This window comes from Lysinibacillus antri (assembly GCF_003977595.1).
In the GTDB taxonomy this organism is placed as follows: domain Bacteria; phylum Bacillota; class Bacilli; order Bacillales_A; family Planococcaceae; genus Ureibacillus; species Ureibacillus antri.
This window is the reverse complement of the sequence record NZ_RYYR01000023.1, coordinates 1-57,671: the sequence shown is the minus strand read 5'-3', so window position 1 is coordinate 57,671 and position 57,671 is coordinate 1. Positions and strand designations below refer to the sequence as shown.

At 34.3% G+C, this 57,671-nt stretch carries 23 protein-coding genes and 2 pseudogenes; 3 read left to right on the top strand and 22 right to left on the bottom strand.

All coding sequences use genetic code 11. From position 1 onward, the window contains the following. Positions 1-215: 215 nt before the first annotated feature. On the top strand, positions 216-701 hold the full coding sequence (locus EK386_RS14790; RefSeq protein WP_126659956.1) for a hypothetical protein: 486 nt from the start codon (positions 216-218) through the stop codon (positions 699-701). A 45-nt stretch (positions 702-746) separates the two neighbouring features. Here EK386_RS14790 and EK386_RS14785 read toward each other — a convergent pair whose 3' ends face one another. The 13 genes from EK386_RS14785 to EK386_RS14725 all read right to left on the bottom strand — a co-directional run bounded on the left by EK386_RS14785 (position 747) and on the right by EK386_RS14725 (position 28,392). Further along, positions 747-1,388, bottom strand: a complete 642-nt coding sequence (locus EK386_RS14785; RefSeq protein ID WP_126659955.1) for a vWA domain-containing protein — start codon at positions 1,386-1,388, stop codon at positions 747-749. 227 nt (positions 1,389-1,615) lie between these two features. Beyond that, positions 1,616-2,614, bottom strand: coding sequence for a macro domain-containing protein (locus tag EK386_RS14780; RefSeq protein ID WP_126659954.1), 999 nt, complete (start codon positions 2,612-2,614; stop codon positions 1,616-1,618). Positions 2,615-2,742: 128 nt separating this feature from the next. Then, positions 2,743-3,960, bottom strand: a complete 1,218-nt coding sequence (locus tag EK386_RS14775; RefSeq protein WP_126659953.1) for a DHHW family protein — start codon at positions 3,958-3,960, stop codon at positions 2,743-2,745. Between the two features lie 21 nt (positions 3,961-3,981). Next, positions 3,982-5,415: an MBOAT family O-acyltransferase gene (locus EK386_RS14770; RefSeq protein WP_126659952.1), complete on the bottom strand. Its 1,434-nt coding sequence runs from the start codon at positions 5,413-5,415 to the stop codon at positions 3,982-3,984. A 235-nt stretch (positions 5,416-5,650) separates the two neighbouring features. Continuing rightward, entirely contained in the window at positions 5,651-6,415 is a 765-nt protein-coding gene (locus tag EK386_RS14765) for an S-layer homology domain-containing protein (protein ID WP_158674440.1), read from the bottom strand. Between the two features lie 210 nt (positions 6,416-6,625). Next, entirely contained in the window at positions 6,626-7,228 is a 603-nt protein-coding gene (locus tag EK386_RS14760; protein WP_126659950.1) for an Ig-like domain-containing domain, read from the bottom strand. Between the two features lie 14 nt (positions 7,229-7,242). Further along, a complete protein-coding gene (locus EK386_RS14755) occupies positions 7,243-10,488 on the bottom strand; it encodes a hypothetical protein (protein ID WP_126659949.1) in 3,246 nt (1,081 codons plus the stop codon). A 270-nt stretch (positions 10,489-10,758) separates the two neighbouring features. Continuing rightward, entirely contained in the window at positions 10,759-12,510 is a 1,752-nt protein-coding gene (locus EK386_RS14750) for a transglutaminase domain-containing protein (protein ID WP_126659948.1), read from the bottom strand. Between the two features lie 345 nt (positions 12,511-12,855). Continuing rightward, positions 12,856-15,726, bottom strand: coding sequence for an S-layer homology domain-containing protein (locus tag EK386_RS14745; RefSeq protein WP_126659947.1), 2,871 nt, complete (start codon positions 15,724-15,726; stop codon positions 12,856-12,858). Between the two features lie 466 nt (positions 15,727-16,192). Then, positions 16,193-17,230 (bottom strand): response regulator, encoded by a 1,038-nt coding sequence (locus tag EK386_RS14740; RefSeq protein WP_126659946.1) that lies wholly within the window; start codon positions 17,228-17,230, stop codon positions 16,193-16,195. Positions 17,231-17,234: 4 nt separating this feature from the next. Further along, positions 17,235-20,258, bottom strand: a complete 3,024-nt coding sequence (locus EK386_RS14735) for an ATP-binding protein (protein WP_246027685.1) — start codon at positions 20,256-20,258, stop codon at positions 17,235-17,237. A 207-nt stretch (positions 20,259-20,465) separates the two neighbouring features. Continuing rightward, positions 20,466-23,426, bottom strand: a complete 2,961-nt coding sequence (locus tag EK386_RS20600; protein WP_126659945.1) for an S-layer homology domain-containing protein — start codon at positions 23,424-23,426, stop codon at positions 20,466-20,468. Positions 23,427-23,775: 349 nt separating this feature from the next. Then, a complete protein-coding gene (locus EK386_RS14725; RefSeq protein WP_158674439.1) occupies positions 23,776-28,392 on the bottom strand; it encodes a DUF4073 domain-containing protein in 4,617 nt (1,538 codons plus the stop codon). A gap of 282 nt (positions 28,393-28,674) precedes the next feature. Here EK386_RS14725 and EK386_RS14720 point away from each other — a divergent pair, with 282 nt between their 5' ends. Beyond that, positions 28,675-28,926: a hypothetical protein gene (locus EK386_RS14720; protein ID WP_126659943.1), complete on the top strand. Its 252-nt coding sequence runs from the start codon at positions 28,675-28,677 to the stop codon at positions 28,924-28,926. A gap of 54 nt (positions 28,927-28,980) precedes the next feature. Continuing rightward, positions 28,981-29,157: pseudogene (locus EK386_RS14715) on the top strand (copper amine oxidase N-terminal domain-containing protein); the annotation flags it as partial. Between the two features lie 256 nt (positions 29,158-29,413). Here the strand turns inward: EK386_RS14715 and EK386_RS14710 are convergent. The 9 genes and pseudogenes from EK386_RS14710 to ltrA all read right to left on the bottom strand — a co-directional run bounded on the left by EK386_RS14710 (position 29,414) and on the right by ltrA (position 57,275). Continuing rightward, entirely contained in the window at positions 29,414-35,104 is a 5,691-nt protein-coding gene (locus tag EK386_RS14710; protein ID WP_126659942.1) for an RCC1 domain-containing protein, read from the bottom strand. 279 nt (positions 35,105-35,383) lie between these two features. Continuing rightward, a complete protein-coding gene (locus EK386_RS14705; protein ID WP_126659941.1) occupies positions 35,384-39,070 on the bottom strand; it encodes an S-layer homology domain-containing protein in 3,687 nt (1,228 codons plus the stop codon). Positions 39,071-39,353: 283 nt separating this feature from the next. Continuing rightward, the gene (locus tag EK386_RS14700) at positions 39,354-47,759 is read right to left on the bottom strand and encodes a carboxypeptidase regulatory-like domain-containing protein (protein WP_126659940.1); all 8,406 of its coding nucleotides are present in this window, start codon (positions 47,757-47,759) and stop codon (positions 39,354-39,356) included. Positions 47,760-48,021: 262 nt separating this feature from the next. Next, the gene (locus tag EK386_RS14695; protein WP_126659939.1) at positions 48,022-51,225 is read right to left on the bottom strand and encodes an efflux RND transporter permease subunit; all 3,204 of its coding nucleotides are present in this window, start codon (positions 51,223-51,225) and stop codon (positions 48,022-48,024) included. Positions 51,226-51,228: 3 nt separating this feature from the next. After that, complete coding sequence (locus EK386_RS14690; RefSeq protein ID WP_126659938.1) at positions 51,229-52,584, bottom strand: efflux RND transporter periplasmic adaptor subunit; 1,356 nt, start codon at positions 52,582-52,584, stop codon at positions 51,229-51,231. A gap of 55 nt (positions 52,585-52,639) precedes the next feature. After that, on the bottom strand, positions 52,640-53,899 hold the full coding sequence (locus EK386_RS14685) for a TolC family protein (RefSeq protein WP_126659937.1): 1,260 nt from the start codon (positions 53,897-53,899) through the stop codon (positions 52,640-52,642). Between the two features lie 889 nt (positions 53,900-54,788). Next, entirely contained in the window at positions 54,789-55,055 is a 267-nt protein-coding gene (locus tag EK386_RS14680) for a hypothetical protein (RefSeq protein ID WP_126659936.1), read from the bottom strand. A gap of 13 nt (positions 55,056-55,068) precedes the next feature. Continuing rightward, positions 55,069-55,215: pseudogene (locus tag EK386_RS20500) on the bottom strand (JAB domain-containing protein); the annotation flags it as partial. 146 nt (positions 55,216-55,361) lie between these two features. Beyond that, on the bottom strand, positions 55,362-57,275 hold the full coding sequence (ltrA, locus tag EK386_RS14670) for a group II intron reverse transcriptase/maturase (RefSeq protein WP_126659934.1): 1,914 nt from the start codon (positions 57,273-57,275) through the stop codon (positions 55,362-55,364). Between the last annotated feature and the right edge of the window lie 396 nt (positions 57,276-57,671).

The window sequence follows — 57,671 nt, the reverse complement described above, 5'->3', positions numbered from 1 at the left end:
TTTAGAATATATCATACATTTATCCTAGATTGGGGGATTGCTAGAAAAATAGGATTGATTTCCTAATAGTGCATGTACAAAAAGTTGGAATTCGACTTTTTTTCAAACTTGTTTGAAGGATTAATTTTTCAAATCTTAAATAATTTTTTTATTTCAACATATATTATTGTTGAATCTTATGAAATGGCCACTTTATAAAAAGGAGGTGTTGAGAGATGTATTACGAAACGTATCCAAATGAAATGGATCTGTTCTTTGGCGGTTTATTCGTTGTCGTTATTATTGTTGGCTTAATCCTTGCTTTAGTAGGGTACATTCTTACAGCAATTATCTATTACAATTCAGCAAAAGTGAATGGACTAGGAGACATTGCATTTTGGTCATGGATCCCTGTGTTAAATGTCTATGCCTTATTTGCCTTGGGATCAAGCAAAACATCCATTGAGGGAATTAAAAAGGACGCTTTAATGTTCACACTCATTTATTTTGGCTTACTGGTCGTTTCCTTTATTCCATTTATCGGTATATTAACATCCATCGCTATGGCAATCATCGCCATTTACTTTATGTATCGCCTATTTTATCGTTGGACGGGTGATTCAGGGAAAGCGATTTTATTTATTGTTTTAACACTCATCACAGGTAGTATCTTCTTCTATATTTATGGTTTAATTATGATGAAAAAACCGTTTGTAGCATAGTAATAGGAGACCTGGTACAGGATTGTTTGTACCAGGTTTTTGTAATTATTTTCTACTTTTGAAGTCGGTTTCGATTTCTTTTTTCCACGAGCGATTTAGTTTGCCCTCTTTTCGGTAGTTTAACACCGTTTCGCTCACTGCTTGGAAATTGACTTGTGTACCAATTTCATCTGCATGGTATTCAACTGCATTCTCTTGATCAATCCCCATTTTCGAAGCCATTCCAATTGCGTCAATGTTGGCTCCGAGGAAAATGAATTCCCATCCTACTTCTTTTTGTTGCTCAATGAGGGCTTTGATTTTTTTGTAGTTATATTCTTGGCTCGAATTTTCCATGCCATCCGTCGTAATGACAAACAGCACCTTATCCGCACACGCTTCTTTCATTGTGGCTTTCTGCGCTTTTTTGATTTTTTGAATCGTTAATCCAATTGCATCTAAAAGCGCTGTCGTACCTCCTACTTCATAGTCTTTTGTCGTTAGTGGCGCCACACCGTTTACGTGAATACAATCATGCAACAATTCGTATTCGTCGTTAAATAACACCGTCGTAATGATCGCTTCTCCCTGTGCTTCTTTTTGTTTCGAGAGCATCGCATTAAAGCCTCCAATTGTATCTGATTCTAATCCTGCCATCGAACCACTGCGATCTAAAATAAAGACTAACTCCGTACAATTTGTTTTCATAAAAAAATCCTCCATTCGATTTGTCTAAATGAAGGATACCAATTATGGGGTTTGACGTGGTCGCATGGGAGGCGACAAATTGGGGATTGGGGTTTACGAGCGGGTTTGGCTAATATTAAGTTTGTTTTGGCTAATATTAAGTTTGTTTTGGCTAATATTTCTTCAGATTTGTCTAATAATGGCCGCGATTTGGCTAATATCTCCCCAAATTTGGCTAATAATTCAGATCAAGCTCCTAGTAAAACTTGATCAAATGTAAATAATGTCTCATTAATTTTATAAATATCGAAGTTTCGCTCTTCAATAAAATACTGAATGATGAGGTCGAATTTGCTGCTATTGGATAATGTGTAGCCTGCAGTGCCAAGTAAATCAATCGTTTCATCTAAATTAAGCTCGAGTGCGATGGCAAAAGCGATAACAGTTACTTTCTTTGGAGTGTAACCTAAGTTGGTACGGATTTTAGAAAAAAGCCTCCGATCGATATTGGCCTTTTTATAAACTTCTACATCCGTCTTTCCTTTTTCATCAATTAAACGAAGAAGTCTCTCTGAAAAGGTTTCGTCTAATTGATTTAATACATCTTCTAAGGAACGTTTTTTCGGAATAATTTCCGGTGCGCTTTCGAAAATTGGCATTTCCGAATAGACTTGTTCGAATTCAAAATCCCTATTTCGGTTCTGAAAAATAAATTCTTCCTCATATCGATCATCAATATAATGTTGAATAGACTCAAAAAGTTTTTCACTTATCTGAACTGCTTTTTTATCGAAAACAACAATTGTGACATCCATTTCGTTGTTCACAAGAAATTCATTGATGGTAGAAACAGCAATATCTAATGCTTCACGTTTTGGGTAGCCATAAATCCCCGATGAAATGAGTGGGAATGCAATTGATTTGCACCCATTAGCTTTTGATAATTTTAATGCATTGGCATAACAGCGTGCTAGTAACTCAGCCTCATTCTCCCCACCACCACGCCAAATCGGACCGACTGTATGGATGATATATTTTGCATGTAACTGAAATCCTTCTGTAATCACCGCTTGACCGACCGCGCATTGCCCAATTTTATTACAAGCCACTTGCAACTGCTCAGCCCCAGCAGCACGAAAGATCACACCACATACTCCCCCACCCATTTTGAGCGCAGAATTTGCCGCATTGACAATGGCATCGGTTTTCATTTTCGTAATATCATTTCGGATAATATGTAAAGGCATGTGGACAACTCCTTTTCATCATATAAAATTATTTATAATTGATGTGACTTTGCAATTATAGAAAAATACTCCATTAGCGAGACCTTAATTACGTCAGGCTTATGGAGTACTTCTAAATCCGAGGAAATTTAATCAATCCATTCCTCTTTCAATTTCTCTAAGTTGAAGTTGTACATATTCGCGAAGACTGTTGTACTATTGTATAAGAAGACAATCGCATCAAACTCATTGTTATTAAGGTATTCGTATAATGTTCGATCCTGATTATGACGGATATCAAAAAATGTTGTTTGATAGAAATGCTGCGCTAACCAAAAGGACATCGGGTTTGCATAGGAATCTTTAATAAACAATACTTTTGCACCATCTTCTTTTGCAGGATTGATAATGTTTAATTCTCTAAAATCCTTTGTAAAGATTCCTGCATAATCAATGAAGTCCGCTTCTTTATTTAACCCACTGCCATATACACTATCCCATGGCAACTTCTCACCATCAACATAGACTTCTAAAGTGTTAAAATCAAAGTTCGTTGGCATCATTGTGCAAACTTCATCGTCCGTTTCTATTAGTTCGTATAGTTGGCGATTATAGCTTCCGATAAAGTTTTGATCATAACATTGTCTATCAAAATTCGCTTCATTAAAAGAAGGCTCTTGGAACAAATCATACTTTTCATTTAGAGAATTATAAATGATTTTATACGCTTCAAAAGCACCATCTACCGTCCAGTGATGATCTGTCTGGTAATACATATTTTTTAATTTTTCATATGAAAATTGATCTTCAAAACTTTGAGAAACATCAATTACATTAAGTGCATCTATTTTAGATAATTCGTTAAAATAATACTCTTTATGTTTAAACTCATAATTATTCGAAAGATAGGCTGGATATGGTGGTTCTAAAATTAAATAGCGATTTGGTAAGGAGAAAAGGAAAAACTCCATATTATGCTTTTGGGTATATTCAGATAGTTGCTTTACATTTTTTATTGAGAAATCAATTTGATCGTATTCTAACTCATCGGCTGGCTTCGGATAGATCCAATCATCAGCAGCAATATAATAATCTTGTATCAAGGTTTGGTTTGTTAACATTTGCCACTGAATATAGCCTTTCACCCAGCGATCCTTCCCCGCGAAATGATCCGTAAAGTACGTTTCGTATTCCTTAGTAAATGAAGCGTCTAGCATTTTTTCAACGGAGATTTCAGGCATTTTGGCAAGTGTCCGATTTTCATAAAAAGAAATATCTGCTTTTTCACTAAGCCATACATAGGCGCCGATTCCAATAATAAAACATATAAATAATAGGGTGAGTAAATAATTACTGAAGCTTTTCATGAATAGACCTCACATTTTGAACTAAAATCTGAAATAAATAAATGGATTGTACGTTGAATTAACAAGAAACATTGTAACTAATAGGATTAAGGCGAAATAAAGAATCGGTCCACCAATATAACGAATGATACCTAATGTTGTATTGCGTTTTCCATTTTCCATTTGTTGATCCATTTTTTTTGTAATCCAAGGATAGATAGGCATACTGATTAACAAACCTATAACGATTAAATATGTACTATCATATAAATAACCAATCGCCATTGAATCTGTTAGTGGCACACCTTTTAGTCCGAACATTGTTTGAATATAGTCTAAAGAGTACGTAAAGTTATCCGCTCTAAAGAATACCCACCCAATCATGACAAGAATAAGTACATATAAATGTTGGACTGGTCTCCACATTTTTTCTAACACTTTTCCGAAACCTAGTCTTTCAATACAGATAATGATTCCGTAGTAAAAGCCCCATGCCATAAAGGTCCAACTTGCACCATGCCAAAAACCAGTAGCAGTCCAAACAATCAAGAGATTTCGATAAGTTTTCCATTCCCCTTTTCGGTTCCCTCCAAGCGGAATATAAATGTAATCTCGGAACCAAGACGACAGTGAAATATGCCATCTACGCCAAAATTCCGAAACACTTCGAGCGATATATGGGTAGTTGAAGTTTTCTAAAAATTTAAATCCAAACATCTTCCCTAAACCAATGGCCATATCACTATATCCAGAAAAATCAAAGTAAATTTGAAGAGAATAGGCAATAATTCCAATCCAAACTGTCGTTACACTTAAATCACTTGTATTCGTTGCAAAAATCGTATCTGCTATTTCTCCTAAAGGATTCGCTATAATTACTTTTTTCCCCAACCCTAAAATAAATCGACGAACACCATCTGCAAAAAGCTCCACACTATGAACTCGCTTTTTTAACTCTTCAGCAACGGTTGTATATCGAACAATCGGCCCTGCAACGAGCTGTGGAAATAGTGCAATATACAAAGCTAAATCGAGTATATTCTTTTGTACCTTCGCATCATTTCGATACACATCGATTACATAACTCATCGCTTGGAAAGTAAAGAACGATATCCCAATCGGTAATGGTAGTGGCTCGTATGCAATATCTAATCCAAATAGCAAATTAATATTTTCAATCAGGAATGTACTATATTTATAGTAACCTAATATTCCTAGGTTCATTAGAACAGCAAGAGTTAAATAGAATTTTTTCAAAGAAGGATTTTGTTTTTTGCTCCCAACAAGTAAACCAAACAGATAGTTGATTATACTAGATAAAATCATTAAATAAATGTAGACAGGCTCTCCCCATGCATAGAAGAACAGACTAACAATTAATAAAAAGAGGTTTTTAAATTTTGATGGCATAGCAAAATATACAATCAAAACAATAGGTAAAAATGCAAATAAAAACACTAGATTACTAAAAACCATGGTCCACCTCGAGGTTAATATGTTGTTCAAATGAATAGAAAATTGTATAGAAGATTTAAATACATTCAATGATAACTCATATTTGCTACTTTGGAAAGAAGCGCATAAATTTCAATAAAAAAGTTAAGCTACCCTAAAGTCAGTATTCACTAACTTAAGGATAGCTCTTGTTTTACAGTCTATTTTTATATTATGCCTTACTTTTAACAAATTTAGACATCACGAGTTCTAGTGATTATTGAATATCAACTATTTCAAACCCATCTGTCTCATAGAACTCTTTTAATTTACTAAATTCAGATGGATCCATGTTCTTTTTATCTAGATATCGAATCAAAATTGATGCTACTTCTACTCTTGAAATTGCTGCATTTGGATTAAATTTATTAGAAGAACCAATCATTAATTCAGTTCCCATCATAAGTCCAATATAAGGAATATCGCTAGTTTTGATTTGATTTAAATCTGCAATTGAAAGGAATGGTGTTGTAGCACTCGCCATTTTCTCTAAAATAACACCGTAATTAGCATTACTTGAAACGAGTCCTTTTGAAAGCCATTTTGCAACTTCTGCTCTCGTCATTACTTTTGTTGGTTCAAATTTATTGTTTTTATAATCAGCTACATCGATAAAGCCCAACGCAATTCCTTCATTAATAGCATCTGTTGCCCAATTAGATTTTGCTACATCAGTGAACGAATTTTGAACACGCTCTGTACCATCAAATGCGCTCGATAACATTTGCGCTAATTCTGCTCTTGTAACATTCCCTTTAGGATTAAATTTACCATTGTATCCTACGATTAATTTCTTTTCCGCTGCCTTATTCACGTCATTATATCCCCAATGACTAGTTGGAACATCGCTAAATTTCACCTTGTTTGTAACGGCTTCAACCGCTTCCGATTGAAAAGGTAAAGTAACAGCACTAGTTGTAAAACCTAATGCTAGTGTTGCAACAAGTATATATTTACTTATACTTTTTTTGTTTTTTTTCATCAATTTTCCCTCCAACATATTAGATTCTTATTAAGTTGATTATATCAAATAATAGAGTTGATGTTTTAGACTTTATAAAAAATTATCACAAGCTGAGAAAATTTTAATCTAAAACTATAATTTTTAGAACATCATTACAACTCTTATAAGAAAACCTAGCTCAACATTAATGCTGCGCTAGGCATCTTGTAATTTTAAGAAATGGTTAACTTATTCGCCGATTGTATATGTCATTTTTTCTAAAAGCTTGTTTTTTTCATCATATGCGTAAATAGTGACTTTGTCGCCTATTTTATCGCCTATAAGAACGTATTCATATGTGTTATTTCCCACATACTTCAATGACTCGCTACTAATTTTAACATCAAGTACATCACTATCAGTAACTATTGTAAGAATGGTGATGTTTTGACTTGTAATACTTTGAACCGCTTTAAAAATCGTATCTGTTTCAACTATTTTAAATTGCATTTTCACAGAGTCCTTTAAAACTTTTCCATCTACATTTTTTACATTGGTCGTAACGATCAGTTCATAAAGTTTCCCTACTGTGTAAGGTGTATTAGGTTTTACTTTAATTGTTCTTCCACTATTAATAACATTAGTAGTCGTAGGATGAATTGATTGCCCATCCTTAACATAGATATTGGTAGAATTAACAGTCTTTGCATCTAATTTTCCGTTAAAATTGATTTCCCATACTTTATTGACATCTTCAGTAGCTTGAAATCTCCATGTTTTTGCATTTGGTGCATCAATAGGAAGGAGTAGAAACAATAGCACACTACACAATACAATCAATGCTTTTTTCATGTTTCATAACCTCCTTAATTTGTTGTTCCAACTTCTAATTCACTTGGTGAGTAGTATTTGAAAATCTCTTTTAAAAGTTTATCGTCTGTTAAAATGTCCGAAAGTGAATATAGACCATCAATTTCTTTTTTAGGTAATAAGCTATATGTCTTTTTGCCATTACCAGCTTTTCCGAATACTTCTTCTACTTTGTTATTCGATGTTAAACTTACTTTCACATCACTTTTTGCATCTACATTGGTAAATACAAATGTGTAAGAATTGTTACCTACCGCTATTAGTTTTGATTGATTCGCTTCACCAATTGAAACTGATAAAGTTCCACTATTCACAGTACCATTTGTTTTAATTTTAACGGTTGTAATATTTCCAGAGTTAGGTACAGATACATTTGTTACTTGAAGCTCTTCAAGTTTTTTCTCTGGTACTTTTACACGGATTTTTTCTAAATTATTTGTAGCGATAAAGTTGGATAAGTCTTGAAGTACATCCTGAAATGACTTGTTATTACTTATAGTTGGTACTGCAATTTTTAATTTTTGATTAAGCTCAATATCATATTTATAATTTGTTAAGACTGACTTCGAGATTTTTACTGAAATTTCTTGATCACGAACAATTGTAAACTCCTTGATTGATGGAATCGTAATAGTTAAAGAGCGATTTGAATTTGAAAGTCTAAAATTATTATTCTCTACTATTTTATCCGTAATTGTTTTCCACTCATTTTCTTGATCATTAACCGCAAAACCTTTTAATAAGGCATTTTGTATCGACTTATTAGACGTAATAGTTGGATTCCATTCTGCCCCAGAATATAAAGTTAGAGTAAATGAAGTACCATTTTTTATTTGCGATTCAGTCAATGTATATACATCACTAGCTACTGAAGAGATTGCACCTACATTAACGCTTGAAACAGGAATGTTCCTTTTTCCATTATTTATAATCCCAGATGGAACTTCTAAATTAATTGAACCACTTCCAACATAACTAACTGATGGAAGTTTAATCGTTAATTTATTCCCTTTAGCAGAAAGTATTTTACTGTCTGATGAACTATTAATTGCACTATATACTGCTGTACTTAGGGCACTGCTTCCGTTTTGTATAACTGACAAAAGTTGAGATTTTGTCAAGTTATCTTTAAAAGTAGCATTTTCTAAAGAAACAACAATTGTTTTTCCACCTTTTGAAAGTTCTGCTGCATCTAGACCATCTTTTGAATTTCCAATGTTTTTTGCTGAAACATCTAAAATGTCAAAACTAACAGATTTATTACCTGAAGATACTACAAATAGGGTATCTGGAATTGAAAGTGTAAAAGTCTGATTACCTGATAATAATTGATATGAGCTATTTCCATTTAGTTGAATCGTTACTACAGTATCACTATTTCTTGTTACTGTTACACTACTTGTAATAGAGGCTAAATTTGTTGCTAGTGTACTCTGAAGTAGTGCAGTATTATTTATCCAAGTATCATTTTTCAATGTTAATATAATCGTTTTTCCACCAGCAACAATATCAAACTCAGTAGCTTCAAGGATTGTTCCTGAAAGTGAAACTGTTTGATTGGTAACTTGTGCAATTTTGAATACTGGTTCAGAAGAGGTTGTCACAGCTATATCTGTTAATTGAGCAGGTGTATTACCTATACTAAATGTAACATTTACATCTGCATTTACCTTTACTCCATCAATTGGCGGTAGTTTAACAGTTACGACATTATCATTACTTCTTATAACTTCTGCTTTTGCATTAATCACGCTTTGAATAGTTGCATCAAGCGTTCCAAAGTTTAAACCATTTAATAATTGTTCGCGCTTTGCAGTGTTTGAAGCTATCTCGTTCTCCCATTTAGCGTTGACCAATGTCACAACAATTGTTTTTCCACCCTTAGCTAAATCAGTTTGCGACACCTCAGGCGCTACACTTCCAGAAACAATTGCTTTTGAAGTCGCTGTGATTTTAAAAGATTGTGTTACATCAGCACTTGTACTTAATAATTGATTAGGTACGTTTAACGTAATAACTTGGTCTTCAGTTAGCGTATAACCTGAAACTGTTGGAATCGGAATTGTAATTATATTAGCTGTAACACTTATTGCATTTAGATTTGCACTAGTCTTCAATGCATCCTGAACTTTTTTCCATTGTTCCTTTTGTTTTGTTGCAACAAGAGCATCAATTAATACTTTCTTTTTTTCCGGATCAAGCGGGGTAGCCCAACTTCCATCCGTTAATGTTAATGTAATGTTAGATGTTCCCCCTACAATTGCACTTTCGGACGTGTTACTAATAGTTAATCCTGTAGAAGCTCCTATAGTAAATGATTTACTAGCATTTTCATCTGCACTTTCGTATAGTAGTGGACTTCCAATTACAGTATCTATTATATAAGTAGAGGAAATATTACTCGTTGGTGGAGTAGTACCACCATCTACTGAGTCAAACGTAATAGCACCAGTATCTACTTTATTAGCAGGAATTGGGGGTAAAGTCATTCTTAATGTCCTGTTTTCATTTGCAAATGACACAAAAGTATTTGGATCGATTGATTTTAAATATTGAGTAGCCGCCCATTGAGTAGTAGGGTTAATTTTAAATTGATCTAAAATTTTATTTAACCCAGTTATTGTAATCATACCGCCTGTGTTGGTAATGTTCCATTTCGCATTCAATAAATTTAGATCAATAGTTTTTCCACCTTTTATCAGATCATCTTTTGTAGCGTTTAAAATGCTACCTCCAACTGTAACTTCTGGTTTTGCATAAATTGTGAAAGATACTGGGGTTACTTGCCCTTCCCAATTTTCAATAAGTGTAGCAGGTAGATTCATAGTGATTGTTTGATTTTTTTTAATGTTATAACTAGTATCTTTTGTCAAGGTAAGCTCAAGTGTATCAGGTGATGTAAGATTAACACCAGTTGAATTAAATATTTTTTGCAACTCGCTTTTTTCTTCTGTTACCATGCTATCTATTACTAATTGTTTTTTAGTAGCAATATCACTTGCCCATTGGTTCCCGTTTAGCTTTAGGATAACTTTTAAAGTATCTGTCGAAGCAATGTCATTAATCTTTTCTTCAGTAATTATATCTCCAATTTTCACTCCTAAATTATTATTAACCTGTTGCTCTAAGTTTACTTCTATCGTTGCTGCAGAGTTCACACTAGGCAACACAGTAAATGTTAATAATACAAGAACTAGAAATGATGAGAGTACCTTGAATAAATAATTTTGTTTGTTTTTCATTTTTTTCTCCCTTCTTGTTCAAAATAACACAATTTAAAATATAGTCATGAAGTATATGTACAAGTAAAGTAGTAACTTCTGGTTAACTTTTCACTCCTTTCTACATTAAAGTTTAATATACAATATCCTCCTATAATATCGGAAAATTATCATTAAACTTTAGTCATAATTAGTAATAACAAGAAATTTAGCTTAGTTACTTATACTTAGTTTGCTATAAATCAAAAAAAAGGAACTCATCATTATGTGAGTTCCCTTCTCAGAAAATTACTAATTCAACTTAAATTTCAAATACACACTTGTATTTAGCTTTGCACCATCTCCACTTAAAAGACCTGGTTTTACGAGCAAAGTATATGGAACTTTTGCAACATAACTGTTTACGGGAGTGATTACAATTTGTTTTCCATTAATGCTTATGTTAACTTCTACCGGGTCGCCAAACATATCGATAATTTGTATATTGGATTTATTAGAAGATGTATTGGCAATTTCTTGGTTTAAATTAATTTTCCACGCTTTATAGGCATCTGTAATAATTCGAGGTTGATCCCATTGTACCATACCAATAAATGTAAGACTTTTCATTGCCGAATATTTTGACAAAATATCACGTATCGTTGCACTATCAGAACTAGACAATAGATTTTTAGATTCATTCGTTAGGGAGTCATATAGGTTTTTCAACTGGTTTGCCTGTGATTCAAAGTTTGGACTTAACAATGTGATCGTTTTTAATAGTGCTCTCACTTGATCGAGTTCTTTTTGTTGTCCTGCAGAATCCGCGAGCACCACTTCACGATAAAGCTCTACTCCTTTATATGAAGCTACTAATTCATTATCCTCTAACTTTACGGAATCAACCGTTTTCCTTAGTATTGTCGATAGGCCAGTACCGTCTAACTTCATTTTGGAAAGAAATGCACCATCTGAATAATTACTAAAATAAAGCCACCCATTTGCATGAACAAGCTCCTGCACTCGTGTAGATGAAACTTTTTGAGATTTAAAAGGTTCTTTTGATAAATCTAATTTATATAATTGAATGTGGTTTGAATCACTTGGGAAATACAAAGTTGTCCCAACTTGTACTGGTGCTTCTATGTCGCGAAACGCCATAAAACGTTCACTTGTTGCAGCTGGGTAGCCGTTATCATCAATAATATGATCTTGAAAGATTACTTGATCCGGAATTAAGAAATATCTATAACTTATATAGTCACTACGATCTATCGAGCCATCTGCAAATGTTGGATCATTCCACGTTGTATCGAGGTGATACCAATGTCCATCAACTTTTACTAGATTCCAAGCATGTCCGATTCCTCTAGACTCGCCCGTTACGTATCTCGCTTCAATCCCTGCTTTCTGTAATAACCGATATGCTAACAATGCATAGGCCTGACAAACACCTTTTCCTTCATTTAAAATCGCATAGGCTGCGTGGGGCGTTGTGGATGAATGCATGGAATAGGTTGTATTTAGAACGATATAGTCATTAATTGCCTTTACCTTTTCAGTCACCGTCATTGATGGCGTAATAATCTCGTCTACAATTCTCTCAACCTCAGATTGTATAAAGACTTCTTGTTGTGGAGTAGTTAAATAGACAAGGTTAATCGTGATTGTGACATTATTCCCGTAGCCTCTATAACCATATTTCCAAGATGAAAGTGTACCATTTAAATAGTCATCTTTCATTCTATATTGATCTATGATTTCCCCTACTTTTTCTAAAACATTTGTTGTATTCCCTGTATATTGAATAGAAATTAATGTACTTTGTTTACTAAGTTCTTTTTCTATTACTGAAGTTAATTCTGTTAGATTGGTTGCAGATAAATTTGCAACTGTTGTAACATTTATCGGACTTATTACTGCCATAGCAGATGGATTTACGTTAATCCCTGAATTTTCACTGATCCATTGATTTTCTATCGTATTAGCCGATGTTTCAGATATTGCGACAGTCGATATGGAAACTGCCATAAACGTTGCCAATACAATCTTGCGCTTATCCATCAGAGTGCCTCCTATTTAATACTATTCTTTTAATTAGTATAGCAATTTCATAAATAGGAATCTATTAAATATTAAAAGGAGATAGTTGGGTTTGAGGCCAAATATCTCTATAAGGAATTGTCAGAAAGATTTAGTTGTTCTTATATTAAACTGTTATTATTTATATATAAGATACCAGTAAAAAACGTTGAGAATGAGGAATGAAAGGAGTGAGAAATATTGGGTGATTAAAAAAAGCCCTGCAGAGATTTTTCTCTACAGAGCTTTTTAAAATTAGAGGAAACTACGTGAACGTGGGAATCATTTCTATGTTTCAGTAAAGGAAATTTCCTATCAAACTAAGAATTATTTTACTAGTTTAAGAGTTTCAAATCCTGCACCCACACCGTCAAATCCAGAACCATCAGCTACAACATTTAGACCAGTAGATTCATTACCATTAGCATCTACAAGTACTAAGTTAACATTAATTGTACCAGTAACTAATGAGCTTAGGTTTGCAGAGGCAAATGAATAAGTGTATGCGTCTTGGCTAGCATTGATTTCAACTGTTCCAGTAACAACTACATCAGCAGTTTTTGTATCTGCATCAGAGTATACTAATTTTACACTTGCAGGAACTTCGCTGAATGCAGATTTAGCAATTGCGACTGTACCAATAGCTGGAGCAGTTATACCAATTACATTAGAAGTATAAGTGTCATCAGCAAAGATACCATTAGCAGCAGTTAAAATTGGTGCAACACCATCAACTAATACTACATTTGTAAATGGAGTAACTTCATTTCCAGTTGCATCATTATCTGTACCTGCTTGGTCTACTAAACCAACTCCTGCTTCCACAGATATAGTATATGTTTTATTTAAATCAAGAGTAGCATTTGATAATGTAATCGTAGCTTTTTTACCATCAACACCCACTGAAGCACCAGTTGTGATTGAGTTATTATCACTATTCTTAACAATATTACCATTAGCATCTTTAATAATTACACTAGCTGGAGCAAAGTTAGTAACATTCGTGCTAATTGCTTCGTCAAACTCTAATACAAATGAAGCGTCAGAAGCTAATTTTGCACTTACTAAAGTTGGTGCTTTAGTATCAACTACAACTTGGTTAAGTTTAGTGTATTTATTTAATACATTTCCAGCAAGGTCTGATACATTTGTAATTTCAACAATTGCATCTGATTTATCAGCAGTAAAGTAACCTTTTGGTAATTCAATTTTTACTACTCTTTTGCTATTTTCAAAATAAATTACTGATTCTGATGGAATTGTAACACCATCTAGTTTGTAATTTCTGTAATCAGCAGCAGATGCAGTTACATCTTCATTATAAGTTACAGTTACTACATCACCATTTACAACAACTGAAGAAACTTCAGGCTTTACTGTATCTGTTTGAGCAGATGGAGTAGTTGTAGTGAATGATTTTTTAACTTGAGCATTTTTATTATTAGCAAGGGAATTATCTGTTACTGTATCAGCAGCTAATGTTACTTCATAAGTTCCTTCAACTAATGCAGCATTAGTTGTCACAAGTACTTGAGTTAACTTGCCGTCTTTATCTGCTTGAAGAACTGCACTAGCAACAGAAAGTTTAACATTGTCTTTAAATAAAGTTGGTAAGTATTTAGCATTGTCACCAGCTGTACCTTCTAATTCTTCAGAGAAATTAATAACAAAAGTACTAGCTCCAACAATTCCTTCAATACCAGAAACAGTTGGTGCAACAACATCCTTAGAGATTGTAACTGAATGTGTAGATTTAGTTGATGCATTTTCATATAAATCTTTAACACCAGCAACTTCGACTGTTAAGTTAGCAGAAGTTTCGTTTTCACCATAAACTAATGGGTTAACAGTAAATTCAATTGATTTTTTATCCGCACTTAAAGTTCCAGCAGCACCTGTTACATTAATATTGCCTTTTAAAATTTTAACATTTGTAACATCTACGGCACTAACAGCTTCATTAAACTCAACTTTGATTGTGTTCTCACCTGATGCAGATACACTTGCAACTGGTGCAGTTGTATCAGAAGTAATTGTGAACTGTTGAGTTGCATTTGTTTTGTTACCTGATAGATCTGCTAATTCAACTACACGTAATTCGTGAGTGTTGCCAGACTCAATTTCAGCAGGTAATTCAAGTGTTACAACATTTTTTTCAATTGTAACATTACTTGGAGAAACATTATTAACACGGAAGTTCGCTGCAGCTCCTGTTACATCTTCAGAAAAAGTTACTTCTACAAATTTTGTTTTACCAGTAGAACCAGCTTTTGCAGTTACCTTTTCAATTGTAGCTTCTTGAGAATCAGCGAAAAGTACTTTTTCTACAAAAGTAGGAATTTCTTCACCGTCAACAGTTTTAATACCATCAACTTTAATTGCATATGCTTTATCTACATCTAGTTTTGAAACACGAACATTTAATGTTTTACCATCTTCAGATAGTGTGTATAATTCTGCTCCGTCTACTGCTACATTATTAATTGAAACAGATTTATTTAAAGTTTCTTTATCAATTGCTTTATTGAATTTTACTTCAACATTTGTAGGGTTAGTTGCACTTACAGAAGTTACTTCAGGTCCTACTTCTTCAGCAGTTGCATCAACAGCGCCTTTTGCCATTACAGCAAACTCAGCGTTTGTAATTGTGTCAGTTGGTGCTAATAAATTACCTTTACCGTTAATTACACCGTTTGCAACAGCAGTTTTTACAAATGGAGCTGCCCATGCTGGAACTTTTGAAGCATCAGCAAAGTTGTTAAGATCTGTTGTTCCAGTTAATCCAAATGCACTTACAAGAACTTTTGCAGCTTCTTGTCTAGTTAATTTAGCGTTAGGATTGAAGTTGCCTTTGTCATCACCTGCAAAGATTTCTGGTGAAGTTGCAACAACTGCATCGTAGAACCATTGACCTTCTTTAACATCATTGAAGTTTTCAGTTCCTGTAGCTTCCAATTTTAATAATTTTGAAAGAATTGTTGCAGCTTGTGCACGAGTTAAGCTACCAGTTGGATTAAAGTTGCCGTTATTGTCACCTTGAACAGCGCCATTATCTACTAAATAGTTAACTGCTTCTTTTGCCCAAGTTGGGATCTTTTCTGCATCGTTTAATTGAGCTGCAGATGCTACTGGTACAATTGCTGCAGCCACAAGTGCTACAGATGCTGTTGAAGCAAATAGTTTTTTCGTTTTTGACATGTAATTTACCCCCGAAGATTTTATTGAATACTATTCTATGAAAACTAATTTACTGGTTGTGAGAAATATAATATGTATTATAGTTCTCATGAATAGAAAAGTTAGAAATGTAATAAAGCTATTAAATGATACCACTTGTAACAAAGTTACTATCCCTTTGCTACGTATTTATCATATTACTAAATTTATGATAAATAAACGTAAAAAAAATGGATTATTATCAAAAATTATAGATATATAGGGAAATTTTTCATTTGTATAATTATGTAATTGAAGAAATTTTGAAGACTTACATATAGAGATTCAAATTGTAAGTTAGTCTTTTAATACTTTATAGCGTTTTTTTCTACTCTATGTAAAACAGAAGAATATACTATAATAGGAAAAATTACCTCTAAATTTAAGAAGGCTCAACATTGAGTTCTTTCTCATGCTGAGCCTTTCTTGTCTATCCGATATAATAATTTCAATTCTCCTTTACGTACCCTCTATATTTTGAGTACACCTCTTCTGCCTTTTTATTATTTTCTATTTCTATGAAGTAATTGATCAACTCTTGATAGTAAAAATCGGTATAAGCATTATGTTTAATTAACGCTTCTAAAACTTGCCCGAAGATCTCTGTTTTGTTTACTTGATTGCTATGTTCTTTAATAAATTTTTCTAGGTAAGCTCGAAATTTTTCATTTATATTTTCAGCAGTGCTCATCGACCACGGATAATCTTCATACCCGAGATATCCCTTATCTAGTAATTCTAAAATACGTGATAGATTCTTTTCGTTAAAATCATTGTTATTGATCAATTCAATTATTTTTCTATCATCTTCTACAAAATTTATATTAATCGCATAGCGTTCATTCACTAATGAAAGGGGATTGTCTATACTAAACTCCTTCAGTTGTTTGCGCAATTGATAAACTGTTGTATGTAATAACGATTTTGCTTTATCCAATGGAAGATCTGGCCAGAAATCCTCGATAATTTTTAATCGATGAATTGGTCCTCGATGGTGTAAAAGATAACTGCACAATTCTTTTACTTTTTTTGTTCTCCACTTAAGAGAAATATTTTGTTCGTTCAATAAACTAAAATTCCCAAAGAACTGAACTTTTAATCCCGTTAAGATCGGTGACGCAATCCTACTTCTTTTTTTTATTTTTTCAACCGATCGCTTTAGTCTCATTGGGTCAATTGGCTTTAACAAATAATCTACTGCATGAACTCGAAAAGCCTCAATTGCGTATTGATCATAAGCAGTTACAAATACAATATTAATTTCCTCATTTATTTCTAATATTTGTTCTGCAATTTGAATACCATTTTTTCCTGGCATTTCAATATCTAAAAAGATTACATCCAATTGCTGTCCTAAAATCGTGTTAAGTGCGGCATCAAAATTTGTAAATTTCCCTACAATCTCTACATCACCAATATCTCTTAATAAAATTTCTAGTAAATTTAATGCAAGAATTTCATCATCTATTAATAGAGCTTTTAACATTGTTTTACTCCTCTATCCCCTGAATGTTATAAGGCAATATCATCTCTACTTCAGTACCTTTCTCAGTGCTTTCAATAGAAATAGATGCACCAAGGAACTGTCTAATCCGCTTTACAATATTTAATAAACCGACTCCATTTCGTCCATCTTTTAATTTCCCTGACATAATTTTATCAATCTTTTCCTGACTCATCCCTATCCCATTATCACGAACTGTAATAATCAGCTTTTCCCCTTTTTGTTGTATGCTTAAAATTATTTTCCCTCCAGCATCCTCCGCACTCAAACCATGGCGAATAGCATTTTCCACAAGTGGCTGAATGATTAGCGGTGGGATCATACAACTCACTTCATCCTTAACATCAAGTTCAAATGTAAATCGTTCAGGGAATCTTGCTTTTTCTATTTCAATATAGGAATGTACCAGTGATAGTTCATTTTGAATCGGTATCAACTTATTTGTATTGGTAAAATCAAAACTTCCCCTTAAAAATTTGGCAAACTGTAAAATTAACGCCCTTGATTTTTCTATATCAATATAACTTAAAGAGATAATGGAAGTTAATACGTTATAGATAAAGTGTGGTTTAATTTGTGCTTGTAAAAAGGCAATTTCCATATTGGTAGCTGCCCGAGCCGATTCTTTAATTAACAATAAATTGTTGACCCTTATGTGTAATTCTTGTAGATCCACAGGCTTGTGTAAAAAATCGTTCGCGCCTGCTTGGAAGGCTGTTACCATATCTTCTGGTAAAATGGCTGCCGTCAGCATTAAAATTGGCAACTCAGTAAGCGAATATGTTTCCCTCACAATTTGACAAACCTCATATCCACTCATTTTGGGCATCATAATATCCAGGATGAGTAAATCCACGTCTCGCTCTTTCCCTAATAAAGATAAAACATCTGCTCCGTTATCCACAGCTATAATAAAGTATTTTGTTGTATCTAATGCTTCAATTAAGACCCGCAAATTCGCATGATTATCGTCGGCAATAATAATCTTTTTACCCATTGGATTACCATTTGCATATGGAAGCGATAAACTCTCAACTACTTGTGTTCGCTCATCATCGCAATCGACATGATTCGATTCTACTTCTTTTACAATTGGCAAACTAAAGCTAAAAGTTGTCCCTTCTCCAAGCTTCGAGTCGACCCAAATTTGTCCACCTTGGAGGTCTACTAAATCTTTCGTTATACTTAAACCAAGACCCATACCTTCTTGCTCATCATCCAAATGATTTCCTCTTTCGTAATTATTGAATATCGTTGGAAGTTGTTCAGACGGTATCCCGATTCCCGAATCTTTTACAGATATAATTAATTTATCATCATCCTGAATCGCTGAAATAACAATCTCGCCCTGTGTTGTATATTTAATGGCGTTATCAATTAAGTTATACAATATTTGCCTTAATCGATTTTCATCGGCAACCACATACGGCGTATCTTTTTTTATTTTATTTATTATTTTAATCTCTTTATTTAAAATGTAAGAAAACGCCTCTACCACAACAAAAACGGTTGAATATAGATCAATTTGCTTTAAATCAATTTTGAGCTCTTTTCGCTTCAACCGCGCAAGGTCCAATACGTCATTCACCAAGCTCGACAACCGTTTTGCCTGACTGATAACAAAATGAATCTTTTCCTGTTGCTTCCCATTTAAATCCTTTGCCACCGTTTGTAATATTGCAATCATGCCATGAAGCGGTGTTTTGAATTCATGGGAGGTTTTCGTTAAAAATTCATCTTTGAATTGATCAACTTCAATTAGTTTCGCTGTTAATTCCTCGTTTTTACGATATGTATCAGTAAAACGATGAGCCATAAATAAAGACAACATCATCAGGTAAATAAATGGGAAAATCGGTGGCAAACTATCAATTTTTGTATTCCCAATCACATTTAACGTCCCAACGATACAGTAGATAATGAGTGTGAGTGATCCTAATAATAAATACATCCCACCGACTGTTTTATTACGAATGGCTTTGATTTGAATATAGAAAATATACAAAATCGCAACAAATAAATAAATTGAATACACATTTTGAAGATGCGAGCTGATTTTTAAAGGTAGTAGCACAGAGCAAGATAAAAGTACGCCGATCACTATAAGAATTTTCACGATGCTTTTATTCGAGTACTCCTTTAACGTGCTATGAAAATAGGCAACTAAAAAAAGCGCAATTAAATTGGAAGTTCCTTGAATTTTGGAAAACAATTCGTAGGGTATCCCTGGAAGTATTATATCTAACACTTTTTCACCATGCGTTGACGTGTAAAGAGCCATTGAAAAACAAAAAAGAGCTAAGAATAATAAACTGCGCTCTCTTGGAAAATGCAGATAAAAACCAAAAAAGTATATTCCCACAGCAAACAAGGCTGCAATCATCACCCAGTCATAGGCTAAGGCAGCAGTTCGAATATTAAGAATACTTTCGTCATCTCCAAGGTAAAGCGAACTAACAATCCCACCACCTGAGGCATAATCAAAATTTGCCACATGTACGATGATTTCTAGCTCATCGTCTTCTGGTTGAAATAATGCAGTATATGGGGTATTGCGTTGAGAATAGGTTGTGGTTTCGGCTGGTGCACCACTTCCTCCAACTTTCTCCCCATTAACATAGAGACTATTAGACATTCTAATATTTCCAGTCTTCAGTCCTAAAATCGATTCACCTTTTGGTAGTTTGACCACCATTCGATATGTGGCCTTATTATATTTTGGAACGCTTTCTCCATTTACAGCATACTTTGTCCATAGCGAAGGGACACCCACTAAAGTAGAGCTTCCCTGGTTATTAAAATAATCCGAATTCACCAATTGTCCCGAAACAAACTCCCATTCCCCATCGAGTGCAATGGGTCCTACTTGCTCTAAGTCAATCCCAGTTAAATCTAAAATCCCATTTTGTACAGCTGGTAGTTTCGCAGGATCATGAGCAGAAAGAATCATAATTAGGAGTAGTGCAATTAAAACAGGAACAGAAATATATGCGATTAGTTTCCTTTTCATAAATACCTCATAGTTTATTATCATTTAATAGTATGAAAGTATTATAGCAATGAAATAGGATTTGTCCTATATATATTTAATGGTTTATTTTAGAAGTTGATTTACGGGCTTACGTGCGACTTCTGTTGGAAAAGCTTCGATTAAAATAATAAACCCCCACAAAAGTAGAAATTTCCACTTTTATGAGGGTTGATGGTAATAAATCAATTATTTTAAAACTTCATGACCATTTTGATTCATTGTGAATGTGTGTTCTCTTGCTGCTTCTTCAATTTCTTCAAAAGCCCAATATGATGGTGAAACATCTTTGAAGCTTGGTGTCTCCACTCCAGTTAATGGACCACGTTTAAATAAGCGATTCAATACCTTCACTGCTTCTGCTCTTGTTAATTTTTGATTTGGTTTAAACGTTTGATCGTTGTACCCAATCATAATATCCGTCGTTTTTAAGAAATCAATTGCTTCTTTTGCCCAATGATTGTTTGATATATCTTTATAGTTTGCTGAACCAAAATCCTCTAATGTAGAACAATCTTTATATACGCTACTGTCTTTTGCGCATTCTTGTTGCATCCAACGATAAGCAATGGAAGCCATTTGTGCTCTCGTGACAAACCCTTTTGGATCAAATTGTTCAGAACCTACTCCAGACATAATTCCTGCATTTGTTGTTTCAAGTATGTCATTGTATGCCCAATTCTTTTGGTTTACATCTTTGAATAATAATGAGTTATTCGTTTCGTTCCCCACTAAGTTACGAGCTAACATAGCGGCCATTTGTGAACGTGTGATGAATGCGTCCGTTCGGAAAGTCCCATCTTCAAAACCGTAAATATATGGTTTATGCGTATTCGAACCATCCTTATCCAAACCATTAAAATACTCGTCTAAGTTATCCATCTTCACAATTGTAAACGTACTAAATTTCTCAATTGTGAATTTCAACCCTTGTACGCCTTCTTTATATTCAACTGGGACAGGTCTTACTAAAACTCGATCCCCATCACTATGTTCAATAAAGATACCTAGGTTATTTAAATACTCTTCACGTTCTTTCGGATCTTCTGGTAATGCGACACCTTGTAATGGAAGGATTAAGTCTACCTTTCTACTTGTCAGGTTCGTTTCAATTGTCATTGGACGGCCCACTACTTCGATTGAACCATCGCCAAGTGCTTCTTTCACAACTTCCTCTTTCTTTGCCCGCTCTTCCACTTGTTGGCGCTCTTCTTCCTTTTTAATTGGAACAAGACGGAAATATAAATCATCCGTATAATCACTTAATGACGCTTTTGGTATAGAAATTGTCACATTATCCGTGTAAATTTCAAGATTTAAATTTCCACTTTTTAACTCTGACAGTGCTGACTTTGGCACCTCAACCTTTGTCTCGGATACGATGTCTTTTGCATCTGGAATCATAATACGTGCAGTATCATTTTTTGATTCCTTCGCTTTTAGTACTGTCTCTTTTGCAATAGTATCAGGCATTGTCACAAAATCTTTTACACTACCGTTAGTTTCTGTTGTACGTTGGATAGGTGTTTTATTTAATAGTTCACCATTTTCACCATCTACGTCTACTGTGATAATTTCTGTGCTACTGCCATTTCCAGTTGTCGGTGATGGATTAGAATCTGGTGTTGATTCTGGGACCGGTGTTGGTGCGGGTGCCGGAACTGGTGTCGGCCCAGAATCTGGTGTTGGTGCCGGAACCGGCGTTGGCGTATCCTCTCCATCATTATTTCCCCCTGGTGTTGGAGGGGGTGGCGTCGTTCCATTGCCTGAACATGACTGTTCTGCAGGTATTTCTGACATAGTCCATCTTAAAACTGGATAAACTCCATTTTGATCACATTGTAAATACCAAACGTTATCAAAATCCCAATTTTCAAACGTACTTTTACTGATATCAGTTGTTGGAGTAATGGGTGTTCCATAATACCTTTCTCCAGCCTCTATTTTAGAGTTAGTAACATCCCAATAAGAAGAAATAATAAAACGGGAAGACAAGACCTCTTCAAACGCTCCTCCTAACAAGCCACCTGCAACTTCTATATTTCCATTTGCAGGTATTTTGACTTCAGCAATAGAATAACTGTTTATAATTTTAGTTCCACTACCTATTTTGCCAGCAAATCCACCAATAGAACCATTTCCAAATAATGTCTCCACTTTTCCTGTAGCATAAGAGTTCATAATAGGTCGATTTATACTACTTCCAGCAAACCCACCAACTCGGGATATTCCTTTTACGTTTGCATCACTAAATGATTCCGTGATACGCCCATCATTTATCCCAGTAAGCCCACCTGTATTACCACACTGGTCAAAAAAGTGATCATCTGAAATCGTACACTCTTTACCAATTACATCGGCACTACTCCACGAGCGAGTCAGTAAACTATATCCATTTCTACCTAGCAAACCACCAGTATTATAGATACCTTTTATCACACCGGTTACTGAAGCATAATGAGTACTTCCTAAAGAGATAAAACCAGCTAACCCTCCGACCTCTCTATTACCATTTATATCTACATTTCTTAATTTAATATTTTTTAGCATAACTTTTTGGGTTTTGTAATCAAAATCACGTGATTCATCAAATTGATATTGCCAATTATAGTCATATACAAACCCAAATAAACCAATATAATCTTCATCTGGGCGATTGATTTTTAAATTTTTGATTTCATAGTTGTTCCCATCAAAAGTTCCTGTAAAGTATGTTGAACTACTTTCAGGATTACCAATAGGGATCCAACCTTTACCATTGTTATACCCCGGACCACCTTCACTTAAGAAACTTTCTAGGTCGATATCTTGGCCAAGTTTATAATTCTTATTTAGGCCTTCTCTTATTTTATCTAAATCCTCAGGTGTACAAATAATAATAGGATTGTCGATTGTTAACCCATCCCCGCCCCCTGAAACACATGAGCCTTCACTTGGAGGATTATTAGTAACTGAGTCATTCGCAATTTCCGTGCTATTTGGTTGATTTTCTACCTCATTAAGCTGTGTTGTTATTGGGATTTGATAAGGGTTTTCTTGAGTTCCATCTCCTTCGGCAAAAGCTTCATGACTTGAACCAATTACTGTATAAAACGGCTGAACAATCAGCAAAAAAACTATTGATATAATAATCCACTTTTTTCTATTCATTTTGACCTCCATATATGTTTATTTCAAATTTACTGTAGTTTCAATGATTAATTTTAAATACTTTATATTTCTACTACCTTTAGTAATTTGTATATTCTGTGTTGTAAAATAACTTAACAAATTGAAATAGTTAATACATTTGAACACCTAATCTATTATAGATAATGCCACTGAACAATTTCTGAACATTTCTATCTATACATCAGACATCAATACATGGATAGAAATGTATAAATTGAAGACGTATCTAACGCATCTTCACCAAAAACAAAACCTAGCTTTTATTCGCTAGGTTTTGTTTTTCTTACATCAAATTTCTACAAATCTTTTGTAGGGGTTGCCTGGCACGTTATTTTAAAACTTCATGACCATTCTGATTCATTGTGAATGTGTGTTCTCTTGCTGCTTCTTCAATTTCTTTAAAAGCCCAATACGATGATGAAACATCTTTGAAAGTTGGTGTCTCCACTCCTGTTAATGGACCACGTTTAAATAAGCGATTTAGCACCTTCACCGCTTCTGCTCTTGTTAATTTTTGATTTGGTTTAAACGTTTGATCATTGTATCCAATCATAATATCCGTAGTTTTTAAGAAATCAATTGCTTCTTTTGCCCAATGATTGTTTGATACATCTTTATAATTTGCCGGACCAAAACCATTTAATGTAGAACAGTTTTCATATGCGTTCGTGTCTTTTGCACATTCTTGCTGCATCCAACGATAAGCAATGGAAGCCATTTGCGCTCTTGTGACAAACCCTTTTGGATCAAATTGTTCAGAACCTACTCCGAACATAATTCCAGCATTCGTTGTTTCAAGTATGTCATTGTATGCCCAATTCTTTTGGCTTACATCTTTGAAGAATTGTAAGTTGTTTGCTTCAATATCTTCAAGATTACGAGCTAACATAGCCGCCATTTGAGAACGTGTGATAAATGCGTCCGTTCGGAAAGTTCCATCTTCAAAACCGTAAATATAGGGTGTATGCTTTTTCGAACCATCCTTATCCAAACCATTAAAGTACTCGTCTAAATTATCCATCTTCACAATCGTAAACGTACTAAATTTCTCAATTGTAAATTTCAACCCTTGTACGCCTTCTTTATATTCAACTGGGACAGGTCTTACTAAAACTCGATCCCCATCACTATGTTCAATAAAGATACCTAGGTTATTTAAATAATCTTCACGTTCTTTCGGATCTTCTGGTAATGTGACACCCTGTAACGGAAGGATTAGGTCCACTTTTCTACTTGCCAGGTTCGTTTCAATTGTCATTGGACGGCCCACTACTTCAATTGAACCATCACCAAGTGCTGCTTTCACAACTTCCTCTTTCTTTGCACGTTCTTCTACTTGCTGGCGCTCTTCTTCCTTTTTAATTGGAACAAGTCGGAAATATAGGTCATCTGTATAATCTACTAAGGATAATTTAGGAATCGAAATTGTCACATTATCCGTGTAAATTTCAAGATTTAAATTTCCACTTTTTAACTCTGACAGTGCTGACTTTGGCACCTCAACCTTTGTCTCGGATACGATGTCTTTTGCATCTGGAATCATAATACGTGCAGTATCATTTTTTGATTCTTTCGCTTTTAGTACTGTCTCTTTTGCAATAGCATCAGGCATTGTCACAAAATCTTTTACACTACCGTTAGTTTCTGTTGTACGTTGGATAGGTGTTTTATTTAATAGTTCACCATTTTCACCATCTACGTCTACTGTGATAATTTCTGTGCTACTGCCATTTCCAGTTGTCGGTGATGGACTTGGCGATGGCGCAGGGTCCGGAGTTGAATCTGGTGTTGGCGTTGGTATCGGATTCGGTGTCGTTCCTGGTAACGGATTCGGCGTTGGCACTGGATTTGGAGTAAAAGTTAATGTCGTTGATGGACTTGCATAACTTACACCAGCCACTTCTTTATAACGCACAAATACCACTTTATCTCCTGGGAATTTCGGTACGATTATGTCGGAATAGGATGTCCATGTTGATTTGTTATCAACTGAATACTCCATTGTTGTATCTGCATCTAAAATAACATTATTCATATCATCTGCCGTTACTGGTGGTGCAGGTGGTGTGGTCATTGCAAAAGTGGATCTCATATCTGTAATATACACTTTTCCATTTTCATCAATTGCAGGACCACCAGCGAGATACGAATTCGAACCTTCATAGCTTTTTGGTAAATCTTTAATATTTACTACATTGCCTGCTTTTCCGTCAGCTAGTATTGGTACTTGATAAAAATAAACTCCCCCATCATAATTCCAACTTACACCATAAATACTGCCTTTATAATAAGAGATTCCTCTTAAATATCTCTTAGGGGAATTAGGATTAATATCAAACCATGGATTTTCTAAAATGCTTGAATCAATTTCATCTAATTGATCTAATGGAACTCGATATATCTTTCCTCTATGTTGATCAGTAAAATAAAACATTTCATTTTGACTATCAATCGTTATATCTAGAATTTCTGAATCATTAAAAGTCTTTACTACCTCTAATGAACTGCTATCTCCGTTTTCTAATTCTGAAAGTTTTCCTTTATAAATAGTTCTAAAAGTTGATAGATATACGTCATCACCTTTAATCGCAATACCTGTTAAACGAATTAAAGTTGGATCAATACCCGTTTGTATAGTTTTTCTAGAATTGTCAGAAAGCGAAACTTTAATTATATTACTTGTTGCCATTTCTATAAAATATAAATTTGAACCATCTATTGTTATTCCTAGTGGTTCGTTTGCTTTTATTACCTCATAGGGTCCTAACTCCATTGGTGGTTGATTGTTGCTGCCACCATTATTATTCGAAGTAAACGTCAATGGTGTTGCTAGACTAGCATGACTTACTTCATATACTGCTTGTACACGTACTAATACAGTTTGATTTCCTTCAAACGTTGGTATAGGTGTTTCGTTATAAGGAATCCAATTAGTACCATTGTCTACAGAATACTCCATTGTATCATCTGCGCCGATTATGACATTCGCATCATCATCTGCTGTTACTGGTGGTGCAGGTGGTGTTGTTAACTCCAGTGACAACATATTAGATATATAAACTTTGCCTTCTTCAGTAATGGCAGGGGCTCCAGCAAGGAAAATTTGAGTAGAAGGTGACGGAATATTTCCAAGGTCGACCGTACTACCTGCAGTTCCATCATCATTAATTGTAAGTTTATAGAAATAATGGTTTGCACCATGGTATCTCATACCAACCCCGTATACATTACCCTTGTAATACGTAAGCCCTTTGTAATAATCTGGTGAAACCGAATTAACAAACCATGGTTCCCCTACAATCTCTGAAGCATCTGATTCTAATTCATTTAATGGGATTTGATAGATTTTTCCGTTAGTATTTAGGGTAGTGAAATATAGAACTTTTTGCTGGTTATTTATTGTCATCCCATCAATTTCAATAAAGTCATTTCCAGGAGTTTTCAGTTTTTTAATTGCTACTAACAAACTTGTATCTCCGTTTTCTAATTCTGAAAGTTGTCCTTTATATAAAGTTGTATCAGTAGAAATATATACATCGTCATTATCTATGGCAATACCTGTTAAAAAACGGTCACTAGAAATGCCTGTTTTGATTATCTTTTTAGTATTATCCACCAGAGAAACTTTGACTAAATTTCTCGTTCTCATTTCAACAAAATACAAATCCGTACCAACTATTGTAGTACCCCATGGCTTGTTTGCATTAATAATTTCAAAGGGTTCTAAACTAATAGTAGGTCCTGGGTCTGTGGATGGTTGATTGTTTCCACTAGTCGTTTGAGGTGTTACAGTTAGATTTGCACTACTTGTTACTTGACCAGCTTTATTTGAAATGACAACCTTATACTCTCCGGTATCTAATTCTTGCGCTGCTTCAATTGTATATGTAGATTCAATCGCATCTGGAATTGCTACATCACCTTTAAACCATTGATATGTAAAGTTATTACTACATGATTGTGCTTGAACAGAAAATTGAACTTGATCATTCACATTAAAAGTTTTGTTGTTTTCCAATCCAGTAATTAATACCGGTGCTTGATCTTGAGGAGGTTTTACACCAAGAACTGTAGTTTCAGTTGGTGTCACTTGAACTACAACAGGAAAATCACTAGTGTCTTCTGTATATTGAGCAACTATATAAAAATTATCGTCATTATCAATTGAAACAGAGCTTGTATCTTTAAGAAATTCTGAAAATAACTGTTCTCCTGCCCCGTTCTTTACCCTTTTTACGCCGTCAGAAGTATTATCACTATCTCCCGGGGTATAAAGAAAACTGGATGAATCAATCGCTAATCCATTGCTTGAATCATAACTTAATTGAGCAGTAACAGTAGATGTTTGTCCGTCTTTATAAATTTTCGTATATTTCCCATTTGACAGTAAATAAACATTACCTTGAACATCACTAACTACACCAGTCGTAGGTTGTGTATATCCTGATACGAGTGAATGATTACCATTCGCATCTATTTTATGGAGGTTTGGATTATCCATATAAAAAGATGAATAGTAAACATTCCCATTAGCATCAACACCTAATGTCCTTTGACTTATATTAATAGTTGCCAAAGTTGTAGATTGTCCAGTGTTATCAATCTTTACAATATCTGATTTCGCACCGCCATTATTATATAATTTCGTATAATAAATGTTACCTTGTGTATCTGCCACAAATGCACCCATATTATCTACTTGAAGTTCGTCAACTAACGTATCAATAACTCCTGATGCATCCATTTTTTTTATCGTTTTGTTACCTTTATTAAAAACATAGACATTATTACTAATATCTACCGCCACTTTTGTAGCACCTTCAAATGCATTCGTACTTTCACATGAATTTATTGGTACTACTGCATTTGCATAGATAGGCAAGTTAAAAGTACTAAATAAAATTGTTATTATTAGTAAAATACTAAAATATTTTCTCTTCCTCAATTTTGTTTTCTCCTTCCAGAATGTTAGATCTATGGTTGCTTTTTGATTTCCCCTTTTTTGACTCACTATCAATAGCATATCGCAATGTAGTAATTTAGCACTTTCTACATAAAATGCACAATTCTAAAGGGATATTTAGAACTGTAAATTCATCATACCAAAGCAGTCTGAACAATTTCTGAACACAAATACCAAAAACCACTAAATTTGTACTTATGTGGTTCATCATCATAACTAGGGGTTGATTTCCGCTCTGGCTGGATGCTTTCTGCGGGGGCGCAGTTGCAGCTTCAATCAACAAGTGAGCTAGACAATTTTTGTCATCCCCGACTTTTAGTGATTTATGCGATTACATTAAATCAAGCAGGTCATGTAAATATTAACCTATCCGACAAATCCGCTCCTGCTTATTTTGCAATCTACAATAGTAAAAAAGAGCGACTCGATTATCTTCTATCCTCTTATTCTAAGCAATTTCAACCTGGAACTTATTATATCCAAGTATATCCTAATAGCTGGGGGGATCAGTACTAGAGCGGGGACTATGTATTAACTGCAAGCTATCCAAGCGCAGATACAAAGAGTAACGAAATCGTACTTTATTTGAATAGCAAAACAGCTATAGTGAATAAAAAGAATAAGCAATTAGCCGTTGCTCCTTTTACAAAAAACGGAACAACTCTAGTTCCCCTTCGTTTTATTAGTGAGGAATTAGGAAAAGAAGTTCTATGGAATGCTAATAATAAAAGTATTACTATTAAGTAGTTTTAACAGATTAAAAGACTGCTCTTGGTAAATCTAGAGCAGTCTTTTTAGTAGGTAACGAGGGCGCAAATGTTGTTTGTGCACCCGTTACACAATTTAATAGAAGAAACCATGTAGGAAAACAAATGGCAACTTGAAAAGATCACAAATTTTTGTGACTTTTTCATTGACAGAATCTTTTTTCAACAAAGTTAATCCATTTTAGAATTAACACCCTCTTACTAAAAAATAACTAGATTTCTTAACTTCTTAGTTACTATTCAAATTCTTCAAACATAATATGTTCTTCTTCCAAAAATGTTCTTTTTAGTTCTACTTGAATATTGATTTGAAATTTCATCCATACATTTTCGTTCATCAGGATTCCTTCTGATGATTCTATATTTTGAATAAATAAATAATATTCTAATTGAGGATTATAAGGAGCTTGTGGTGTAATTCTTATTGAGTCATTTTCTATTAATTGCACACTAGCTTTATAGTTTTCCCCATGTTCATCAACAATAAAAACATTATTTTCATGAACAGTATCTTTATTTAAAGGTTTACTAAATTTTATTGTCCATGATTTTTGTAAATCTTTTGTTTCCTGATAATCTTGTTTATTTCCAACTAAAGAATAATTAGCAATTTCAAATGTGAAACGGATAGGTTTATTTAAAATCTTTCCTTCACTTGATTTTACATTCATTATATACATATTGTATTTTGTTAGCGGGCTGTAATAAGATTCAGGTGTCACTTTTACTTTCGTATTATCTTCAGCTACTACACTTAAATGAACTTTAACTTGCTTTCCATTTTCATCAATTACATAAATATTATCTGAAAGGCTTTCTTCATCTACTAATGCATTAAATGAAATCGTCCACGTCTTATCAGGCATTACTAATGTTTCTGCTTGTATGTTTTCTCCATCAAATTCAGGTTCTTCTATTTCTTTAGGAATTTTAATAATCGTAAAAATACTAAATTTATCTACTGTGAATTTGATTCCGATTGGTTTTCCATTTTTATCATATACAATTATCCCTTTTTCAGTTTTTTTCTCACCATCGCTATGTTGAATGAAAACTTTAAGGGAATCTAAAAATGCATCCAATTTTTCTGGATTAGATGGTAGATTGATATCCGATAATGGCAAAATAAGATCTGTTTCACCAAGATAATTTGTTTTTATTTCAAGTGGAGCGCTTACTGAACTACCACCTTTTGTTAATTGAGCTATCAAACCTTGTGTATTTTGTATCGCTTCGATATTTGTTACTTTCTCAATCTCGATAGCGATATCTTTATCTGCATTATTAGTTAATGTTCGGTTCGGAACTGAAATAATTGCTCTCTCAGTATTAATTTTCAAATCGATATTATTTTCACTTAAAATACTTAAAGTTGATTTTGAAATCTCCGCTTTAACTTTATCTACTGGATTATTAGGTAAATCTGTTATTAACATTTCTATAAAATTTTGTTTACTATTGATAGCCTGTAATATTGCTTCATTCGCTTTAAAGTCATTCAACTTAACCAAATCAGTCTTTTTTCCATTAATTAGTTTTCTTGTAATTTCAATTTCTACTTGTGATTGATTACCTGATTTTATTGGAATCATTCGAACTTCACCATTATCAGGTTTTGGCGTTGGTGATGGATAATTTCCACCTCCACTAGATGAATTTGCACGATTAACTTCTACTGTATAAGTTTTTGTTGTCATCCCATCTTCAGCCGTTACAATAATAGTTATAGTATTTTTACCCACGCTAAGGTTAATAGGTTCTGATGAAGTACCACTGACCACAATTTTCCCGTTAACTGAAATACTAGCACGAGAATCGCTTCCTATAGGTGTCAACAACAGGTTAGTAATATTATTACTAACATTTACATTATAATTTTCAATAGATTCGTTAAATACCGGGCTTAAAGTCCCGTTATTTAATTTAACATCAGATAAATTCGCGTTTTCAGATACTATCGGACCTATCCATTGACTTTTGAAGGCCTTTCCCTTCACCCCACCTATTTTCGCTGGTTGAACTTCAAACTGAATATATTTTCCTCTATCAGATTCCGTTACTTTGTAGGTGCTATTAATAGCATTATCAATAGTTTTATTATTTGTTCCATTTTCATCGTCAGCAACATACCATTTGTATATAGATCCCTCTTCATTTATTCCATCTTCAGAAATATATAAATAACTTCCTGTTAAAACTTCATCTATTTTGGGATCTCCTTTAATGATTACATTTTGAGCTATTGGAAGTTTGTTTACTAAAATTTTGAATGTTTTATTTACTAACCCCACTCCGTCATTTACTACTATTGTAATTGTTGATTCTCCCGATTGGTCCTTTTCTGGGGTTACTTCTAAAAGCCAATTCTCATTCTCCATTTTTGCAACAATACTATTTGATTTTATAAGTTGTTCATTTGAAGAAGTAGCTGATACAGTTAATTGTCCGATTGGTGTATCCTTATCTGTAATTACCATCGGTACCTTCACTGACTCCCTATTTTCCGAAACAACTAGATCATCAACATTCCCCAGTTCTGGTAAATCATTAACTGAATCCACGGTTACTTTAAAAGAACTATCAGTGACTAGTTCTCCATCTGCAGCAGATAAAGTGATAACTGTTTCTCCATTTTGATCTGGTAATGGCAAAATAGTTAAAGTTCTATCTTCTCTACTCCCGTTGATTATTATATTTTCATTAGGTACTAAAGACAGATTAGATGAATTAGTTGAAATACTGATATCTTCAAAATCATTATCTATATCATTAACTTTAAAAGTTAATGGGGGGATAATCTCGTCTTCAAGAACAGTTATATCTGAAATAGCGGTTATAGTTGGAGCATCATTTAATTCGGTAATCTTTATTTTAAATTGCACTTTAGTTTGTAAATCCCCATCACTAGCTGTTAATGTAATAACTACTTCTCCTACCTTGTTGGGTATAGGCGTTAAAGTTAATACTTTGTCTTTAAAATCTCCAGTAATTGATATATCCGTATTTAATAACAATTCCAGATTAGATGAAACTGCACTTACTTGAATATCTTCTATTTCATTATCAATATCTTCAATTGAAATTGGTATTTGATAATTCACACTATCTTCTGGAATAATTTTATCCTCTATTGGTGCAATAACTGGTGCATCATTTACAGCGTTTACTGTTAATAAAAAATTTTCTGTAATCGTATACACTCCATCATTGACTATTACTGAGATCACAGTTGCTCCATTTTGATTACTATTTGGTGTGATTTCAATTGTTTTATCATTACCATTTTTAACAAGTTTAATATTTGCTGTAGGAATTAATGTTTGATTATTCGAATCAAAAGTAATAATTAAATTTTCATCTTCTGTATCTGAATCATTTATATCTAATAATAATCCTTTAAGCGATTCATCTTCATTTATTACTTGATCATCAATTTCCTTTATGACAGGAGCATTTGGAACAACCTTTACTTGAAATACTTTTGTACTGGACAATGAACCGTCACTAACAGTTATAGAAATTTCAGCAGTTCCATATCGGTTAGTAGTAGGTGTAACTTTAATAGTTCGATTTTCTCCACTACCACCAATTTCAATATTTTCTTCAGAAATTAAATCTAAATTAGAAGAAACTTTACTTACGCTAATTCCATTAATATCGTTATCTATATCAGTAATTGTAAAAGGAATTGCTGAACTAGACGTATTTGTTTGTATTTCCTGATTAGCTATGTCGCTTAATATTGGAGCGTCATTTACGGGATCAACAATAATTGTTGCAGTCGAGGTAGTTGTTGAATACATTTGCTCATCACTACCTTTCCACTGAAAATTATCATTCCCTGACCAATCTTTGTTAGGTATATATATAACTTTATCAATTTCTGTTATTTCATTATTCACTTTTAAAGGCTCTATACTATCTTTTAATTTTAAGATTCCATTAGTCGGTAAAGTTGTAAGTTGAATTTTTTTAAGCGTATCACCATCGATATCAGAGAAATAATCTGTAAATGAAATACCAATTTCTGTATCTTCCTTTGTTGAGATTGATAGATTCGTTACAGTTGGAACATCATTTACATTATTTATTTTTAATATAGCTTCTACTTCATTAGCGGAGTAATCCATTCCATCAAATGCTATCCATTTAAAAGATGTTTCACCATGCCAATTGATAGGCGGAATATAAGTAAGAATATTCAAATTCTCCTTAGAAATTTCATCATTTATACTAACGGTTTCCTCGTTAAGCTTTAATTCTCCGATTAATGGTAATTGTGTAATTTTTATTTTCGTTAAGTTATCATTATCTAAATCTTTAAAGGCATTATTAAAAATTGTATCTGTCAGTGATAGGGAGGTATCTTCAAATCCTTCAAATGTTGTCACTAACAATGTAGGCAACTCATTTCGAACAGCTGTTAAAATATATTCTTTAGGCATTGAAATCCCTTGTTTATCTAAAAGTTTAATATTTATTTCATTTTTGCCTGGAATCAAAGATTGATTAATATTTTGTGTATTTGATACACCTGACCCATTTATCATTGCATTTGCAAAAGCCTTATCTTCGGGTTCAAAACTAAACGTTAAAGTAGTTTGTTGATTTGGTTGCTTGCCAAGGTTATATTGATATACAGTTGGATCAAAAGGAGCAGCTAAAATCCACGGTCCCTCAACTGTTAAATTTGATAGATTCATATTATTATTTACTCGACTAGGAAAAGGTGAATAATTATCGAGCAGATCTTTCCCTAATTCACCATTCATATTTCTACCCCATGACCATAAATATCCACTTTCATCTAATGCAAGTACATGACCATTACCAATACTAACATCTTGTATATTCATATTTTGTAAGGCCGGTACCAATCTTGGTTGACTATCTTTAATCTGATTACCGTTTCCTAGCTGATATTCATAATTATCTCCAAACATATATAACTTAGAATCAATGATTGCGGCAGAAGTTTCCCATATTCCTCCAGTTAATTTATTAATAAATCCTGTAGGAAAGGATGTAGATTGTTGATATATAGGGTAGTATCTTCCTGGGATAATAGGCAAACTTAATTGACCATTTCTATTATCTCCCCACGCCCATACAGTGTTATCTTCCTTTAATGCAAGCATATGACGATTACCTAGCGTAATTACTTTAACATTTGTTAATCCTGGAACCTTTATTGCTACTTTTGTGAAAAAAATGTTACCATTTCCGTCCAATCTACTAAGTGACGAGTCCCCTAATTGGTAGCCTTGATTGTATCCCCATGTACTTACCGTGCCATCTTCTAATAATGCTGCACCATTCCAAGAACGTGCGGAAATTTGCTTAACATTTTGAATGGGTCCTGACTCAGTCATTACTTGGACCGGTACTGTAGAAAATGGAGTACTTGTCTGATTTGAATCTGGTACATCTGGATTCCCTAATTCACCATACCAATTATTACCCCATGACCAAACTGTTTTATCTTCTTTCAAAACAAGTGCATACTCTGTACCTGCTGCTATTTCTTTTATATTCGTCATTCCTGGGACTTTAAATGGTAGATTTCGATGAGTTGTTGTCCCATCTCCAATTTGACCCTTATAATTCTCCCCCCATGTCCATACTTGTCCTTGTTCATCTAATGCCATAGAAAAAGTATTCCCTGTAGCAATTTGTTTAATTGGAGGTAGTCCCCTTACTTGTACGGGAACTCTTTTATCAATATTCGTTCCATCCCCTAAACGACCATTATGGTTAAACCCCCAAGCCCATACAGTTCCATCATTCCTTAATGCAATAGTAAACGAAGAACCTGATTCTACATCGACATACTCCACTCCTTCAGCATAAGCAGTTCTATTATTAGTATTAAAATTTATTAAAAAAATAATAAAAATAAAACATAAAATAAACCTAAAATTTGACAAAACTTCTCCTCCTTAATTTAGTAAATGTTACTTACAAATAATTACATCCAAAAAAATTATATTATATTTATTTTTAATTGTAATAAGGGAAATATACCATTTTTTATAAAAATTATAAAATATTAAGAATATTCCATAACTTGATTTATTCATAGAAAAACTTTTTTGTGTACCCAGTGCACAATATTACTTCAAGTAAATTTTTTGACACATAAAATACTAAAAAAAGCATCTCTAATTGTTAGAAATACACTAACAACCGAGATGCGTAATCATTTTTTATAGCCTGATGATTTTTTTACTAGTTATATCATCTAATTCAAGGATGCTTGTTCCTTTATTGATAGTATGAATATCATGGAGAGTTAGGATTAGTGGAATGTCATATCTAGTCTGGAGCGCGGTTGTGCCAAAATTATATGATAAGACATCTAGAGGTTCCATCGGTGGAGTGTTAGGTGTAGGTGAATCTTCAGTTGCTTCTTTATTTTCGGGGGCATTTTGTTGTTCATCCTGATTATCATGTTGATGGTCACCCTCTTCACTTGGTTGTTCCTCGTTTGCAGGCTGTTCAAGTTCCGAATTCTCCTCAGTTTCTGGTTGTTGTTCTTCATTTTCGTTTATCGGTTGTTCATTTCCCTCGGTATCCTGTTCTTTTTCCCCTTCAGGATCTATTACCTCAGTTCCATCCTGCTCTTGTACCTGTAACGGGTGGGCCATGCTTTCGATTCTAACTTCAAGTGAATCGGAATATTTTGTCATTCCGTTTTTGCTTGCCGCAAGTCTAAAGTAATAAGTTTGATTTTCAAGTAAATTTGCTATGGATGCGCTATTAGATGTATTATCAAGCGCTACTAATGTTGATGCGGGACCCCAAATTTCACCATCTTGTGAAATCTCAATCCAAACCTCCTGAGCACCTGTTACAGGACTGAAACTTAAGTCAACTTGGCCATGAATGGTAGCAGGTAGCTTTTCAAGGTTTGTTACATTAAATTCTACATCAAGTTGATTTGGTGCACTTAGTTCATCATTTAAATAATAGAATCGTTGAATATTTTCTTCAGATAGTTGCTTGTAATCGACCTTTGATATACCTGCATATTCATGTCCGATAACTTGAGAATCTGATTCGATATTTCCTATACTCTCTTCCCAAATAGTTGGTTTATCATTTGCTTCATCTTCGTTCCAGAGGTATGCATCTGAAACATCTAAAGTACCTGAACTAACGACGATACCACCGTACTTATTACCTGAAACTTCGATATCATCATGTAAATTTACAGTTGAATTATCCACTAATATTGCTGCATCTGCACCAGTAATCCAAATATCTTCAACAGAGCCTACCGTATCTATAAATTGTAACGCATAATAACCAGGACTAGATGCTGTTAAAATATAACCGTTACCATTAATATGTTTTTCTGATTCCACTACAAGTGGTTCTGTAATCTCAATATCATCGTAGATATTAATCGTACGTACATTCGGGTCTTCCATAGCAGCTTTTAATTCTTCGTAAGTGTCTACTGCTACAACAGCCGTATTTATACTTATTTCAGTAAACATGACATTAGTCAATTTTTCGACAGGATTATAAGAAGCCATCATATATGCGATTGAGCTGTTCCCTTGATAATAATTGTATTCGTAAATTCCTTCTTCATTTTGCTCTTCGTCTTCCTCATCTTCTTCATCCATTGTATATTCACTATCTATAGACGCAACACGCAGATCAGCATTTTCATTACTCTCCAAGCTAACCCTCGGATATCCAATGTCTTCTTCATCTACTATTTGCAAATCCGTCTTTTGTGAAATTAAATTTTTATAATTATTAATATAATGTCTTGCTACTGAACTATCTTCACTTGGTAAAGCAACTATAAATCCCTGAATAATTACTTTTCCATCGCTAAGTCCAAAGGCAATCATATTCATTGGTTCGTCAAAATCATTTGGATTTGAAGGAGCATTCGGATCATTTGTGAAATAGAAAATTGTATCTAAATCATCAAGATTTGGTTCCTCATATTCATGCTCTACCGGTTCATCCTCTTCTTCTACTAGTGTTGTGGCTTCCGTAGATGCTTCAAGTAAAATAGGAATATCAATTCTCGTTAGACCAAGTTGCTCAGCAGTTGTAAGGATTTGTTCTTGAGTCATATTCAGACTGAAATTGTTAAAGAATAGTTCTCCTAGATTATTAGTAACAACTAAACTCTTTATTGCAGATTTAAGATTATTAACTGCTGTTGTCACATCTGCTTGTGTTGCATTTGCGTTATTTAGTACTAACTGTGCTGCAGCAAGTGTGGATTGTAGATCGTTCCAACTTACTTCTGTATAGTTTTCTGCTATCAAACTTTTAACAGTAGCAATTGTATTTGTGAGTACTGATTTATCGACAGTTGGTGTTGAGACGTTAGATGATCCACTACTACTCGGACTTGGTACTTCTATTATTTTTTCATTTGAATCTATTATCTTTTTAATTTTATTTTTAATTGTATAGAAGTTCGTTAAGACGGACAGGGGGCGTGAATTTTCTGGGAGTATCACAGTATCGATATTAATTTGTGTACCCAATTCAATTTTTGTGGACGAGTCATGAACGAATAGCTCTTTTACTTCCCCAATAATTTTTAATGCTAATTCGGTTGCTTTTTGGAGAATGAGCTGGTCAATCAATGCATTTCCTGTGATTTCAACCTGGATATTTACATCAATCACTATTTTCGTAACATCTGCATTAATTTGAATAGACGAAACGCCAATACCAAATGTAATGAGTGGAATTTTTGTATCTGAATTGATTTCAACATAATTTCGTGCGATATGAATCCCTTCAAGAAGAGACTTGATAAGATTTATTTTCGGACCTTTTGTAGTATTTGCGACTAGATGATTTAATGAAGCAACAGAATTCGATGCAGACTCCAGTTTCATTTGGCCATTTACCTTAACTTCTTCAACTGTCACTTCAGTCGTCACTTTTTCTGTAATCAAAAGGTCACCATTCAATGTAAAATTTTCCAGTCGAACATGGTCTGCATTGACAGTAATATCCCCATCAATGACTATGTTTGCTCCATTAAAACTAAGTGGGGCGCCTTCTGTACCAGAGCTATTTAATGTTAAAGATGAAATGGCAACAATTTTGCCCTTCTCAACGATTGCATTTATTTCGGCACCTTCTAAGAGTTTTGCATTTTCCTGAGTGAAAAGTGCTGCCACAGAATTTGAAACAGTATATTTGCCCTCAGATGTTAGGACAGCTCCCTCCGACACGCTGTCAATTGTAATACTAACTTCTGCTGTTTCTTGTTTAGGTGGTACTTTTGTGGCACGTACAATAAAGGCAGCAAATTGACCACGCGTAACATACGATGAGCCGTCAAAAGTGGTCGGCGAAGTACCTGCAGTAACATGATTCTCATAAAGTGCAGTAATAGCTTCTCTGTATTCAGTTGTAACATCTGTAAAGGGTAAAAGCTCGGGGTTAGTTGCTTGTAAGTTAAATAAAGTGGCCATTAGTAGGGCCATTTCATTTCTTTGAATTGGTTGGTTTGGGTGGAATGTGCTAATATTGTCGACATTTACAAATCCTAAATTTGCTAAAGCAGCAATAGAACCATACAATGGATGGGTAGTCGGAACGTCGATAAATCCTGGATTCGACACATTCACGGTATCTAGATTTAATATATCCGAGAAGACTTTCGCCGCTTCACCACGCGTAACATAACTATTAGGACGATATGTACCATCTCCATATCCGTTAATTACGCCAAGTTCAGTCAAGGTTTTCACTGCATCATAGTAATAAGCCGATGATTTAACATCTGAATATCCCTTATAAGCTAAAGTGGTAATGGGCGTTACTATAGCTACTCCTGAAAAAGCTACAACACCCACTATGCTACCTCTTATGAGTTTTTGATAACGCTTATTCCCCAAAACAATCCCCCTTTATTATTAAATACCTTAAATCATATAATTTTTAATAAGACTTTAGAACCTTGGTTGAATAGTATCTTAATATAATTCCTAATAAGAAGTAACAAAAATATTAATTATAGTGTATTTATTTTCAGCAAAATGTACTATTAATATATAATTTTTCATTGTTACATAAATAACACAAGGTCCTAGCTCAACTTATTGCACGCTCATAGATTTCAACTTAACATCCCTATTGAGTAATACTCAACAGGGATTTTTTTCAAGTTATAGACTTGTATTAAAATTTTTCTAACATAAAGTATAGCATTGTTGCAGTTTGTTCACGAGTTGCATTTTCTGTTGGCTCAAAAATTACTTTATCATTAGTATTTATTCCACTAATAATTCCCAATCCAGCAGCAAGGCTTACACTTTCTTTTGCAAAGTTTGCTATCTTTGCTTCATCTGCAAAAATAACATTTGCCGTTACGTCTTCTAAAGCAGTTGGATTTACGTATTTTATTGCTCGAATAATCATTGAAGCCATTTCTTGTCGTGAGATGTTCTCATTAGGATTAAACTTGCCACCTAAACCAAATACAATACCTGCTCGATTGGCAGCTTCGATTTCATATACACTCCAAGTCATTTTTTCATTTACATCTAGGAAGATTTTTTCATACTCTTGCTTCGGTAAATTTAATGTTCTTGCTAAAAGTACTGCAAATTCTGCACGAGTAATTTGATCATTCGGTGCGAATAAATCTTCTGCCTTTCCTTTAATAAGCGTCTTAGAAGCAAGCGATTCGATATAGTTTTTCGCCCAAGAATTTGTAATATCTTTAAATGTATTATTATTTTCGATTACTACGAATTTCGAGAAGTGGTTTGTTTTAAATGTTAAAGTTCCATTTTTAAACTTACTGCTCACATATTCGAGTTGATTTGTTTGCTCATTTACATAATAAGCAGCAGTCTTATTCGGATCTTTTACCTGAGATTGATTTACCGGAAGTGATACTTCAATATAATCAGAGAAGTTAGTAATTTTAGTAACCTTCCCATTCTCCTCTTTTGTAATTGAAAACTCGTATACATTAGAGATTACATTTCCTGCTCCAGGAATTTTTCCATCTTGTACTAACTCTACTTTAAACTGAACTTTATCCGTTTTATTTTGCGCAATATCGCTCAGAATTTTTTTTGGTACTTTAAGACTAAGTTCACCTGAAGTCAATACAAACGGTTTACCTGAATCTGAAATTAATTTTAAAGTTGTTGGTGAAACTTCTACTTTTACGGATGTGTTTTCAGTTGTTAAAGCTGGTATATTAACTATTACCTCTTTTGAATTAGTATCATTCACTTGTTTAGTGACATCTTGATCTTTAACAACAGTTACACCTTCAGCATCTTCATTATTTGGTGTTGGTTCAGGAGTAGTTCCACCTGTGTTACCTCCAGAGCCTCCTCCGTTGTTTCCACCTGTGTTTCCACCTGTCCCTGGATCTGTTGTTGATGAAGGGGCAGTCTTAAATGTGAACTCTAGTTTGTTTTCTAGTTTACGCGATTCAGTGTCTTCCATATCTTCACTCACAACAAGCACATAATCTGTGTTAGGTTTTAGTACAGATGTAGGAATAAAAGTAAATGACTTTGAAACTAGTTTAGTATTATCTTCTTCAAAGAATCCATCTTGTCCTTTTGAATCTCCTGATACAAAACCTGTTTCCTTCGCTTCAGGTACATCAATCGATTTATAACCTTTTTTATCAATTGAAGACACTTCTCCAGCTACTTCTACTTTTCCTGAAGCGGCTACTTCAAATAATTTAATATTTTTAGCTTTATTAGTCGTATTCATGTAGCGATCAAATGTTACTGTTAAGTTATTTTCTGACACTTGTACTTGATTTGAGACATTCGGATTACCGATTTTAACCATAGGAATGTTTAATTCTGTTTCCGCAGGTGGAACTTTCATGACACGAGATATATACGGTTCATAACCTTCTTTTGTAAAGATTACTCGCCATTCCCCTTGAATAACATCCCATCCATAACGACCATTTTCATCTGTTACCTGTGGATTAATTTGACCGAATTTCTCAGCATTCCATTGAACCCATGGATCGTTTGACGTAGCTCGAGTTTCCACAACTGCTTGTACACCTTCAAGTCTGTTATCCATCGATCCTTCAAAAACAAATCCAGATGGGTCAATTAACACAATAATATTCATTAAAGGGATTGTAATTTCCACATCACCTTTTTTGAATGTAACTTCAAGTAATTGTTCACCATACGATGTCCATTTTCCTAATTTATTACCGTCGAAACTAAATGTATTATCTGTTCCTTTTTTCATATCATAGGTTTTTCCTAAGAATGTTAAAGTTGCAGTATCTACATCTTTATCAAATTTAATTGTAGTATCTAATGGTGTGTGTTCTGTAATTGCAAATGTTGCTACACCTGTATATGGGTTTAATTTTACATTCCCGTTCCAACCTGCTTTAACCGTTACATCTTTAATGACTGGAACATTTGGGGTATACGTTATTTCAGTCGGTTTGGAATTTACAGTATCGTTTCCTGAAGTTACTTTTGCTGTGATTGCAAATTTCTCTTCAACTGCTGAATCCGTTACTGGTAACTTAATATCTGCATACCACCATTTACTATCAACTTTTGCCTGGCCAACTAATTTATTATTCGCAAATACTTCAACCTTCGAACCAAGCTTCGCTGAGCCGTACACTTTTACAGATATTGAACCTGTTTGTGCTGGTGCTTCTAGTGTAATAAATACTACTGATGTTGTAGCAGATTGAAGATTTCCATCATCTGTTACTTTTACTGTAGCTGTTAGTGAAGGTGTTGATACAGCTTCATTAACTTGTGCCTTAAATGTTACTTTTCCTGATTCCCCAGCAGCAACTGAAGGAATTTGTACTACACCATTCGCAACTTCGACTGGTTTTCCATTTAATTGTACTGTTTCTTTAATTAATTTTAATTCTGTCGGTAATTGAATAGTTACCGGAACATTTGTAGCTGTCTGACTTCCGTTATTACGATAGGCCAATGTAAATTCAATTTGTTCACCTGGAACGACTGTCGTTTTTGAAACTGCAAAGTGATTCCCTTCACCGTTGAATTGGCCATCGCCATCTTTTTGTAAAATAAATTGGCCAATAGGTTCCGCTTTTACATTTTCTTTTGTTAACGTTGGATACCCGTATGAACTCATTTGAACTTCATAGTTTTCAGTATCCTTTAATCCATTAACAGAGAAAGTTCCGTCTGTCGCAGTACGTGCCCAGCCGTAAGAACCATTACCACTTACTGAAATTGAAACATTTGCCATTGGTTTAAGATCTTTATCAACGACTTTCCCTGTCATACTCGCAGCTTTTGATAGTTGTATGTCATAATCTTGAACTGGTTCTTCACCTTTAGGAACTATTTTATTTTCATCTAAGTGCGCTTGAGAATACACACTAATATGCACATCATCAGTTTTTGAAAGACCTTTTAAAGTGTATTCGCCTTCTCCATCTGTTTTTGTAGAGTAGTATGTGTTACCTGCATATCCATAGACATAAACAAATCCTAATGGAGATTCTTGTGCATCTGTTACTTTACCAGAAATTTCACGACCTTGTTCTAGATTCACTATGAAATTAGTACCTGTCGTTAAATTTACCATCTCGTTATAAGTCATATAACCATTAGCCATAATGTGTAGTTGATAATCATCACTTACAACAACATCTTTAAAAACAATTTGATTATTTTCAACAGTTACATCGTAATTGTAGTAATTACCTATTCTACTATAATAAAACTTTTCATTAATTGATGGACTATATAGTGAAATCGCTTCTAACTTAGTAACATTCGGTAACTCAATAACGATATCTTTTGTTTCTATATTTTCTTTGTCTACTGTTACGTTATAGTCGTTTTGACCTTTCTTAAACGAAATAGTCGCTTCGGTCGTTTTATATAACTCTGCACCAAACACAGTTACTTTATAATCACCCGTTGCAATATTTTTTAACGAATAGCCACCGTAAGTTTCAAACTTACTATCTTTAGTAATCCCATATGCTACGAAGTTATTTGGTCCGTCTATTCGGACGAATAAATTATCTTTCGGTAACGGCTTTTCATCACTAGTTACAAAACTAATAACAGGATCTATATATGCCGTTACTTGAATTTCATCAATTTCCTTTACTACTGATTCTCCAACAATAATCGAATCTACTAGATTAGTAGTTTGATTATTAACTGTAGCCGAAACAGAGTAAGTGCCCGGTGCGATACCTGCAATCGTGAATGTACCATCATTATTCGATTTAGTAGTATATGAAGCTTTAGCACCTCTCAATCGAATTGTTGCATCTTTTACTGGCTCTCCATCCGAGATTGAACCTGTTACAGTCGATCCAACAGCCCAATTTAACTCAACTGTTTTTTCTTCTGTTTGATTCGTACCATCAAGAATATAACCCTTGATTGATTCGATTACTTTGTTTCCAGCTTCTACTTTCAATGAACCTTCATATTTTTTCGTCGTTTCATTGTAAGTAAGTGATATTTCGTTTTCAGTTCCATCAATTGTAATAAACGCTTTTGCTTTGTAACCTTCTTTATAAGAACCTTCTAAAGCAATCGCTAGTGTGTCGTCAATGATCAGGAAACTATTTTTTCTTTTATCTTCAACTGTAATTGCAGTTGTTATAAACTCTGCTATTTTTTTCGTTGCAACTTCTGATACACTCTTATTTCCAGCTTCATCCACTGCAATGATACGAACTTTGTATGTTGTACCTGGTTGAATATTACTTAGCAGATACGATACTCCTGTTTGAGAAGATCGTTCTGTAAAGTCCCCATCATTTTCCGCTACTTCTACCTTGTAAATTTTCGCATCTTCCACAGCACCCCAAGAAACCGTTAAACCATCTGAGTTTTCTGTAAATTCAATATTCGCTGATTTTGCAGGAGCTGTGCGGTCCACTTTGAATTGTACAGATGCACTTTTCGTATCATTTGTCACAACAACTGTGTAATCCCCATCTTGTTGAATATCAAATGCAACAGAATAAGTACCGTCTGAAGTAACTATTTTTGAGTCAACCTTGTTTGTCCCTTGCATTAATGCTACTGTCAAGGTTGCATCTTTTGTTGCAGTCCCTTCCACAGTAACCGTGTTGTTGTTTGTTATAAAGTTAGAACTTGGAGATGAAATTTTAACAAATGGACCTTGCTCAGCACCAATCGTAAATTCTTTCTCAAGCTTTAACGATTTTCGTGGAGCTGTTGGAACATTTACTTCTAACGTATATGTGCCATCAGCGAGTTCTTCTGGTAAATTCACGTTAAGGTAGTTTACATTGTAATTATTGCTTATACCACTTAAAACTTTATTTCCATTGGCATCTTTAATTATATACGCTGGTCTTACTTCATTTAAATTATCGAACAAGCCATAATAATCTCTAATTGGATTTTCTTCAACTGTTAGAGCCTGCATTGTTCGATATGGATTCTTTACAGCATGGTAAATTCTTTCCACAGCGAAATCATCTGAACTTAAATTAAGGAATGCTTGAATTTGATAGTTTTTGTACACATTAACATCTGCAATTTCCCCAGTGATTTCTCCAGTAAATTCAAATTGTTCGTCTTGTGTAATTGTTTCAGTTGCTTTAGAAATCACATAACCCCAAGGTGTATCATACTGATCTGTAATGCCTACTGCCAACGAAAAAGGATTGTATGTTCTTTTTGAAATGTGATGACTAGTAACAAAGCTATTATATGGATATTGATGTAAATAAGAATCGCTAGGATTGAAACCGAATATCGGTAATGCCTTATTATTTCTTACTACTTCAATTTTTGCTAAATCAGTAGTTTGTAATGTAATAATTTTGTCTTCTTGTAGCTCAAATTTTGGTACATCAATAAATTCCCTTGTCGTTTCTTCCTCAAAAGTAATAGCACCATTATATGTTCCAGGTGAAAGGTAGGCTTCTATTTTTTCATATCCTGAAATATATCGAATTAAATATTGATTTCCTAAAAGATTAATATTTAAATTTACCTGACGTTTATCGAACAATCCATCTTTAGCATTTACTGTTAGCTTTTTAAGATTATCCTTTATTTCAAACGGATTTTCTTTTGATATTGCTAAAATTTCTTCACCTGTCATTTCTCTTAATTCAATAACTGGAATTGAATTAAGAGCAGTAGTAGTATCTAATCGCACTTCTACTAGTACAATATATTTCTTCGTCGGATCAAGAAGATTTGAGTACCCTTTAACGTAGGCTTCCTCTTCACTAGAATAATAGAAATGACCTACTTGATTATAATATTCAACATTTGGTGCAGGTTGTACCAACTCTAAAATATTAACAAAACCTCCATTGTATTTTGAAACTTGTCCATAAGGTGTTTCCTTCTCTACATAAAACTTATCTAAAGTAGTACTTGTTGGAGGATTTGTTCCGTCACCAATTGTGATTGGTTGTTCTTCCATTTTTAATGTCACAACGTCATTTGTTGAAGCACTAAACAACGATAGTGTGTAGGAACCATCTGCTAAAGCTGAATTTAATGGAAGATTTGTCAAACTATTTGTCGTTAATTCAGTAGTTTTGCCTGAAGAATCCTTTAGTTCATACGTAAGTTCAATTTCTCCACCATAAATACTAATTCCTTGATTAAATTGATCACGATAGTTTGTACCAATTGATGTTGAATCAATTTTTGTAATATGTCCCGAATACTCACCAAAAGCAACTTCTTCTTTTCCATGGACATTTACTTCACCACTATAAACGGTATTCCCATCTGTTACTTCCAGCAGTAGGAATGGGTTCGCATTTGTTTCACTGAACAAATTAAACTCTAAATACGTGGGTTTTCCAGTCATATCACCTAATTTTGCATTTTGGTATTTGCTTGAAGGTTTATACGTAGTCCATTTAACATCTGCTATATTCATGGCATCTTCAAGACTACCATAATAAATATAGCCAATTGAACCATCATTATTTTCACCGTACCAAGCTAAATTTGAAGAAATATTTGTACTCATTTTCCAATCTTCTGTTAAAAATTCGATTGGTATTAATGATTGCCCATTATTCGTATCACCAATGAATAACGCTTTTCCCAGAGTTTTTAAGCTCCCTGTATTTAACTGGTAATCTTTTAAGGAAGATGCCTCAAAATGGAATTGATTCGTCGATTGTCCCTCAAACTCGTGAATATAAGCAACCTTGTTTTGTTCACTTTTTACAACAAATACATATGGTTGATCTTTTAAAATGTAAGCATCGGGAATAAATACTTCCCCATTATTTCCTGTTGCTGTTGCCGTAGTCCTTTCTGTTGCCACTTTTTCGTAACCATATGGAGCTTTCTCGTACAGTTCTACGACAGTATCCTTCATAACATTTCCCTCAGCATTTTCAGCTATAACGATTGTACCTTTTAACTCCTGCCATGGAGAAGTGTATGCAATTGTTGTGCTTCCTTTTATGGTTTTTTCTCCAATTACCATAGAAACTAATAGAGTATATTCTCCAGTCGGTCGATCACCAAAATCAAGTGTTAAATAATTGGAATTGAAATTGGAATCAAATTCCTGAATTACTTCTTCACCTTCCATTAGCTGAACCTTTCCTGCTGCCCCTTGGAAATACTCTAATTTAAATGCTCCATTTGAAGCATTCACTTGATAATCGATATTAACTTTTGTAGGATCATTGTATTGTACATACTTATCATTTAATTTCACATTTAATTCTGTAGGATATTCTGGTAGTATTAATGTTTCATTCCCATTAATCGATACATTACCATTCCATCGATAATTACCATCTCCGTAATTAACATTATAATCTCCTTTAGAGATATAAATATCCTTCGCCATGCTTGCTCCATAACCTTGAGTTGCTTTAGAGAAATAAACATATTCAGTCGGTGCCTCAATTTTAACATGTGCCAAATTAGCTACATACCCACTTAATGAATTTGATGGTGTTGTAAAATCAATTGTTTCAGAAATTAAGTATTGATTTTCGACAGTAGCAGGATCTGAATTTTTTGTTCCACTTAAAAAGAAACTTATAGGGAACTTACTATCCTTCTTTACGACTAAGTTAACTGACGAATTGTTTAAATAATGATAAAAAGCAGCATTGCCCCCAATGATGAATTGTAAATTTGATGACTGTAGATCCTCTACATTATTAACTAAACTCGTTTGTTTTAATTCTTCTTTTTTTGGAACTGTAACAGATGCCAGGGATAATAACTCCCCCCCTGTTAACGTAACCTGATCAAAATAAAGATAGCTTTGATCATTTTCAGAATACTTTACGTTCCATGTAACAACATAATTAGTTTGCATATCGATACCTAAGGTGTTATTCAAAATAAATGATTTCTGCATGTGATCATATTGTACATAGAACTCCGGGTATCCCGTTCCATTATTTACTGATTGTATGCTTCCAACGGCACTTTCAATCATACGATTTTCATCAGAAAGATTTAATTCAATAGATCTCGTGACGCCATCATTCGCAAAGGTAATCGATGGTGCAAGTGTTGAAAAAACTAGTAAAATAGTACAGATAATACTAAAGATCTTATAATACTTACTCTTCATACTCCTCCTCCTTTTCTATTGCTTTTTTGTAATATTATTACAAATTGAATTTTCCTATAATTTTACAAAATTATCAATATTTTTTTAAATTTGTTCATAGAATAGTAAGTAATTGACTACTGTCTATATGCATCTTTTACCCAACAACTATTATAGTAACGTAAAAAAGCTAAACATCCTAAATCCTATTAAAACAGGATCTAGGTGTTTAGCTCTATGCTTGGTACATGTACCAAAATGAATCTCTGTATGTGTTAGTTGCCTAATGCACAGGTGTCTTTTCTTTATCCGGAATGGTTGTCGGTCTATTTAATTTCCATTTTGGCTTTTTAGATTTAACATCTGTTGTTTGTTCTGGTTTACCTGTATCATCAGTATCTGCATCTGCTAATTTTTTACGTTTAAATAAACCTTTAATCTTGTTATTAATATTTTCAATAGTTACATACATAACTGGTACAAATACAAGTGTAAAAATTGTAGACACTGTTAAACCGAAGACAACCACAACTGCCATTGGTTGTTGAGTTTCTGCACCTTCTCCAATAGCGAGTGCTAGTGGAATCATGGCTAAAACTGTTGTTGCGGTAGTCATGAATATTGGACGAAGACGACTTTTACCCGCTTCAACAATTGCTTGCATTCGTTCCATCCCTTTATCTCGTAAGATATTAATATATTCTACAAGAAGGATACCGTTATTTACGACAATACCCGCAAGCATAATTAACCCAATAAATCCAGGTAAACTTAGTGAGACATTCATCACAAATAATCCCAATATAACTCCAATGATCATGGTTGGCATTGAGAACATGATAACAAATGGTGTTACAAATGACTCAAACTGAACTGCCATTACCATATATACTAGGAAAATACCGAGGATTAATGCTAAAGCAAGTTGACCGAAAGATTCCAACATTTGCTCTGATTGTCCTCCAGTTGAAATCTCATATCCATCTGGGGTTGAAATCATCGCTATTTCTTCATTAATCTCTTGTGTAATGCTTCCAAGATCTCGACCAATCACATCACTTGTAACATTTACCCCTCTTACTTGTTCTTGACGACTAATTTGTGAAGGGCCTTGTACTTGAACTAACTTTGCAACAGCCGATAATGGAATGTTTACCCCTTCAGCATTTCGAATCATCATTGTTTCAAGGTCTCGAACGGTTGTCGTACTCTCTTCAGAAAAGGAAACCTTCACATCATACTCTGAACCATTTTCTTTATATTGTGTCGCTACTTGACCATAAAAGGCAAGGTTTATCTCAGACATTACTTGTTGATACGAAAGACCATATGCTGTCGCTAATTCGCGGTCAACAATAACCTGAATCTCTGGGCTTCCATCTGCAACAGAACTTTCGACATTTAATGTTCCTTCAATATCTTCCAATATCCAAACCACTTGTTGTGATAAATCTTTCAGCACATCGAGATTATCACCCTTAATTTGAACTTGTATCGGTGAACCTGTAGCCATACCTTGGTTACTATCAATGACAGTAATTTCAGCACCTGGTATGTCACTAACTAATTCTGATACTTCAGCTACAAATTCTTTTGTCGTTATATCACGTTCTGTTGATTTAACTAATTGGATCATAAATGAAGCAACATTCGTACTTCCCGGACTTATGCCATCTGTACTTCCACCAACACTCGTACTATTGACCTCAATAATATCTTCATATTTTGAAATTCTATTATTAATCTCAGTGACAACCGCATTCGTTTCTTCTAATTGAGAACCATTTTGTATTGTAGCAGTAATGCTCACTTGCCCACTATCTGAAGTCGGCATCAACTCCATACCAACAACTGGTAACAACGCGAAACTTCCTATAAAAGCAGCCAACACTATTAAAATTACTGTTTTTCTACGTTTTAAAGCTTTTTCTAAAACTTTCCCATAAAAGTTTTTAAACTTATTAAGGATTCGATTGAAAAAGTCTTTTGGTTCCTCGTCATCTATCGTAATTTTCACATTTCCTAACATCTTAGATGATAGCATCGGAATAAGTGTAATCGCGCAGATTAGTGAAGCAGTTAATGAAAACACTACACTTAATGAAAGAGGTCTGAATATTTGTGATGCTAGACCGTCAACAAATACGACAGGAAGGAATACAACCGCCGTTGTAAGTGTCGAAGCGATAACAGCTGATACTAGCTCTGAAGCACCCTCAACGGATGCATCTTTAACTGAGAGGCCTTCTTGACGCTTCTTAAATATATTTTCCAAAATAACAATTGAACTATCAACCATCATCCCAATACCGAGTGCTAAACCACCCATTGAAATAATATTTAATGTTTCACCTGTAAAATACATCAACGTAAATGTTGAAATAATCGCAATTGGCATTGAAAGTCCAATTACAAGGGTTGCTTTAAAACTTCTTAAAAATAGAAGGAGAATGATTGCTGCTAGTGCACCACCAACAATCATATTATTAACGACAGAATCAATAGAATCCGAAATATAAACGGAAGTATCCATTATTGTCGTCATTTTTAATCCGCGCTCTTTAAACTTCTCATTTAGTTCTACCATGACTTTTTGAACTTCTTCTGCCACTTCAACCGTATTGGCATCAGATTGTTTCATAATAGAAAACATGAGCGTTTCTTCGCCGTTTACTAATGATAAGGATGTTTGTTCTTTAAAGGTATCAACAACTTCTGCAACGTCACTAACTTTAATGGAATTCCCATCTGGAAGTGATATTTTCGTATTTTTAATGTCCTCTACGGTAGTATATTCTCCCACAATTCGCAGCTGGATGTCTTTATTGCCACGTTGTATCGTCCCAGCTGAAATAGATCTATTTTCAGCACCTAGTACCGAAATAATTTGGGAACCGTTAATTCCATAATTTGAAAGTAATGCTGGATTTAAATTTACTTGGATTTCTCGTTCAATTCCCCCTGAAATACCAGCAGATGCGACACCACTAGCTCGTTCAAGGGCCGGTTGAACTTCATTTTCCGCAATATCTTGCAATTTACTAAGTTCTGCACCCGTTATACTTGCATACACAACAGGAATTGCATTTGGATCCAATCTCATAACCATTGGATCATTGGACACGTCTGGTAACATTCCATTAATTTGATCTATTTTTTCACGAACATCTATTAATGCATCATCAATATCCCTACCGAAATCAAATTGCATAATAACGAGAGAGGAACCTTGTTGAGAAATAGACTGGATTGTATCGATCCCTTGTATAGTACCAACAGATGATTCAATTGGTGCTGTAATTAATTCTTCAATTTCTTGTGGCGATGCACCCGTATAATTTGTGACTACGACTGCAATTGGTAACTCCATTTTAGGAAATAAATCTATTTTCAAACCCATTAAGGAGATAAATCCAAGAACAATCGCTACCACTACAAACATGATGACGCCGACTGGACGTGTGATTGAAGTTTTAATAAGTTTCAACGTCTAGTCCTCCTCCATAATTGTTACTTTATTGCCATCTTTGAGGAGGTTTTGACCACTTATAACAATTAAATCTTTCTCTTTTAACTCACCCGCTAAACTTGTGAATTCCACATTACTTAAACCAACTTCTACTTCTTTCATTACTGCTTTGCCATCTGAAATGATGAATACTACATCTTTTCCTTCTTTATGTACAACTGCGTCTGCTGGTACAATAATTGAATTATCTTCTTTTACTTCTTCAATAATTAAAGAAGCGATCATACCAGGACGAATTATCTTATCTTTATTATTTATTTTTATCTCAACGGTAAATAGTCCATAACCAGAACTTACTGTTGAAATATAATCGACTTTCCCTTTAAAAGTATCATCTGAACCAGTCACTTTTACATCTATTTCTTTTCCAACTGTAAATGAAGGTAATAAATTTGAAGAAATATTTACATCAAGTATCACTGTCTCTGTAGCTACAATAGAAGCAAATGGACTTGCATTTGAAGCCATTTCTCCTACTTTATTGATAATCTCTGTTACTTCCCCAGAAATAGTCGCTTTAATAATTTTGTCATCTAAACGATCCATTGCGGATTCTAAAGCAATCTGTGCTTGAGTAATGCCAATTTCTGCATCCGTTAAGGAAGCTTCTGCAATCGCTAAATTTATTTTTGCTTGCTCCACTGCAGATTCTTGTGGTTTCAAATTAATTTCACGGGAAGTCTGGGTTTTAGAAAGTTTCGTTTGGTCTAAAGCATTTTTCGCGCTACTTTCGTTATTTTTTGCATTTTCATATTCTTGTAGAGAAATTAACCCTTCATCGTAAAGGGCTTGCATTCGCTCTAAGTTTTTTTTCGCTGTTTTCCAATTGTTTTCCGCATTTTTTAATTGTATGTCGATGTTGTTAATATTATCTTCTTGAGATATACCTGCCTGCTCTAAAGCTATCTCTGCTGAATTCAGTGAGAGGACCGCTTGATCATAACTGCTTTGTGCTTTCGTTTTTGCATTTTGAGCACTTTCCAAGCTCGCCTGTTGTTGCTTCACTACATTTTGCTCAGCCGTATCATCTAGTTGCGCAAGGACATCTCCTTTTTTTACGAAATCACCTTTTTTTACGTGAATTTTTGTAATTTCCCCTGCTGCTTTTGGTAAAATGCTCACTTTACTTTCTGCTTCAATAGTACCAGTCAATAAATTGCTATCCTTTAACACACCATATGTAACTTCCGTAACCTCAACAGGAACTTCTCGCTCTTCTAATTTCTTCTTCGGTTCCTCTGAGCCACAGCCTGACAGAACAATCGTAGAAGCAATTATGAAGGAGATTGCACCAAAAGCCCCTTTTTTTTCTCTCATGTAGTATATAATCCTCCTTAAACCTTTCACCACAAATATATTGAACAGTATTGTTCTAGTTCGTAATAATTACTCCGCTATTCAGTACTTCTACTTTTTGTTGTAATACATAGTATTGATACTTTGCATTATCATAATTGATTTGCGCTTGCTCTATTTTAACTTTAGAAAATTCATAGTTCTGTTTCGAAACTAATCCTAACTCATAATAAAGTTGCGTGTCCTTTACATCAGCCTTTGCAAGATTCAGGTCATCTTCAGCATCTTGTAAGATTTGATATTGGTTTTTGACTTGGGTAAATAAATTGTTAATGGCAACTTCTAAGTTAGCTTTATCTTTTTCAATTTTCAGCTTACTTAATTCGATATCTATTTGAGCTAAGTCCTTATCTTCTCTTGCCCAACCCGTAATATCATCTACTTCTTCTAAAGCATCTTCCGCTAACTCCAATTCCGTTTTTGTATTCAAGATATTGTAGCTGTTATCTATTAACTCTTTCGTAGGTTTTTCTTGGGTGATAAGTGACAGTTCCTCTATTTTCGGTTCAACTAAAGTAAAATCAGCATTAGATACACCTAGCGTCAACGCAAAATTGGCTTTATTATTACTAAGTTCTGTTTCAAGTTTTGTCATTTCATCTTTAAGACCTTTTAATTCTCTCGTTGACTGATCCAAGTCTTTTTTCGAAATTAACCCTAGCTCATACCGTTTCTTCGCACTATTTAATTGCGTTTGTTGCACTTGAAGAGTACTTTTCATCAGCTCTAATTGTTGCTGTGATAATAAAAGACCGACAAAGCTAGACATAATTGAAAATTTTATTGTTTCACTTACTTGGGTATAATTGTTTTCTAGTATTTTTTTATTATAAACAAAATCGTCTAACTGGTTTTCTAGTTGGGGTACGGTATTTTCCAGTGATTTGATATTTGAATTAAGAAGTTGTATTTGTTCAATTAATTGCCTATTTATTGCTTGTTCTTCTGGAGTAGCTGGACTTTGTATATAATAATCCCATAAATCATCCCTTACTTCTCTCAAATCATCTAAAGATTCTTTAGCATCTTTGTAGTTCCTATTAATCTTTTCTTCTACTTTTTTTAGTCTATCAATTTGAATAGCTAGTTCTTTAAGCATGTAACTGCTATTTAAAGCATATTGATTTGCATTTTCTAATGATAAGGACTTTACTACTACTGCATTCTCTGTACTATCATTAATTGAACCTACATTCTCCACTTTCGCTAAAACAGAAGGTGAATAAGAACTAAAAGCAAGCATTGCTGCTATTCCAATAGATATTCCCTTTTTCATATAACATTCCCCTCTCTTTTATATGAGATTATGAAAGTAAAATTTTAAAGGCTTTTCTCCCTATAAATTCATAAAGTACTATTAAATGGATTTACCGAATTAATTTTATACTATAAGTCCAGTTAATACAAATATCCCTTTCAAAATGGTAATTTTGTGTACCAGGTACACTAACAATTCGAAATCCCCCGTACCGAAAATGCAATTAGAAAAGCCCTTGTACAAGGTTAATCTCATACTAGGACTCTGTATTACATTTTGATAAAAAAACTATACTTTTCACTTGTAAATTACCATATAAAACCATTATTATTTATGTACTCGGTATCAGAAATTATATTCTCTTGACACGCTTCAAGAGAATATAATTTCTAACAGCACTGGTCGAACATCCACTGTCCTTGATACATCTACTTCATAAAATTCTTAACAACCGTTAGGCCATTATCTTCGGCATATTCGTGTATTCGAGCTTATTGATATGCGACACTTTCTTCATTCGTTTTTCCTTTTGTCTGTGTTGACTTTCAATAATATGCAACTACAGTTTTTGTTTTCATTGTGCATGTCTCCCTAACTAAAAGTGTTGTTGATAAGTTATTTACTCCATTTACTTTTTCATTTCTTTTGATAATTCACTAGCCACGGTTGTAAAACTGCTATAAGTGCGGTAACTAATATTTTTTCCCACATGAATACCACCTCCTTTCATGTGACTACACACTGCAGTTATATAATAATGGCGTCAATTTTTAGGCACACAAAATAAGCACATGCCTTGTATCGCATGCACTTGCTATTTTCTATGCCATTGGCATTTACTTTTGTCGCTAGATTTACTTTAGTTTTGGCGTGAGCTAATCCACTTATTCTGTAAATTTTTTACAACTCAATCATTAACTAGCCATACCTCGTATGGTTCAGATAATCCAGTTTCAACGATGATAACTAAATAGTAATTACCTGCTACATCTGTGTAACTTGCACTATTCGCGACAATTAGTTCAACTAAGTGATCAATGATGTGCAGTGGTACTAGGGTTTCGTCTATTTCATCTTTGTAAAATGATAGACTTTCGAAGCCGATTTCACTAATTGGAACATAGTAACCTAACTTTTTCGTTAACACTTGTGAAAGACGCTGTTCAGCTGACACTACAATCCCTCCTTTAGATGTATCCCAATTCTTTTAGTGAACGAAAGTTATCATCACACAAGATCAAATGGTCGAGAATTTCAATTCCCAGAATTTGACCTGCTTCTACCAATCTTTTCGTAACTTCAATATCTTCTGAGCTTGGTGTACTGACGTTGCTGGATAGCAATAGGTAAGGCTTTGACGTGATCTCTGCCTTTTCCCCTGCTCCACACCGTGCATGCAACTTTCATCGCACACGGCGTTCCATCGTTCGTTTTTGTATTTTGTTTCGCTCAAACAACGATACTTTCAAATTGATTCCTTCTAAATTATTTCGTTGCCAACTATAATTCGTAATTGATTGATTTTATTACGTTGTTCCTCATTGGGTTTTAACAGGTCTATATACTTTTGAATCGTCTCTTCTGTTGTCGCATGAATGAGTTTGTGTACATCTCTTGATAGGAGCACCAAGTTCGAGTAACGGTCATCCTTCGTTTCATGCCATAATGTTTTATGATGACAATCCATTTCTGTTAAAATTAATTCATCACCCGTGACAGCACATTTCCCATTTTGTGCAACAAACAAGGAAATACGGTTGTCATTTAATTCAATGGTTGCACGGTCGCTTGTGATAGGGTGTTCCCGTAACCATTGAAGTTGCCATTCGGGGACACTGTGTTGATTTTGGTGTATCAACGCACGTCCTTCAGGGGTAAACTTACACACACCGTTTTTCGGCATTAGTGCGTTTCTTGTTTTAACAAAACCAATCGGAATAAGTGGGTAATCATTGATATATCTTGTCATTTCTGACTTTAAATACGGTCGAGTGCCTTTATCATTGGTTCGATAAGCCTTTGAACGTTTTCGTAAAGACAAGTGTTTGAGGCGATGTCTTTCGACTTGTGTCAATTGGTATTGAATCGGCATCAGGCTCGCATTGACTTGCGTTGCGATTTGATAATACTGATGAATCCCAATGACCATACTATTGTAGATTTGAAGTTGCTTTATCAAATCTTGCCCATCCTTCGCTCGCTGAATCACCTTGATTTGACTCTTTAACTGTTCCTTAATGCATTTTCGTGCTTTTTCTGTGATGTGCGATTGACAAACAAACTTCTTCTTTCCGACACGGTTATAGCCCTTTCGCTCCATTTTCAAATCAAATCCTAAAAATTCACTGCTTTTCTTTTTCAAGTTCGTAATCTGTGATTTTTCTTCTGATATCGGCAGTCCTAACCGTTCTTCTAACCACATTTTACTCGCAATGAAAATCTTCTTAGCGTTCGCACGTGACGTCGTAAATATTTTAAAATCGTCTGCGTAACGCACAATGTACATTTCTTTTAGCGTTGATGTTTTCCGAAGTTGTCGGTAACGATATTGATGGCTGTATAAACCGGTTTTCTTATTCAGATAATCGTTTATAGAATGACATTTCTTACTTTCCCACTGATTCGCAATCCACCAATCAAATTCATTGAGATTGATATTCGCAAGTAACGGGGAAAGAATGCCTCCTTGTGGCGTACCTTTTGTCGGATACGTAACATCGCCGTTTGGTAAGACAACGGGTGCCTTCAGCATTTTTCTCAAAATGACGAGTAGTTGCTTGTCTTGAATGCCCATTGTCCATATTTGACGCATCAACTTTGTATGTTTCACTTCATCGAAGAAACCTTTAATATCGATGTCTACAACGTACTGCATCTGATTATTATTGATGCGACTAGCGGCTATTGAAATCGCATTTTCAGCAGATTTCGTTGGTCGAAACCCGAAGCTATATTTATAAAATTTCGCTTCACATATTGGCTCTAATACTTGAAGAATACATTGTTGGGCAATACGATCCCACATGGACGGAATGCCGAGTGGGATCGTTTTTCCATTAGGTTTCGGAATTTCCACACGTTTTACACAGCGTGGATGATAATGACGAAAGCGTTTCTTAACTATTGCGATAAATTCAGCCGTATTTAATTTTTCAATACCATAGATTGTCATACCATCAACACCCGCTGTTGCACTCCCGTTATTGCGTTTAATATTACGGTAGGCGAGTAAAATATTGTCATCGGATGTAATAATGGGCATCAAGTTTTTAAATGGTTGGTGTGCTTTACTTTTGGCATATAATGCATCAAAAGTTTCCGTCATCCCGTAATACTCGGCATGACGTAGTCTTGTATTTTTCATTCTAGGAATCTTCTTGAAGTTTTCGCTCATGGTGTATCACGCTCCAATCTCGGCTCGCGACCTTTTTCGTCCTACGAGAATCCCTGAAAGTTTGAGTTAAAATACAGAAAAACAAACGACTTGAGGCTATCGCTCCATTTCTATTACAGAAACTTCAACGCTCCTGCCTCTACTCTCACTACCATAAAAGAAAGTTATAGAGAAAACTCCTTTCCTTTCTACCATTTCCTTGCGTGTGTCCGCTCCATGTTGGTAGCTTTCCACGTTCCCTTCACTCTATCATGTCCTAACTTAGGTGCTAGCTCTTACCTGTCGTCCTCTCCACCGCCTGTAACGGTGCATGGAGCTTTCGAAACCACCATACTTACTCGCCCACGGAACGCACTTGTCTCTTTCAACAAGCCCACTCATTTCTAAGTGCACGCC

Excerpts from the sequence above, each read along its gene's own strand:
- EK386_RS20600 (WP_126659945.1), bottom strand. The coding sequence starts at position 23,426 with ATGAATAGAAAAAAGTGGATTATTATATCAATAGTTTTTTTGCTGATT.
- EK386_RS14755 (WP_126659949.1), bottom strand. The coding sequence starts at position 10,488 with ATGAAAAACAAACAAAATTATTTATTCAAGGTACTCTCATCATTTCTA.
- ltrA (WP_126659934.1), bottom strand. The coding sequence starts at position 57,275 with ATGAGCGAAAACTTCAAGAAGATTCCTAGAATGAAAAATACAAGACTA.
- EK386_RS14790 (WP_126659956.1), top strand. The coding sequence starts at position 216 with ATGTATTACGAAACGTATCCAAATGAAATGGATCTGTTCTTTGGCGGT.
- EK386_RS14785 (WP_126659955.1), bottom strand. The coding sequence starts at position 1,388 with ATGAAAACAAATTGTACGGAGTTAGTCTTTATTTTAGATCGCAGTGGT.
- EK386_RS14735 (WP_246027685.1), bottom strand. The coding sequence starts at position 20,258 with ATGAAAAGGAAACTAATCGCATATATTTCTGTTCCTGTTTTAATTGCA.
- EK386_RS14765 (WP_158674440.1), bottom strand. The coding sequence starts at position 6,415 with ATGAAAAAAAACAAAAAAAGTATAAGTAAATATATACTTGTTGCAACA.
- EK386_RS14760 (WP_126659950.1), bottom strand. The coding sequence starts at position 7,228 with ATGAAAAAAGCATTGATTGTATTGTGTAGTGTGCTATTGTTTCTACTC.
- EK386_RS14750 (WP_126659948.1), bottom strand. The coding sequence starts at position 12,510 with ATGGATAAGCGCAAGATTGTATTGGCAACGTTTATGGCAGTTTCCATA.
- EK386_RS14780 (WP_126659954.1), bottom strand. The coding sequence starts at position 2,614 with ATGCCTTTACATATTATCCGAAATGATATTACGAAAATGAAAACCGAT.
- EK386_RS14740 (WP_126659946.1), bottom strand. The coding sequence starts at position 17,230 with ATGTTAAAAGCTCTATTAATAGATGATGAAATTCTTGCATTAAATTTA.
- EK386_RS14745 (WP_126659947.1), bottom strand. The coding sequence starts at position 15,726 with ATGTCAAAAACGAAAAAACTATTTGCTTCAACAGCATCTGTAGCACTT.
- EK386_RS14770 (WP_126659952.1), bottom strand. The coding sequence starts at position 5,415 with ATGGTTTTTAGTAATCTAGTGTTTTTATTTGCATTTTTACCTATTGTT.
- EK386_RS14775 (WP_126659953.1), bottom strand. The coding sequence starts at position 3,960 with ATGAAAAGCTTCAGTAATTATTTACTCACCCTATTATTTATATGTTTT.
- EK386_RS14700 (WP_126659940.1), bottom strand. The coding sequence starts at position 47,759 with ATGAAGAGTAAGTATTATAAGATCTTTAGTATTATCTGTACTATTTTA.
- EK386_RS14685 (WP_126659937.1), bottom strand. The coding sequence starts at position 53,899 with ATGAAAAAGGGAATATCTATTGGAATAGCAGCAATGCTTGCTTTTAGT.
- EK386_RS14690 (WP_126659938.1), bottom strand. The coding sequence starts at position 52,584 with ATGAGAGAAAAAAAAGGGGCTTTTGGTGCAATCTCCTTCATAATTGCT.